This window comes from Candidatus Aenigmatarchaeota archaeon (genome assembly GCA_016932615.1).
GTDB lineage: Archaea > Aenigmatarchaeota > Aenigmatarchaeia > QMZS01 > QMZS01 > JAFGCN01.
The window spans coordinates 1-45,231 of the sequence record JAFGCN010000029.1 but is presented as its reverse complement, the minus strand read 5'-3'; the positions used below and the strand labels follow the sequence as shown (position 1 = coordinate 45,231).

The 45,231-nt window shown below is 46.2% G+C and carries 47 protein-coding genes and 4 tRNA genes; 27 read left to right on the top strand and 24 right to left on the bottom strand.

What is annotated here, in order from left to right; genetic code table 11:
• From JW727_07010 to JW727_07000, 3 genes are all read right to left on the bottom strand, one after another.
• Positions 1–409, bottom strand: a 409-nt coding sequence (locus JW727_07010) for an AAA family ATPase (protein MBN2095768.1), incomplete at its 3' end; no start/stop codon positions are given.
• A gap of 80 nt (positions 410–489) precedes the next feature.
• Positions 490–1,458, bottom strand: a complete 969-nt coding sequence (locus tag JW727_07005; protein MBN2095767.1) for a hypothetical protein — start codon at positions 1,456–1,458, stop codon at positions 490–492.
• Between the two features lie 129 nt (positions 1,459–1,587).
• Positions 1,588–2,562, bottom strand: coding sequence for a hypothetical protein (locus JW727_07000; protein MBN2095766.1), 975 nt, complete (start codon positions 2,560–2,562; stop codon positions 1,588–1,590).
• Between the two features lie 83 nt (positions 2,563–2,645).
• On the opposite strand from JW727_07000, the gene JW727_06995 reads away from it, so the two are divergent.
• The 6 genes from JW727_06995 to JW727_06970 all read left to right on the top strand — a co-directional run bounded on the left by JW727_06995 (position 2,646) and on the right by JW727_06970 (position 8,381).
• Entirely contained in the window at positions 2,646–3,260 is a 615-nt protein-coding gene (locus tag JW727_06995; GenBank protein ID MBN2095765.1) for a hypothetical protein, read from the top strand.
• A gap of 32 nt (positions 3,261–3,292) precedes the next feature.
• Positions 3,293–4,465, top strand: a complete 1,173-nt coding sequence (locus tag JW727_06990) for a hypothetical protein (GenBank protein MBN2095764.1) — start codon at positions 3,293–3,295, stop codon at positions 4,463–4,465.
• A 34-nt stretch (positions 4,466–4,499) separates the two neighbouring features.
• Positions 4,500–4,889 carry a hypothetical protein gene (locus tag JW727_06985; protein ID MBN2095763.1) on the top strand — a complete coding sequence of 130 codons (390 nt, stop codon included), beginning with the start codon at positions 4,500–4,502 and terminating at the stop codon, positions 4,887–4,889.
• Between the two features lie 189 nt (positions 4,890–5,078).
• Entirely contained in the window at positions 5,079–5,402 is a 324-nt protein-coding gene (locus JW727_06980) for a hypothetical protein (protein MBN2095762.1), read from the top strand.
• Between the two features lie 103 nt (positions 5,403–5,505).
• Positions 5,506–7,635, top strand: a complete 2,130-nt coding sequence (locus JW727_06975; protein ID MBN2095761.1) for a hypothetical protein — start codon at positions 5,506–5,508, stop codon at positions 7,633–7,635.
• A gap of 62 nt (positions 7,636–7,697) precedes the next feature.
• Positions 7,698–8,381 carry a class I SAM-dependent methyltransferase gene (locus tag JW727_06970; GenBank protein ID MBN2095760.1) on the top strand — a complete coding sequence of 228 codons (684 nt, stop codon included), beginning with the start codon at positions 7,698–7,700 and terminating at the stop codon, positions 8,379–8,381.
• Positions 8,382–8,473: 92 nt separating this feature from the next.
• Here JW727_06970 and JW727_06965 read toward each other — a convergent pair.
• Positions 8,474–8,605, bottom strand: a tRNA-Asn gene (locus JW727_06965).
• 133 nt (positions 8,606–8,738) lie between these two features.
• Between JW727_06965 and JW727_06960 the strand changes: the two genes are divergently transcribed.
• The 3 genes from JW727_06960 to JW727_06950 all read left to right on the top strand — a co-directional run bounded on the left by JW727_06960 (position 8,739) and on the right by JW727_06950 (position 10,600).
• Positions 8,739–9,269, top strand: a complete 531-nt coding sequence (locus JW727_06960) for a DUF192 domain-containing protein (protein ID MBN2095759.1) — start codon at positions 8,739–8,741, stop codon at positions 9,267–9,269.
• Positions 9,270–9,463: 194 nt separating this feature from the next.
• Positions 9,464–9,789, top strand: a tRNA-Trp gene (locus JW727_06955).
• 43 nt (positions 9,790–9,832) lie between these two features.
• Positions 9,833–10,600: a P-loop NTPase gene (locus tag JW727_06950; GenBank protein MBN2095758.1), complete on the top strand. Its 768-nt coding sequence runs from the start codon at positions 9,833–9,835 to the stop codon at positions 10,598–10,600.
• On the opposite strand, the gene JW727_06945 is transcribed toward JW727_06950, so the two are convergent.
• Genes JW727_06945 through JW727_06935 form a run of 3 tightly spaced genes read right to left on the bottom strand, consistent with a single transcriptional unit; the run spans position 10,536 to position 12,938 of the window.
• Positions 10,536–10,997, bottom strand: coding sequence for a hypothetical protein (locus JW727_06945; GenBank protein ID MBN2095757.1), 462 nt, complete (start codon positions 10,995–10,997; stop codon positions 10,536–10,538). The genes JW727_06950 and JW727_06945 overlap by 65 nt on opposite strands.
• 47 nt (positions 10,998–11,044) lie before the next feature.
• Complete coding sequence (locus JW727_06940) at positions 11,045–11,611, bottom strand: hypothetical protein (protein ID MBN2095756.1); 567 nt, start codon at positions 11,609–11,611, stop codon at positions 11,045–11,047.
• Between the two features lie 31 nt (positions 11,612–11,642).
• A complete protein-coding gene (locus JW727_06935) occupies positions 11,643–12,938 on the bottom strand; it encodes a DHH family phosphoesterase (protein MBN2095755.1) in 1,296 nt (431 codons plus the stop codon).
• 68 nt (positions 12,939–13,006) lie between these two features.
• Here JW727_06935 and JW727_06930 point away from each other — a divergent pair, with 68 nt between their 5' ends.
• Positions 13,007–14,725, top strand: a complete 1,719-nt coding sequence (locus JW727_06930; protein ID MBN2095754.1) for a hypothetical protein — start codon at positions 13,007–13,009, stop codon at positions 14,723–14,725.
• A 23-nt stretch (positions 14,726–14,748) separates the two neighbouring features.
• Here the strand turns inward: JW727_06930 and JW727_06925 are convergent, their stop codons facing one another.
• The 3 genes from JW727_06925 to JW727_06915 form a co-directional block, all read right to left on the bottom strand.
• Positions 14,749–15,690: a DUF2334 domain-containing protein gene (locus tag JW727_06925; GenBank protein ID MBN2095753.1), complete on the bottom strand. Its 942-nt coding sequence runs from the start codon at positions 15,688–15,690 to the stop codon at positions 14,749–14,751.
• On the bottom strand, positions 15,678–16,706 hold the full coding sequence (locus JW727_06920) for a glycosyltransferase family 2 protein (protein ID MBN2095752.1): 1,029 nt from the start codon (positions 16,704–16,706) through the stop codon (positions 15,678–15,680). The genes JW727_06925 and JW727_06920 overlap by 13 nt, the downstream gene beginning before the upstream one ends.
• 127 nt (positions 16,707–16,833) lie before the next feature.
• Positions 16,834–18,492, bottom strand: coding sequence for an ATP-dependent DNA ligase (locus tag JW727_06915; protein MBN2095751.1), 1,659 nt, complete (start codon positions 18,490–18,492; stop codon positions 16,834–16,836).
• Between the two features lie 54 nt (positions 18,493–18,546).
• Between JW727_06915 and JW727_06910 the strand changes: the two genes are divergently transcribed.
• Positions 18,547–19,713, top strand: a complete 1,167-nt coding sequence (locus tag JW727_06910) for a hypothetical protein (GenBank protein ID MBN2095750.1) — start codon at positions 18,547–18,549, stop codon at positions 19,711–19,713.
• A 30-nt stretch (positions 19,714–19,743) separates the two neighbouring features.
• A complete protein-coding gene (locus tag JW727_06905) occupies positions 19,744–20,880 on the top strand; it encodes a hypothetical protein (protein ID MBN2095749.1) in 1,137 nt (378 codons plus the stop codon).
• On the opposite strand, the gene JW727_06900 is transcribed toward JW727_06905, so the two are convergent.
• Positions 20,877–21,341 (bottom strand): hypothetical protein, encoded by a 465-nt coding sequence (locus JW727_06900; GenBank protein MBN2095748.1) that lies wholly within the window; start codon positions 21,339–21,341, stop codon positions 20,877–20,879. The two genes, JW727_06905 and JW727_06900, sit on opposite strands and share 4 nt — an antisense overlap.
• Before the next feature lie 27 nt (positions 21,342–21,368).
• Between JW727_06900 and JW727_06895 the strand changes: the two genes are divergently transcribed.
• A tRNA-Glu gene (locus JW727_06895) sits at positions 21,369–21,635 on the top strand.
• A 6-nt stretch (positions 21,636–21,641) separates the two neighbouring features.
• On the opposite strand, the gene JW727_06890 is transcribed toward JW727_06895, so the two are convergent.
• From JW727_06890 to JW727_06880, 3 genes are all read right to left on the bottom strand, one after another.
• Entirely contained in the window at positions 21,642–22,457 is an 816-nt protein-coding gene (locus tag JW727_06890) for a hypothetical protein (protein ID MBN2095747.1), read from the bottom strand.
• Complete coding sequence (locus tag JW727_06885; GenBank protein MBN2095746.1) at positions 22,454–23,464, bottom strand: RNA 3'-terminal phosphate cyclase; 1,011 nt, start codon at positions 23,462–23,464, stop codon at positions 22,454–22,456. The genes JW727_06890 and JW727_06885 overlap by 4 nt, the downstream gene beginning before the upstream one ends.
• 91 nt (positions 23,465–23,555) lie before the next feature.
• The gene (locus JW727_06880) at positions 23,556–25,004 is read right to left on the bottom strand and encodes a serine dehydratase subunit alpha family protein (protein MBN2095745.1); all 1,449 of its coding nucleotides are present in this window, start codon (positions 25,002–25,004) and stop codon (positions 23,556–23,558) included.
• 91 nt (positions 25,005–25,095) lie between these two features.
• Between JW727_06880 and JW727_06875 the strand changes: the two genes are divergently transcribed.
• Positions 25,096–25,899 (top strand): radical SAM protein, encoded by an 804-nt coding sequence (locus JW727_06875; protein ID MBN2095744.1) that lies wholly within the window; start codon positions 25,096–25,098, stop codon positions 25,897–25,899.
• Here the strand turns inward: JW727_06875 and JW727_06870 are convergent, their stop codons facing one another.
• On the bottom strand, positions 25,900–26,715 hold the full coding sequence (locus tag JW727_06870; GenBank protein MBN2095743.1) for a hypothetical protein: 816 nt from the start codon (positions 26,713–26,715) through the stop codon (positions 25,900–25,902).
• A gap of 62 nt (positions 26,716–26,777) precedes the next feature.
• Here JW727_06870 and JW727_06865 point away from each other — a divergent pair.
• The 3 genes from JW727_06865 (at position 26,778) to JW727_06855 (ending at position 28,815) form a co-directional block, all read left to right on the top strand.
• Positions 26,778–26,995, top strand: a tRNA-Gly gene (locus JW727_06865).
• Positions 26,996–27,028: 33 nt separating this feature from the next.
• Positions 27,029–28,036 carry a hypothetical protein gene (locus tag JW727_06860; GenBank protein MBN2095742.1) on the top strand — a complete coding sequence of 336 codons (1,008 nt, stop codon included), beginning with the start codon at positions 27,029–27,031 and terminating at the stop codon, positions 28,034–28,036.
• Positions 28,037–28,080: 44 nt separating this feature from the next.
• Positions 28,081–28,815, top strand: coding sequence for an eight-cysteine-cluster domain-containing protein (locus JW727_06855; GenBank protein ID MBN2095741.1), 735 nt, complete (start codon positions 28,081–28,083; stop codon positions 28,813–28,815).
• A gap of 21 nt (positions 28,816–28,836) precedes the next feature.
• On the opposite strand, the gene pyk is transcribed toward JW727_06855, so the two are convergent.
• Positions 28,837–30,255: a pyruvate kinase gene (gene pyk, locus JW727_06850; protein MBN2095740.1), complete on the bottom strand. Its 1,419-nt coding sequence runs from the start codon at positions 30,253–30,255 to the stop codon at positions 28,837–28,839.
• 70 nt (positions 30,256–30,325) lie between these two features.
• On the opposite strand from pyk, the gene JW727_06845 reads away from it, so the two are divergent.
• On the top strand, positions 30,326–30,682 hold the full coding sequence (locus tag JW727_06845) for a prefoldin subunit (GenBank protein ID MBN2095739.1): 357 nt from the start codon (positions 30,326–30,328) through the stop codon (positions 30,680–30,682).
• Between the two features lie 143 nt (positions 30,683–30,825).
• On the opposite strand, the gene JW727_06840 is transcribed toward JW727_06845, so the two are convergent.
• Positions 30,826–31,143 (bottom strand): 30S ribosomal protein S10, encoded by a 318-nt coding sequence (locus JW727_06840; protein ID MBN2095738.1) that lies wholly within the window; start codon positions 31,141–31,143, stop codon positions 30,826–30,828.
• A gap of 77 nt (positions 31,144–31,220) precedes the next feature.
• Between JW727_06840 and JW727_06835 the strand changes: the two genes are divergently transcribed.
• The 6 genes from JW727_06835 (at position 31,221) to mvk (ending at position 37,322) form a co-directional block, all read left to right on the top strand.
• Complete coding sequence (locus tag JW727_06835; protein ID MBN2095737.1) at positions 31,221–32,216, top strand: DNA double-strand break repair nuclease NurA; 996 nt, start codon at positions 31,221–31,223, stop codon at positions 32,214–32,216.
• A 19-nt stretch (positions 32,217–32,235) separates the two neighbouring features.
• Positions 32,236–32,877: an SdpI family protein gene (locus JW727_06830; GenBank protein ID MBN2095736.1), complete on the top strand. Its 642-nt coding sequence runs from the start codon at positions 32,236–32,238 to the stop codon at positions 32,875–32,877.
• The gene (locus JW727_06825; protein MBN2095735.1) at positions 32,874–33,224 is read left to right on the top strand and encodes a DUF192 domain-containing protein; all 351 of its coding nucleotides are present in this window, start codon (positions 32,874–32,876) and stop codon (positions 33,222–33,224) included. Before JW727_06830 ends, JW727_06825 begins: the two co-directional genes overlap by 4 nt.
• A gap of 37 nt (positions 33,225–33,261) precedes the next feature.
• A complete protein-coding gene (gene cca / locus JW727_06820; GenBank protein MBN2095734.1) occupies positions 33,262–34,611 on the top strand; it encodes a CCA tRNA nucleotidyltransferase in 1,350 nt (449 codons plus the stop codon).
• A 723-nt stretch (positions 34,612–35,334) separates the two neighbouring features.
• Positions 35,335–36,306, top strand: coding sequence for a diphosphomevalonate decarboxylase (gene mvaD, locus JW727_06815; GenBank protein ID MBN2095733.1), 972 nt, complete (start codon positions 35,335–35,337; stop codon positions 36,304–36,306).
• Between the two features lie 68 nt (positions 36,307–36,374).
• A complete protein-coding gene (mvk, locus tag JW727_06810) occupies positions 36,375–37,322 on the top strand; it encodes a mevalonate kinase (protein ID MBN2095732.1) in 948 nt (315 codons plus the stop codon).
• Positions 37,323–37,329: 7 nt separating this feature from the next.
• On the opposite strand, the gene JW727_06805 is transcribed toward mvk, so the two are convergent.
• Positions 37,330–37,845, bottom strand: a complete 516-nt coding sequence (locus JW727_06805) for an NUDIX hydrolase (protein MBN2095731.1) — start codon at positions 37,843–37,845, stop codon at positions 37,330–37,332.
• A 22-nt stretch (positions 37,846–37,867) separates the two neighbouring features.
• On the opposite strand from JW727_06805, the gene JW727_06800 reads away from it, so the two are divergent.
• Positions 37,868–38,644, top strand: a complete 777-nt coding sequence (locus JW727_06800) for an HAD family hydrolase (GenBank protein MBN2095730.1) — start codon at positions 37,868–37,870, stop codon at positions 38,642–38,644.
• A 7-nt stretch (positions 38,645–38,651) separates the two neighbouring features.
• Here JW727_06800 and JW727_06795 read toward each other — a convergent pair whose 3' ends face one another.
• A complete protein-coding gene (locus tag JW727_06795) occupies positions 38,652–39,068 on the bottom strand; it encodes an NUDIX hydrolase (GenBank protein MBN2095729.1) in 417 nt (138 codons plus the stop codon).
• A 14-nt stretch (positions 39,069–39,082) separates the two neighbouring features.
• Between JW727_06795 and JW727_06790 the strand changes: the two genes are divergently transcribed.
• On the top strand, positions 39,083–40,207 hold the full coding sequence (locus JW727_06790; GenBank protein ID MBN2095728.1) for a hypothetical protein: 1,125 nt from the start codon (positions 39,083–39,085) through the stop codon (positions 40,205–40,207).
• 32 nt (positions 40,208–40,239) lie between these two features.
• Entirely contained in the window at positions 40,240–40,881 is a 642-nt protein-coding gene (locus JW727_06785; GenBank protein ID MBN2095727.1) for an N-glycosylase/DNA lyase, read from the top strand.
• 9 nt (positions 40,882–40,890) lie between these two features.
• Here JW727_06785 and JW727_06780 read toward each other — a convergent pair whose 3' ends face one another.
• The 5 genes from JW727_06780 to JW727_06760 form a co-directional block, all read right to left on the bottom strand.
• Positions 40,891–41,814 (bottom strand): FAD-dependent oxidoreductase, encoded by a 924-nt coding sequence (locus JW727_06780; protein ID MBN2095726.1) that lies wholly within the window; start codon positions 41,812–41,814, stop codon positions 40,891–40,893.
• A gap of 8 nt (positions 41,815–41,822) precedes the next feature.
• The gene (locus tag JW727_06775; GenBank protein ID MBN2095725.1) at positions 41,823–42,689 is read right to left on the bottom strand and encodes an EamA family transporter; all 867 of its coding nucleotides are present in this window, start codon (positions 42,687–42,689) and stop codon (positions 41,823–41,825) included.
• A 21-nt stretch (positions 42,690–42,710) separates the two neighbouring features.
• Positions 42,711–43,148: a hypothetical protein gene (locus tag JW727_06770; protein MBN2095724.1), complete on the bottom strand. Its 438-nt coding sequence runs from the start codon at positions 43,146–43,148 to the stop codon at positions 42,711–42,713.
• Entirely contained in the window at positions 43,145–44,401 is a 1,257-nt protein-coding gene (gene serS / locus JW727_06765) for a serine--tRNA ligase (GenBank protein MBN2095723.1), read from the bottom strand. Before serS ends, JW727_06770 begins: the two co-directional genes overlap by 4 nt.
• A 24-nt stretch (positions 44,402–44,425) precedes the next feature.
• Positions 44,426–45,231: hypothetical protein (locus JW727_06760; GenBank protein MBN2095722.1), on the bottom strand; the 806-nt coding region annotated here is incomplete at its 5' end.

The following is a 45,231-nucleotide window of genomic DNA, read 5'->3' as shown; positions in this document are numbered from 1 at the left end:
TGGTGCCGATAGTAACCTGCCGCTCAGCCATGCACTGGAGCATCGCTGCCTGCACTTTAGGAGGCGCCCGGTTGATTTCGTCAGCCAGTGTAAAGTTTGAGAAGATGGGGCCTTTTCGTATGTAGAACCCGCGCGCCTCCTCGTAAATCTGGACTCCGGTAATGTCGCTTGGAAGAAGGTCCGGCGTAAACTGCACCCTGGAAAAAATAGCCCCCTCTATCGTTTCTGAGAGGCACTTGATCAGGTGGGTCTTTGCAACGCCCGGAACTCCCTCAAGAAGCGCGTGCGAGTTGCACAGCAAGCACTTTATCACGTCATCAATTACGGCATCCTGACCTAGCACCGCCTTATGAATTTCCCGCTTTACTTCAGAAATCTTGATTTTGTGTGTCTGAATATTGCTATTCATAAACTAATATTCATATAGTTTAGTTAGCTCTGATAGCTTAAGCTAAAAAATAAACAAACCAGAAAAAAAACAAAAAGCAATTATGCGCTGCTTGCAAATACTGTAATAACGCCTTCCTTTACGGTTCCTTCGTTAACTCCGTACGGCACATAGGCCTTTATGCATGCTGCAGTTGAGTTTCCTGGGACTATTGGGCCGTCATTCGTTGTGTTCCAGAAGTAAGTGCCTACGCTTCCGGAGTTTATTGCATCCTTGTTCCACCAAACAAGCATGACCTTTCTTGTCGCGCCTGATGTGGCATTTTGCACAAGGACTCCGTATCCGGTAAGGTTGTGCCCTGCTCCGACTGTTCCGTAGCACCATCCATCTTCACCTGCCGCATTGAGGGAAACTGTCACGTGGTTTGCCGCCTGGAAGTCTACTGTACCGGTTGTGGCTTCCGTGTGGGCATTGTTACCAATCATGAAGCTTCCGCCGCCGCAGTCTGTTGCGTTACTTATCATCCAGAAGTATTCCTCGTCTGCAAACCTGAACCTTCCGTAGTCCCTGTTTTGGGGTGGCATGTTTCCTGCGTCATCTTTTACGTAAACAAGCGCTCTTACTTCAGGATATTCAACAAGGTTAGGGAACTTGAAGTCGCTGTATTTGTTTAGGTCATTGCAGTTGCTGGAGTTTGCTCCGCCCGCTGGTTCTCTTGCGATTACTATGAAGTTTCCTGCGTCATAATTCTGGGCACTGGCGGTTGCAAATGGCCTTGCTGTCGGGTAACTTGCGTTGAACCATATGTAGGTGATGTTGTGTGAACCGATATTTTCTACCTGTATTGCAAAGTACCCATTGGCTTCATTGGAATAGTTTCCAATGCTTCCCGGTTCCAATGCATTCCAGGTCAGAAGATAGGGGTCGATGTTTACCATTGTCTTTGTTGATATGGTTATCGAGACGTTTGCCGTTTCCGTATCGTTCCAGTCGACTGCAAGTGCAGGGGAACAAATAGTGGCTGCAAGTATTGCTATTGCTAAAAGTATGTTGCTGGACCTTTTTTCCATACATATATTTAGATGTCTATATATATAGTTTCGGATTATATACTTTCCAATAAGCTTATTGAAATATCGATAAGCTGTGTTTTTGTACCGTCTGGCAAGTTCAGATAATACTTCAAAAAATAAAATGAGCTATGCCGACTCGGCAATTATCGTGAGCTGCCCCTGCGCGATATTACCTGCCGCGGTGCCGTAAGCAACCTTTACCTTTGCGTACATTATCGCTGCAGCGCCAGGGTAAAGCGTCGTAGAGGACAGGTAGTCTATGTGGCTTCCCGCTGCTGTTCCTCCAGGCGCGTCTTTATTCCAGTGGCTGAACATTGTTGTGTTGCAGTCTGCATTGACGGATACAGAGTAGTTGTGGTATTCCGCGTTAGAGCCAACATATACCTGAAGTGCGTAGCCCCAGGTTCCCTCTGCGTTGGGTGTAAGTGTGCCGCTTCTGCAGGCCTGACCTCCCGAAGAGTCATTCAGGGTTGCGTCGCAAGCCGAGATATCAACCGTTCCGGACTGAGTCTCGTTATGTGGCTCTTTTCCTATGTAGAAGGTTCCGTCGGTGCAGTTTGTGTTTGGAACAACCGCCCAGAAGTATTCCTTTCCGCCGTCCCTGAACCGTCCATAGCCCTCCCAGCTTGCAGGAAGTGTAAGGTAGATATCCGGGTGGGTTTCATTGTACTCAACGCGGTTTACGAAGTAGTAATAGTCGCTTGTTCCGTTTGTCTTGCTAAGCGCCACAAAGTTTCCTGCATTGTAGTTTGCCGCGACACCCGTCCCGAAGGGGGGTGCTGTTTCATAGGTCGTGTTTGCCCAGAGGTGGGTGATGTTTGTTGAGCCCATGTTTTCTATTTGTATCTCTTTGCTGACACCCTCCCTGCCAGGGTCTACTGCCTGAGCGCCTGTCCAGGAAAGCGTGTCCGGGTCAATTACAACGATAGTCTTTGAGCCGACCTGCACGGTAATGTTAATGGTGTCGGAAACATTTTCCGCCGCTATTGCCGGGATTGCCAAAAGTGATGCTGCCGATGCAATGAGAAGTAAGCTTAAGGTTATTCTTGCAAACTTGCCTGCACAGGCAGCGCAGTCTTTTTTGCGTAACTCAGAGTTCATAACTATCTAACTTAGCATATATATATTCTGGCGCTAATGAAATTTCAGTAAACCTATTGAAATAATAATACTATTGCTACATTATGGTGCTGCCCCCAAACGAGCTTGGCGTTTTGGTGAGCTTGTTTCCCGAAAAACATTTTAAAACGCTTAAGGAAATACAGAAAAAGTGCGGTTATTCCTATGAGAGGGTTCATTCTGCAGTCCAGTCGCTAAGCGAAAAAGGCATTGTTGGCACAAAGAGATACGGGAATGTAATAGTCGCCTTTCCAAACTACCATTCTGATTTTGCATTTCTGGGTTTTGTCCACTATACTACTGAGTCAAAGTCCCGGTTTTACACAGATTCAATGGGAATTTTGTCCCAGAAGGCAAGAAAGGTGCAGGATTCCGGAAGTGTCCATGAGAGGACGCCTGGCGAAATCAGTTCCTGCCTTTCCGGACTTGAAAAGCTGGATGCTGAACTGGTATCTGTCCTGGACTTTTCGATAATGCCTGTAAAAAAAGTGGCTCTTATGGTTTTAGGCCCCAAATATCTTTCAGAGGAGCTTCTTAAAATGGAGTACCGCTGCGGCCTTCGCTTTGACGCACAGTTTGAAACTATCGAGTCAATTTCAAGGAAAAGAGACGACTCCCGGTACCTTAATGGAATTGTGGTAAAGGGGGTCGAAAAGTTCTATCGCGCGTTTTACCTTTGAGCTATAAGTATTACCTGCAGGCAATATAATATATGCCGGAAGTTTTTGTCCAGAAGGCATCTGAGCTTTTGCTTAAGAATGATATTGGCATTGGCCTAAAGGCCGGATATTACTATCCTGATTTTTGGGTGAGGGACGGGCTTATTTCGTCAATGGGCTTATCCCTATCGGGCGATGCGCGCCTGGAAAAAATCGCAAAAGCATGCATACAGACTGCTGCAAAATTCCAAAGGTTCACCGGCCAGATGCCAAATAAGGTAACTCCTGACGGGAAGAAAATCTGCTTTGGCGAAGGAGGGTGCATTGATTCAAGCTTGTGGTACCCGATAGCGGCCTGGAATTATTTCAAGAGCACAAAAGACCTGGCATTTTTAAAGGAGCACCACAAACGGGTCGAGCATGCAATGGGCTGGGCAATCTGCCTTGACCAGAACAGCGACTGGATGATTGAGACTAACTTTGGAAGCGACTGGATGGATATGCTTCTCCGGTCTGGAAGGGTACTCTATGACAATGTCCTTCTATACAAGGCGCTTAAGGACGCTGACGAAATAAACCGCTTTTTGGGGTTTGAGCAGAAGTGGGGCTGGATTGCAGAAAACCTGCGTGAGCACATAAACATGTTCCTGTGGCCCACACAGGAATCCCTGGAGGAAGTGAGAACGCGTTATGGCCACACAGGGCTTGAAAAGGATGTGGAAACCGTGATGTCAAACGAAAAAGGAGAGCGGAATTTCTACCTTGCTGAGCTTGGCTTTCGCACATACGACCCGCGCTTTGACGCGTTCGCAAACACACTGGCAGTTCTTTTCGATGTCGCGCCAAAAGACCGACGGAAAAAAATACTCGATGCAATAGAGTCTGAGCTTGTGAATAAGCCCTACCCGATAAAGGTGCTTCACCCTGCAATCTCAAGGTACGACCCTTTCTGGAATTTTTACTTCCGCTGGACGGACCTGCCATGCCTTCAGGAACCTGGGAACTTTCATAACGGAGGAATCTGGCCTTTTGCTGGCGGTTTTTACATAGCCGCATTAAAGAAGGAAAAAAGGCCATATGAACGGGCTTTCGATTCTCTTGTCAAGTCTTGTGAGATGGAGAACTGGAGGTTTCCCGAGTGGATAGGCCCTGACGGAAAGCCGGGCGGCTCTGCAGACCAGACCTGGTCTGCTGCGATGCTGATTTATGCGCATTTTAGTAAGTGAATACTTATAAGTAGCTATTTTTATAAATCCTTTAATGAAAGGAGAGGAAGTTTTTCTTCAATGGGTTAAGCCAAGGAAACTAGGAGTTGAGCTTGTTAACGAGACTATTGAGCTTCCGGTAGTGCCGGGGTATATTGAATTGGTAAAAAGCGGATCGAGAATTGTGCCTGACATCTATGCAGTTGACTCTAGAAGCATTCCTCGTGGTTTTTGGGCAGTCAAGATAGAGAGAGTGAACGGTCCGCGGCTTGGAGAGTACATTGAGCTTCAGTTGGAGTCAGATTTCAACAGGGGGCTTATCGAGCTTAACTCAATATACAAGACCCTTGGAGAGTATGCCACAATCATTAACGGCAAGCTGATTGGGCATAAGGACTTCACCTTGGAAATGTTATTGTCAGGGAAACAGATCGCCGGCCGGTAATTATAGACTGGAGCAAGGCAGGGGAACTCGGATCGGGCGAAAATGGGGACAGGAAGTATTTTTTAAGTGCTACTGCGGATAAACTAAGGGAAATTGGCAGACCAGGCGCATATCCAATACTTGAAAGGGCGTTTGACCTAGGTTATTTTGAATCAGGAATTAATCAAATATAGCGAGCCAATAATAGTTATGAAGTGCGAAACTTTTGTGAGGGAGCACCTTCCCGCAATCAGGGCGCTTCTTTCAAAGGAGCTTACCTCAAGAGGCCTCACCCAGCAGGAGGCGGCTGAGAGGATATATCTCACCCAGCCGGCAATCGCTTTTTACCGAAAAGCTGCAAGGGGAAAGAAAACCAAGGAGCTTGAGAAAATTCCCGGGGCAAGGGAAAAGGTTGAGGCGCTTGCTAAACAGATTTTTGAGCACCCAGTGCCAAAGGAGGAATTGGAAAAAGAGTACTGCGGGTTTTGCCGTATTGTTTTCAGCCAGCCGAAAGACAACATTTCGCAGGAGTGATGCCTTTAGCTCGACCATGGCAGTCTGCAAATGTTAAATCTTCAATTGCTACCCTTTGATTATCCAGAGGAAAACTCCGTATTAGTCATTGACCTATTTAGTTATGGGCTCTAAGGATTCAAGAGAGTCGCGAGCATCTTCTTCTGCAAAGGACAAGTATGAGATTCCTGATTCTGAAATTGGCGGTGGGTCTGACATAAAATCCCTTCAGTACGAAATATTCCAGGATGAGGAGAAGATGAACACTCTTCCAAAGTCTCTTTACGAGCGGGCGGCAAACTTTTCGGAAAAAATTCTTCCCCTTGACCCGGATAAGAAGGCAAAAGAGAAGCTGCAGGAGGCAATAGAGTTTGCGCACATCAGCGTTACCCCGAGAGGCGTGCTGTCGGTTACTTTCCTTCTGGGCGCTCTTTTGTTTTTTGCCGGCGGGCTTTTGGTGGTAATGGGCTTTTTCACCTTAGCCATGGCGGTAATTTATTTCTGCGTTGTGGCTGGCCTTTCCTATTACCTTTACACATACCCTTTCCGCCTCAAGAAAATATACGAGCTTAGAGTCGGGTCTGAAATAGTGATGATGGTTCTTCACATGGTAATCTTCATGAGAAATTACCCGAACCTTGAAGGAGCCGTGAAGTTTTCTGCTTCAAATATTACAGGGCCTCTTGCCCTTGACCTCAAAAAGCTGATGTGGGACGTTCACATAGGAACTTACGACTCCATGGAGCAGGGGATTCTTGCTTTTTCCCAGAAGTGGAAGACCACTTTCCGGTCTTTTTCGGATTCCATTAACTCGATAGTATATTCCCTCTATACCTCAGGAAACAGAAGAATTGAGCTTCTCGATGAGTCAGTTAAGATTATCCTTGACTCACTGGACGAAAGGTCAAACAGTTACGTGACTCAGCTTAAATCCCCAATTACACTTGTAAACGCGCTTGGAATACTTCTTCCAATACTTGTCCTTACGATGCTTCCTATTATCACGATATTCCTGGAGAATATTCCTCCGGAGGTGATTTTCGGGCTTTATGATATTCTCCTCCCGATGACTCTTTTGTTTGTCATAAAGAACATACTTGACCAGAGGGTCGTAACCTTGCCGGAGCCGGACCTCTCCCTGAATCCAAATATCCCACCCCAGAACATGTTTTCCTTCAAGGGCATAAACATCCGCTCTCTTATTCCTGCGCTTTTGATTCTTCTGCCCTTCGCTTATCTTGCCTGCACCCATTACGAGTACATGGTTATCGCTTCCGAAGAGGACATTAATAAGTACTTTACCGCACAGGAGAGAGCGGCTATGGGCGCAACTGGGCTATCGGGAGGCGCGATAATAGACCAGGGGCTATACCTGTCCTACTTTATCGTCCTTGGTCTTTTCCTTTCCATTTCCTCGTATTTCCTTCTCAACTCTTTCCAGAAAATAAAATTCCGAAAGGAGATTCTCGAGATGGAGGATGAGTTCAGGGAGGTTTTGTTTGGGCTTGGCCAGGAGATAGACAGGGGCATACCCATCGAAGTCGCGCTCCAGAAGATTGCGCCAACTCTTCGGGGACAGTTTTCCGTAAAGCTCATCGACAAGGTAATGCAGAACATAAACTACCGGGGCATGACTTTCGAGCGGGCGATATTTGATGAAAATGAGGGTGCGATAAGGTACTTTCCATCAAAGCTAATTCGCTCTGTACTCAAGGCGGTGACCGATTCATCAAAAAAGGGCACAAAGATTTCTGCTGAGATCATGATTTCCATTTCCAAGTATCTTTCCGACATTCACAGGACTCAGGAAAACATCCAGGACAAGTTTTCCGAGATACTTGGGGGCATGAGCATGCAGGCGAAAATTCTCCTTCCCCTTATCTGCGCAATAATGAGCGTCATTACCTATATGATCGTCCAGATGATGAATTTTCTGAGCTACCAGATAGGAGCGCTTTCCGCAAACCAGGCGGTTTCGGGCTACGCGGGGCTTCTTACACTTTTCAAGAAGGTTGAGATGTCCCCGGCCATGTTTCAGTTTGCAGTCGGCATATATGCGATAGAGACGATAATAATTCTTTCCTGGTTTATGAACGGAATCCTCAGGGGAACAGACAAAATAAGCCTTCACAACTCCATTGGAAAGAACCTTCTCGTTGGGGGGCTTCTCTACATATTGATTGCTGTAATATCTGTGATGATTTTCAGCCCGTTCCTGGAAATCCTGAAAGTAGGGCTTGGCACTGCGATATAGCTGCGCATTTTACTATTTTTCCCATCCCTCAAAAATAATTTATCTGCGCCCACGATGCTATTATGGGGTCGAAAAAAATATGCAAGCCGGATGATGAAAATTATATTTTTTCCGAGGGAATAGACTACTCCAGAACCGGAGATGTCTCAATCTGGGGGAAGGGCGACCCCGACATGCTGAATTTTTTGTTAGGGACAGAGATTTCCGGAAGTTGGCTTAACCTTGCTGCCGGTGACGGTCGATACAGCTCCATTTTGCTTGAGAAAGCCAAGAAAGTTATATCCTGCGACATTGACGAAAGCGCCCTTTGTAAATTGCGGAGAAACACGCCTGAAAAGTTTAGGGCAAAGCTTTGCACTGAAACCTTTGACATAACCCGGAAGTTTCCCTTTGAAGACCATTATTTTGATGGGATATTTTGCAGCGGAACCCTGCATCTTTTTCCAAAGGAAGTCTTAAAGAAGATATTTGCAGAGATGGACAGGGTGCTCAAGCCAAATGGAAAAGTCATTATTGACTTTGCAGCAGATATAACGCGAAAATCCCCTGAAGGAAATCTAATCACTTTTGGAGACGAGCCGCTATATACAATGGAAAGGGCGAAGTGCCTTCTAAAGAGCATCTTCAGGAATTACGAAACAAATATGTTTGAGTCAGAGGTTACGGAAGACTATGAAAGGGCCAACCCTCCTTACAGGTTGGATTGCAAGTTTGTCATTTTGTCGGGCAAGAAAAATGGCAGCTAGCCCAGATATAGAAATTATATCAAAGCATCATTTCTTCTCTAAAGAAAGCCAGACCTCACAAAACAACTAACCCTATCGCAGATGTAAAAAAGCGCCTCAGGAAGGATATCCACCATTCAGTTCTTTTGGGGTTGTTAGACCTTTTCTTTTAAGAAAAGGGATGACCTCGGACCTTCGACCTAGTGGTTAACAGCCACTCGCTCTACCTACTGAGCTACTGAGGCATAACCTACATAGGGTAAAAATAAATTACTGCTTTCGAGCCAAAAATGCCTCTTTTGCGTAATGTTATGGCATTTAGGCTTTCCTGGGGGGTCTTCGCAGGCCTTAACTGACTCAGGAAATATATATTATAATATGGCTGGCGGCAGGTGCAATATTTCGAACCGGAAACGCACTTTATTTGGGGGCGCAGGCCTGATTATTTTAACTGTTTTTGCAAGTCTTCTTGCCCTCAGGATTTGGGGCTTCTATACCAACTATCCGCAGGAAACACTGGCCTGTTCTGAAAATGGGCTTAATTCCAGTTCCTGTTTGTGCTTTGGCGAAAGCTGCTACGCCCTTCAGATTGCAGACACGCCTGAGCTCAGGTCGAAGGGACTCATGTTTCGAGATGCTCTTGGGGAAAAAGAGGGCATGCTCTTTATATTTGAAAGGGAGGAGAAATGGAGCTTCTGGATGAAAAATACTCTTATTCCCCTGGACATAATCTGGCTTGACAGCAATTTGTCTGTTGTAGAGGTGATTACTGCTCTGCCCTGCAGGGAGGAGTTTTGCCCATCCTACGCCCCAAAAAGGGCTGCCCGGTACGTTCTGGAGCTGAACGCAGGGACTACTGCCCAGGAAGGCATTTCAGAAGGCCGCGCCGCCCGGTTATTTTTGCCTTAAAATATACCCTGGGGTATCAAGCGCTTTGAAGGCAAGCTAATAAAGGCATATGGCTCTCTTCCGGCCCTTTTCTTGGCGTATCCTACTCTCCAAAGAATTCCCGGGTGAATTTAGCTCTTTTTAAGACATCGCGCCTTTTTCGGAACGCTGGAACCCGAAATTTTATTCTAAAAGCTTTGCCTAAATACTATTGTGGGGTTGTGGTGTAACCAGGCAGCACAATTGGCTCCAGTGAAGCCTTTTTCTTGCAAGAAAAATGCTTCAGCCAAAAAGAAGCAACTTTGCATTTGCGAAGCAAATGCTTATAATGGAGCTTTGACGACCAAAAAACGGCCGGATGAAAAAAGGGCAAAGATTGCCGGAGAAACCAATTAATCGGGGTTCAAATTCATCCCTTCTTTCTTAAAAACAGGAAAGAAGGTCTGGAAATCCAAAGAAAGAAGCGAAACTTTTTTCTTTGGGGTGAACCACAGACCTTTCTTTTTCAAAGAAAGGGATAGGGAAAATCCCTGCAACCCCACTCTTTTCAAAAGCTTCTTTAATCTATCCAGTAGGTTATAGTTATGGCTTATACCAGAGTTATAGGTATCCTTTCCGGAAAAGGCGGAGTCGGAAAGACTACCCTGACCTTTAACCTTGGCGCTGCCATGACTGATCTTGGAATGAATGTGGCAATAGTTGATGGCAATGTGACCACCCCAAACCTATCAATACATGCAGGCCTTGCGCCCGGCAACATTTCCCTCCATGATGTCTTAAAGGGAAGGGTCGACATATACGATGTGATGAAGCTTCTCCCTTCGGGAATGAAAATAATTCCCGCCTCTCTGAATGTAAGCGACCTTGAGGGGACAAACCCAATGTACCTTGGCTCCCGGCTTCGGGACCTATTGGGGCGCTTGGACTATATACTTATCGACGGAGCGCCTGGGCTTGGGGGGGAGGCAATGGGCGTTCTTGGAGCTTCCCATGAGATAATAGGGGTCTCAACTCCTGACCTTCCGGCGCTTACAGACCTTCTCAAATCAATAGAGCTTATTAAAAAGTCAGACCGCAGCTATCTTGGAACGGTCATAAACATGCACAGAAACAAGCCATATGAAACAAAAAAAGAGCATGTCCTGTCCCTTCTGGAAGAAACACCAATTCTTGAAACGATACCCGACGACGATAACATGCGCTATGCCCTTTCAAAAAGGATGCCGGTAATCCACTTCAAGCCGCATGGGAGGTCATCTCTCAAGATAATGAAGCTTGCCGCAGGAATTACCGGGAGGGCTTACCAGATTCCATGGCACAGAAAACTGAGGTCTTACCTGGATTTTGTTTAGCGTGGCCTTGCGTCTTCTCTAATTTGACCTGAGGAGAAAAATCCACCTGGTATTTCGGTATGCCTAGGGATATGCCATATTTTGTAGCTTCTTCATATTGCTCCCTTCTTGTCCGGTCTATCAAAAATACCTTGCTTTTGAAGATTATATAGTGAGTATGCTCATCCTTGAAGTCGGCGTACCAGTCGTGCCTTGAGTCGAGGGCTTTGCTTAAGTCTTTGGCAACTGCTTCTGCCCGATTTTCCGGGACTTCAACTGTGTGAAGCGTCCAATGCTTTATCCAGGGAGTCTTATGTTTTGCAGTTACTTTCTCGACAACAGTCTTTATGATTTTTACCTTCTGGAGAATTTCCTTGTCTTCAAGACTTTCCTCAATGATAACTCCAACAAAGGCCATAATTATCTTGCCAATTGGAGTATTAGGAATTAAGTTCTCACAAGCCCTTATTTTTGCTGCTCCTTTGCGACGTGCTTTTTCACCTCGCTTTTCCTTATCTCAAGCGTGTTTATCGGGTAAATGGCATTCAAACTTTTCTTGAGGTATCCCTGAAGTTCGTCACTCATAATTTCCTTTGTAATGGTCTCAAGGTCGTTTTTCTGGATGTAAAGCCGAAGGAACTTCGAAAGCTCTTTTCTAAGCTTGAAGCATACACTCGAACATATATTCTTGGAAGTAATGATTACCGGCTTAAGCGTAATGTCATATCCGTCCTCGGAAACCTCTTTTATGACTGTATCTATCCTTGTGGTGAGAACCCTGACGTTCTTTGACATGTAGGCCCTTGAAACCTCGTGGCCCACGAAATCTGTCTTGAAAACGCCATCCTCAAGCTGACCTATCTTAAAAGTGAATTTGTAGTACTGTTTTGGGAAGTTCCTCTCAAGAGCCCTTCCGTAAATCATCACGTTTCTTCCAAAGCACTTGTGGGGCTTGTCCGCTGAAGTGGTGCCTATAACTTTCTCTCCAAAGAACTTGGGGGCTACTATGGGGTACTCTGCTTTGGCTTTCATTATAATAATACTCCCCCTAATCTTTAAAAACTCAACAGGAATGCCCTTTAAGCCCTTTTTGCATTTTTTCGATGAATTCCCCGGCTTTTCCGAGGGCTATTTTTCCTCCGGCTGCCTTGGGGTGGCCTCCCCCATAGCCACCGCACTCGGCGCAAACCCTGCTTATCACTTCGTCAAGGTCCACCTTATCGTTTTTCGAGCGCGCCGAAATCTTTATGCCTTCCTTTCCTTCTGCAAGCCCGATGACGACCGGCCTGCTTTCGGCATTGTTTATGTAGATGGAGACAATTGTGCCTATGATATTTTCGTCTACATTGTTTTTGGCGTCTATATACATTGCAAGCTCATCAGTGGGGAAACTGGGCAGGTTTTTGTTAAGCCACGAAAGCCCGCTTGAGATTTTCTGGCGGTACTCGTACATGACTTCATCTATTTTTTCTAGGTTTCCCGAAAGGACCTCGAAAACCTCGTCGAACTTCTCAAGCCGCCCAAAAGCGTTGAGAGTTGTAGAAAGCTCCTGTGCGTCCATAATCTTTTTTGGCTTCTGTGTGAGAATGTAAATATTTGAAAATACTTTTGATGGCTCTGCAAGGTCCTGCCTTAGGGCTTCCTTCAGGATTTCGTTTTTCAGTATTTCTTTTTCCCTGTCGGCAAGGTCGCAGTAGCTTTTGATCTTGCCATTCCCGTTGATTTCAATGTTCAGTTCCCTCAGGAACTGTATTGCTTCGGACTCGCTTTTAAGTGGTATGTGGTTTGAGTTCATAAGCGACCTGCTGAGGGGGCGGTTCACATGCCCAAAAATGTTCAGGCCTTTTTCTGTCTGGAGCCGCCCGAGTTTTTCGGCTTCATCGACAATATTCTTGTTTTCCCCTTCCTGCACCTGGTTGTCACCGATAGAGCCGACAACCGCAAAGTCCACAAGGTCAAAATTGTTCTTGCTAAGCCCTTTTGCAAAGCAGTAGCAGACTCCCGAGCCGCAAAGCGTTTTTCCTTCCGTGCAGGGGTTTATGTGGGTTATGTTGGGAGAAACTTCAGGCGTTTCCGGCTCATGGTGGTCAAGTATCACGATGTTTCTGTCTTTTGGGATAAGGGAGAGGTATCCGGAGCCAAGGTCTGAAAATATTATCAGGTCTGACTCAATTTTTTTCACCTTTTCGATAATCTCTTCACTTATCTCTTTTGCAACCATGACCTCCACAATTTTTCCTTCCCTTCTCAGGGCCTCGGAGAGAATCTTTGCAGAGCATATGCCGTCACAGTCGTAGTGCGACACGACAAGGATTTTTTTTGCGTTTCTTGTTTTTTGAACGGCTTCTTTAAAGTCCATTAGTATATTCTGAATGCAATTAAAGGGCTGCCTATTGAATTGTAATATATAAAACCCTGGATATACTTATGAAGTGCAGAGGCATAGTTGCCCTGTTTGGTCTACTCTTATCCGTGTTTTTTGCATTCTCGGCTTGTGCTTTTGCCGATGGCGGGCTTTTCAGGCCAAGTTACGATGACCTGTTAGTTTATGAGCTTCAGGACATGAATAACCAGGTCTGCGCAATAAACTATGCGGGCGGGATGGAAAGGATGCTTCTGTCAATCGAGTCGGAAGATTTTGCTTCAAGCGGCGCAGTCTGGATTTTTCCGGTTCCCGCAAAGCCGGATGACGTGCTTATTGACACTTTTAATGAGTTTCCATCTTTTTACGGAAACGAAGTTGGCGGTGAGGCAAAAGAGAAGGTTTCAGAATCTCTATTCATGATGTCTCTTACACAAGTCTACACTTTCCCGATTGGAATTCCCTTCTGGCTCATGGGCACCATGAGCGTATCAGTTCTTGAAAATACAAAGGCCCTCTCAGGTTACGATTCCGTGCAGGGAGTTATGGTCTATGAGCACCTTGAAAAGCTTGGGCTCACTACTGAGCTTATAACTGCTGAGGATAAGGAATCATTTTACAGGTACCTGCTTTCAAAGAACCTGACAATACCTGAAAAGTTCAACAATGTTGCAGAGACTTATCTAGAAAAGGATTATTCGTTTGTCGTTTCCTGGTACACCGGAAACCTCGGCTCTCAGGGCGACAGCACAAGAGACCCCATCTATAGAGGAGATTACTGCTGCAGGTCATCCGATAGAATTCCCTACTGGTCGGACTCTCATTGTGATGCCGGTAGAACAGTTCCAATCGAACTGTGTGAGGAGTACTACTGGGAAAACTATCCAGAGACCTATTATGACTATAAAAATTACCCTGCAAAGCGCCTGAGCATATTTGTAAGCTTTCCAACAGAAAAGATATTCTTCCCGATGAAGCTTACAAGCACCTATGAAAGCAAAGTTATACCTATGAAGGTATATGTCCTAGGACACGTAACTCCAGAGGTTTACTCCAAGATAAAGCCCTACGCTACAACCACTTATCAGGTTTCTAGCTATGCCCCTTACTCCCGGGAGTTGTCAAGTTTCTATGGGGGCTCCTCTTCTTCAGTAGAGGAATACACCAAAATTGAGATAAACGCCCCCTCCAAGTATCTGATAGATGATCTTTGGATTGCCTCCCGGGCTCCTTTGAAGGTGGCATTAGCAGATGTTATTTATGAGCACACCTTCTGGTGGGCGCTGGTTACCTTCCTTGTGCTTTCAGCTGCCGCAAGCTTTGTTGCCGGGACTTTCCTTTTCAGGAAAAATAAGCCCGATGGCAGGAAATTTGCGCTTCTGGGGCTTGCAAATTCGCTTACTATAATCGGTTACCTGCTGGCAGCTTACGTTTTCAAGGTGGAGTCCCGCTTTACAAGCGTGAAGGAAACTGTTAAGGCAAAAGTAAGCCACGGGGAGATTATGTTCAAGGCGTTTCTGGCTTCTGTTGCCTTAAGCATCCTGCCGATGCTCATCCTGGCGCTGTCTACACTTCCACGCCTTTTGCGCTATCCAAGTCTTTTCGATTTGATGGAGTTCCTGATGGCCTGGCCTGTCATGATAACCTTTCTTCTGCTGTTCATACTTCCAGTCACCTGGGGCTACTACAAAAACAAGAACCTACTCAAGCTTACGATACTGTTCTCGGTGATTTTCCTGGCCATGATTTTTGCCACCTGGATATTCTACGGTTTGTTGCTGTAATCTGGCTTACGCCTGCTGCCTACTTACTCCCCAGCTAACGCCTCTTCTGGCAAATCTTTAAGCCGGGCAAAGCTTACTCCTCTTTTTTCAAGCTCATCGAGCATCTGGAGGTAATTTTTATATTTTTCCTTGTCGAGCATGCCGCCAGTTGTGTAATCCTGTGGGTGGACCATTATGATACATGGCTGGCCTTCATAGAAGGCCTTCTCGCACAATTCAATTATCTCCTGGGTGCTTACAATCTCATTCTTCTGGAAGTTGTATGTCGAAGCAGTGTAGTCATAGTATCCACTTCCTTCCGAGGAGATTATACTAAATCCTGCATTTTGGATAACGCTTTCAAGCGCTTCCGGGTAAACATTTTCGGGCGGCATAAAGGTGACAATTTCTACCCCGAAAAGCTGCTCCATTTTTGACTTTGCACGCATTAGGTCATTTGCGCTTTTGTCTATTTCCTGCCTTTCGATTTCATACCGGCTATGCGCTTTTGAAGTCAGGCTCCAGCCGTGAAGGCATATTTCGATTTTGCACCGGTTTTCATAGAGAAATCTGTACATCTCGGCATCACTTTCGATTGCATAAGGGATTAATCCCACGGAAAGGGGAATTCCTCTCTGCAGGGAGTCGCCAAGTAACGTAATGGTAGCGTTTCTCCAGGCAAATGCCTGCACGTCATCAATTCTCAGAACAACGGTTCTCTGGCTTATTTCCGGTGTTATTTCCTGGCACTTTTCGGGCGTCTCAAGCAATTCCCAGTTAGGGCGGCTATTTAAGGTGGTATTGAGTGCGGCAATTGAGCTGGTCGAGATTATGAAGAAAAGGCAGGAGATAATGACTAGAGGGAGTATCTTCTTAAGAGGCCCTGAACTAAAGCGCCCTAGCGCAATGTTCAGCTTCTTTTTTACAGCAAACACGATAATTATCAGTATGTGCACCGCCAATGAAAGACCCCCTACAAACTGCATTTTATTTTCCTCCGCTCCAGCTTGTCCCAATCGTTGTTTTTCTTCTTCAGGACGACCTCGCTTGTAAAGGTCATGAGAAGGAGCGATGCGTTTAGAAATATGAGCAGTGTGTAAAGAGGAAAGTAGATTAGAATGTCCATTCTCTTTCTGATGTAGGAGCCGTAGAACGCAAACAGGAAAAGCAGGACAAAGTAGGAAGCCATGAAGTTCACAAAGAAAGACATGCTCAGCAAAGGCACTACAAAAATAAGCAGTGAGAAAGTCAGCCCTTCCATATATATTAGTGATAGCTCAAGTGCGTTTCCCGGCCTTTTGGATGCCACTTTTCTGTGCTTTACCAGGTTCTGCCAGCCGCCGCTGTACCAGCGCTTCATTTGGCGTATGTATGCCTTAATTGTTGCTGGATCCTGCGTATAGGATATGGCGTTCTGGTTATATTTTATTTTCAGGTTGTTTTCATGCAGCTTGTACGTAAAGTCCAGGTCTTCAGTGAGAGTGTCGTGGTCAAATGAGATGTATTTTCTGAATATCCCGGTTCGAAAGGCGCTTGAGCAGCCAGGCATTACAAAAAGCGCGTCTATATGCGCTTGGGCAACCTTGTGGATATCCTGTCCGATAATATAATCCAGCTCCCTGCAGGAGGTGAGCCAGTTTTCCTTCAAGCTTTTGACATAGCCCGCCACTGCGGCGATGCTTTTGTCCTGAAAGTCTCGCTCTATTTGCTTTACAAAGTCGCAGTGAAGCAGGGTATCTGCATCAGCAGTAATGAAAACATCTCCAGTCACGTATTTCAGGCCGAATTCCTGGGCCTTGCTTTTGTTTCCCGTATTTTTTGGAGTCCTTACTGCCCTTATTTTTTTCCCGAAGGATTTCAGGATTTGGGGCGTGCTGTCAGTGCTTCCGTCATCGACAATTACGATTTCGTCCGGCTTTCTGGTCTGGCAGAAGCATGACTCTATGCATGCCTTTATGGTTTTTTCCTCATTATAACAGGGTATTAAAATGGATATTTTCATACTATTAGTTAGTCAAAATTATATACTTATGGATTGATACCCCTGGGTTATATATATTTAAAATGCCTTATTTCGACCCATTTTACCTTTTTTAAGCTCACTTTGTCCTATGGAGGCATATCTTTTTTCAGGCGCCTTTTCTGAAAAGCCCCTCCACCCGTTCAAGGGAATCGACATCATCAATGCTTTTGTCGTCCCGAAACCTCACCAGTTTAGGGAACCTCAGCGCAAAGCCGGATTTGTAGTTTGGAGACTTTTGTATTTCCTGGTAGCCGACCTCTATTACTATTTTGGGACGGAGCCGCACGGAATTATCCTTTTCAAGCTCAATCAGGGGCTTTAGAATCTCTGTTGCTTCCCTGAACTGCTCATCAGTCAGCCCGGTTCCAAGCTTTCCAATTTCCAGGAGGTCTCCGGTTTCAGGGTCCCTGATGGAGAGAGTAAACGAGCCAAGCCACTGGGCGCGCCTTCCTTCTCCCCACTCAGCGCCAGTTATTGCAACATCAAGCGTTTCCTTTTCGGGCTTGACCTTGTACATATTTCCTACCCTTTTTCCCGGCTGGTAGGGCTTACTCAAATTTTTGACCATAACGCCTTCCTGGCCTAACTCAAGGGCATTTTTGTAGAATTTTTCTGCTTTTTTTAAGTCTTTTGTCACAATCTGCTCGGCAAGCTGGAACTTGCCTGGCACCACATTGATAATTTTTTCAAGCTCCGCCCGCCTTTCCCTGAAAGGCAGCATCATAATCTCCCTGTCGCCAATGAGAAGGCAGTCGAAAAGGTTTGCCTGGATAGGTATTTCCTTTGAAGTGTCCCTGATTTCGTATTTTCGGTGTATTCGTTTTGACAATTCCTGGAAGGGAAGTGGTTTTCCTTCCCGGAGCCCTATGGTTTCGCCCTCGACAATCGCTTTTTCTGCCAGGATATTTTCCCTTGCAAGCTTTACGAGGTCGGGAAACTGCTTTGTCACGTTTTCAAGACGCCTTGTAAACACCCATATTTTTTTCCCGTCTTTTTCAATCAGTGTCCGAAGCCCGTCATACTTGACCTCTATTGCGGGATCCTCAGCGCTTTCAAGGGCTTTTTCGAGACTCTCGGATTTTTCGGCAAGCATTACCCGGATGGGTTTTCCTATCTCAAGCTCTGCCTTTAGGAGTCCTTCCGAGCCCTCATTTTTAGCTATAACTGCAACCTCGCCAAAATCCGTTTTCAGGTTGTACGCCCCTTCAACCGTTTCGGAAGGTATTTCGTATGCCTTTGCAATGGAGTCCCGGAGTATCCCTTCAGCGGTTCCAAGCCGCAGCTCCTCAAGGACAGTTCGGATAATGTACTTTGCTTCAGAACCTTCAGCGAAATTCAGAAGCTCAATCATCACGTTCTGCTTTTTGCCCTGGGAGTTTTTCCCGGTCAGCGTTGCGAGCTCCCTCAGGGAGTCATATACCTTTTCGATATTAAGGGTTCGCTTAAGCAGGCTCATCTGCTTTTTTTCCCTCACAAGCTTTTCTGCTGTCAGCCCCAGGTCTCCGGTTTCCTTTAGGATGTCGAGAATTGCCTTTTTGGAAAATCCAAGTTTCTGGAGGGCAGAGACAACAATTTTGCTTGCAACCCCCACCTCCATCTCCTCGCTTTCGTGGTATATTTTTCCCTGGAGAAGCGCCATCACGATTCTAAGCTCGTAATCGTCATCAATGCCTTTGATGAACTCGGCCAGGATGGCAGTCTTTTCCAGCTTTTTTGTCGTCCCTTCGAGCTTTTCATAAACTTCAGCGAGTTTTGAATAGTCCATAAAGAACCTATTTTCAAATCAATACCTTTTCTCTCCAAATCCCTAAATTATATTATGGGCGTGTCAGGATTACAGACATTAGGCAGGTTTCCTTCCCGGGTTAATCTTGTTCTGGCGGCTTTGGCTCTAGCCCTCTTTTTCCTGGCAGTTCTTCAGCAGGCGCAAATAATAGGGCTTTCATCAGAGCTTTCCGGCAAAGAAACGCAGGTTTCTTCCCTCCAAAGGGAAGCGTCTTTACTGAAAGAGAATTTATCGGTTATCCAAAACGATTATTCCCTCCTGGAAGAAGATTTTTCCGCTCTTGAGTCAAACATGTCCCGGCTCGAAGAAGAGTGCGCGGCAATAAAGGCGGCTTATGGAAACCTCAAGGAGGAAACTTCCGGGCTGATAGAGGAAGTGCAGGATTACCGCCAGCAGATTCAGGATTCCATGGAGTGGTTTAGCGAGAATGCGCTACTGGGCGACTCGAAAAAGGAAAATGATGCGAAGAGGAAAATCGATGAAAATTGCTACGAGGTAAAAAGCAGCACCTGCCGCATAAAGCTTGGCTGCTTTTATCTGGTGAACTCGAAAAAGCTTCACCTTTCGTATATTTCGGATGTTGAATCCTCGGGCGAGATTGACCGTTTGCTGTCCCTGCAGGAATTCCTGGCTAACGGTGGCGGTGACTGCGAGGACTATTCGCTGTTTTACAAGGCAGAGTACAATTACGCTGTAAGCCGCTGCGAAGGAAAGGAGGTTATCCTCGAGGGCTGGTTCGTGCCTGAAGAAGGAGACTTGGGCGGGACATACTGGCTTAACTTCCAGAAGGGCTGGTTTCTGGAGGGCGTCTCCCAAATCGACTTTCAGGACTATATTTACCCAAACATCGTCTGCGGAAACCTCTACGACCCGGTTCTCAGGAGCATTTCCGGCCACTGCATGATTGCCTTTAGCAGCTCACCCCTGGAATCCATCGGGGACCTGGAAGAGCTTGACGGGGCGTACCTAATCGAGCCGCAGGACGGGTCTTTTTTTGGGAACTTAAACCGGGAAAACAGCGGCGTTTACCTGCTCGATGAAGAGCTTTGGGTAGACAAGCGCCCTAAATCCTGGATTTCGACAGTAATCACTGACAAGGATTTTTTCCTTTTCGACAGCAAAACCCTTTCCTGGAAGTCATACTCTTATTTTGACGGGGCTTTTGCCGAAAAGGAGGCGCTTTTGAGCGGCCTGAACTGACTTCTTAACCATTTTGCCCGCCTTTATCTTATGGAAGCGGACTTGTCTGGAAGGGCCAGGGAAATAATCAAGAGCTGCGAAATATGCGACGAGTGCCTCGGCAGGCAGTTTCATGCCCTTAACCCAAAGCTTCCCAATTTTGAGATTGGGCGGGCCATAAGGAATTTTATAATCCTGGAGGACGCTGCAAGAGAAAAGCCGGCAGAATACAAAAAGGTCGAGAACTGCTGCCTGTGCAAGAACCTTTTCAGGGAGGTCGAGACGTACTCGGAAATGGTAGCCGAAGCCGTGAAGGAGTTTGACTATGAGACCTTTCTTGTGGGCTCCATACTGCCTCCTGAGCTGTTCACGATAGAGGAAGAGTTCTGGGAAGAGCACGGCGTCGGCTCCTGCGAGTCCATAAAGTCCAATTTCAACCGGTCCGTGGGGCTCAAGGTCAGGGAAAAGACAGGAAAGAAAATAGAGTTTGACGGGCCCGATATGACTGCTATCATAGATATTCCAAACGGCAAGATAATTGCCCAGGTTTCCCCGCTTTACATAAAGGGTGGGTACAAGAAGCTTCTCCCGAAAGGAAAGGTGCAAAAGTATATTGAAGGAACCTTCCTTGAAAAGTCGGGCGCTAGAGAGGCGGTTTTCTATTCAGTAGGGCGGCTCGAGGAAAACACGCTTACGGCTGCCTATCGCCCGTTTGTCCTCATGCTCAGGACACCAAAGGTCAGAAAGCTCAAGCTCGGAAAAATCCGCAGCGAAATAAACCAGAGAAAGTCCATCTCGGTTTCTAAAATGTCTTTTTCAAGCAAAGAGGAGCTTGATGCCATGAAAAGCGACAAGATTGCAGCCAATTTTCTCATAACCCTCAAGTTTGAGCCACTTAGCGAGGAGGAGAAAAAGGAGGCCATTAAGGCGATAAGGGCTTTGAGGAAAAAGAGGGTTGTCCAGATATTAAAGCAGAAAACAAGAAGGCCTTACATGAGAAAGATTTCACCAAAGTTTGAAGGAGACAAGATGCTTCTTGAAGTGGAAACCACTGTCGGATTTTCAGTGAACTCCTTTCTTACAGGGAAAAGCAGGCCAAACCTTGAGGGGATTCTTGGAAAGCCATTTGAAGTTGAGTCGATAGTTTTGAGACGGTTCAAGACAATGAAGCCAAAAGACTTATATTAGCTGCCCCCACCAAACCCCTCATTTTTAAGCCGGGCGCCTATTGCGATTATCCCGATTACCAGAAGAATTCCTCCAACCAGCAGAATGTCATCTGATTTTATCGAAGAGCCAGAAGGAAGCGGCAGGTACGGCCCTACCGCCAGAAGCACCAAAAACAGGAGGGCAAGTATTACCAGCATCTCCCAGCTTGCCTTCTTTTCTGTCCCGAACATGTTTTTGAGGAAAACCACAAGGAAAACGACAATCATTACGGTCGCAAGTATTGGCGCCCATTCCAGAACCATTTTTGAGTATTCTTCCGATGAGGATGCAAGAAGCGCAACGGCAAGCCCTATGATGAAATTGACCTGTTTTTGGCCTTTAAATACCCCCGACAAGTTAAGCGCTCCAAGAACTAAAGCGAACGTAAGGGCGAAGGGAACGACTAATTCCACCATCCCTGGGGGCAGAAGTGTGGCCATAAGTTATTTTAGTCTTTTTTATTATATGTCCCTGTAGTCTAGTCCGGTCCAGGATATCGGCCTCTCGTGAAGCTTTTCTTTCCCAGAAAGAAAAGCCCCAGGCGCAAAAGAAAGGGGATTTTTCCGCTTCGCGGAATAATAGCGCCCCGAGCGCTGGACGGAGACAGCCGAAGACCCGGGGTCATTCCTTCTTTCCCAGAAAGAAGGTCTGACAACTCCAAGAAAGGGGTTTTGCCGCTTTCGCGGGAATATCACCGCGAAATTGGCTAGGGTATTCAAATCCCGGCAGGGACATATTTTTCATTTACGCCTCTTTTTATTATTCTCATTATAATATAGATTTTTGAGGTTTACCATTGCGCTAGGTACTGAGATAAATATCACGCCTAGGAGAGCAATTAGATATTGGATGAATTTTTCTCTAGACTGCTCAAATTCTTCGGGTTTTAGGAAATTATAAGAGTTACTTACAATTAATTTCCTAAATTTGCCTTCGGAATCATAGCCTTCTATCCTGAATTCTATGCTTGTAACATTGGCCGGGGCTATGAAGGCTATCTGGTCAGAAAAAATTTCAGTTTCGAAACTTTTGTTCAAATAACTAAATTTGACTTTAGATGTAGTATTATATAAGGTTGGAGAATACTTGCAATATACTTTTTCTCCTACAAATATAATATTTCCCGATGCAGTGCAGTTTATGTTTCCTTCGATGAGATTTGGCTGATTTTCATTTCTCAGTACCAAGTTGAGTTCATAACCCCCCAAGACAGAAGTTATGAACAGTAGACCTATACAAAAAAATATGAACATTACTAGAACAGTATCTATAAACCAATGATTTGGTATGTTTCGTAATATTCTTTTTTTACTTAAATATCTGAAAAAATCTTCCAAGTTAGTTCTGAGGAGTAAGAATAGAGCTATCAGTAGTACTAGTATGTATAGGATTAAGTTTGTTAAAGACTTACCAAAATAATAGGAGATTGCATTGTAGGGGTATATGAGGATAAGTCCTAAAAACAGTATCCCTGTGAGGATGCAGAATAGGTTAAATATTATTTTAAAGAACTCGGATTTTTTCATAATTTTAATGTTGTTAATATTGGTTTTCATATCCCTACCTCAACCAACCCGTCCTTTTCAGCTACTTTGAATTTCCTATCCAAAAACTGCTCAATCACCCAGATGTTTGTCTTTGCGTGGTTTGACAAGTCTTTTACAAGAAAGCTGGAGTGGCCTTCCGCCAGGGCCATGAAGGGAAGAATCTGGTCTGCAAGGTTTCTGTCAACTGTCGCCTTAGACTCGATGAGCTCCTTTAGGGTTTTGGCGGCCGCCTTTCCAATGTCTTCAGCTTTTTTTCCGACTTCTCCGAGGGCGTTTCCGCCAAGAAGCGTCGGCTCAGACCAGAGGTCGATTCCGGTTCCAGTCGACGGGGAATAAACATACCTGGTTTTTATTTCAATTGGGGTTTTCAGCCCTTTCAATAGTTCCTCTGCGCCTGCTTTCTGCCTTTCTGCGACTTTTGCGCCCCTGAGGTTTTCGGTTGCAACTGAAAGCCCACTCACTGATTTTATTTCGTGGGCGAAAATATGGCCCTTCATTTTTGAGGGGCTTATTCTTGCAATGGCTTTAGCGCCCCCCCTAGGGTAAAAGCCGTGCTTTATGATTTCGATTTCGCCCCTAAATCCAAATTTCCTGATTGTCGGGAGAAAAACGTTCTGGAGGTACGGAACAGACGGCGCCCATTTTCCGAAAGTCGCGCCTCCCTCGACTTCGACAATGAGCTCTTTTTCTGTGTTCACCGAGGAAAGAATTATTGCCTGCAAAAGAAGCCCAATTGACCCGGCTGTGCCGATGCTGATTTTGAGGTGGTTTTCTTTCATCTCACCCGGGCTGAAGGTTATCTCTGTCGAGCCAAGCTCGTCCCCCGTAAGTTTGCCGTTGTAGAGCATGGAAACCGCCTTTATCGCTGAGAGGTGCTGTGCCTTAAGCCCCGCCTGCGGCCGGTTTGCCCGGATGTTGTAAATCCTGACCGGAGTTTTAGTAAGAGCTGACAAGGCAACGCTTGTCCGAAGAATCTGCCCTCCGCCTTCAAGGTAGCTTCCGTCGATTTCAATCATAAAAACCTTTCTTTTTAGAAATAGGGTGGCTTTACCCCAAAGAAAAATTATTTTTCCTAAACTCCACTCCATATCAAGGGATCATTTGCACTTACCTCAACATGGTTTCCTGAACAATTACCTGGTCAGTTTTGACCATGGCGTTGGAGATTTTGCCGATATTCTGCAGCGTCTGTTCAACGGTTTCAGCCAGAATGCCGTTGTCCAATGGCACAGTAACCTCTTGCATGGCAAGCAGTGCGCTTTCAACTGCTGCTTCTGATGAGGTGGCCAGCTTAAGGGCGCATCCTTCTTTGGCGCCATCACAGATAATTCCTATAATGTTAGCGGCCACATTGTTGATGGCGCCAGTGATCTTTTTTTCGTCTCCTCCCAGGTAAAAGCTTATCCCTGCTGCCGCGCCGATTCCAGCTTTTACTGCGCAGCCGCAAAGTGCGGACAAGTGTCCGGCGTAATAAGCAATATAGGAAGTCAGCAAATGGGACAGAGCCAATGCTGACATCAAGCGCTTTTTTTGCTCGGTTGCACTAATATTTAGCTGCTCTGCGCCAATTCTGTCTGCCACGGCCATGATTGGGAGCGTGGCAGCAATTCCCTGGTTGCCAGAACCTGCCGTGCTCATGGCCGCCCGCATTGCCCCACCCATTCGGGCATCGGCTGCCGCTGCCACTTTTATCTTGGCATAATTTGTCATGTCATCTGCCAAAATCCCGTCATCGACCAGCTTTTGAAGGGACTTACCAAGCTTTAATCCGTGGCGCCCCTCCAAACCCTTCAGGCTTAAGTCGGTGTTTATCTGGATATTTTTTTCAAGCAGGATCCACGCCTGCGAGTCCAAATTTTGCGCTGTATCAATCATGTCTCTCAGGGACATTTTAGACAGCTTCAGAAGCTGATTGTCCTGGTTTTCCGTTGCAATATCGTTTGCTTCGTCCTTGTACAGGACTTCCATAGAATTGGCAATGTAAGAGAAGTGCGTATGCGAGTGGCTTATTCTTGCTTCTGAGCATTTAGTTTTGTCTTCGGTTTTGAAGCTTAGCTGCACACGAACATTGAGGTCGGCCTGTCCAGTCCAGGAATCCACCACCTCAACATTAAACCGGACATTCCTCCTTAGGGATTTGGCCTTGGCGATTAGCTCAGGGTTGATAGCTGAAAACAAATTAAGCATTTCTCCAGCGCTTTTTTGACCCAATGGAGAAAAAATCCCAAGCGCTGCTGCAAACTCGATACCCTTTTCCATCTGGTCGATTAGCTCATCAGGCATCGGCAGGTTTACTGATAGAGCATTCTTGAAAACATTTCTGTCGACTTCAATTCTTACTGCCTCTAGCTGGGACAGTAACTCTGCTTCTGAAGCGGATGCTGTAGCCAGTGCTTGAGTCTCTTCTGGCTTTTTCTGCAGGAAGCAGGGCAACTTGCCTTGGGAGGCTAAAAAAGCTGCGCTGCTGGCAAGACCTATCACCACAACTTCGGTGCAGCCCAGTGCCGGCCTGACATTGGCTGCTAAAAATTCACTCAGGTTGAATGTTTGGCTCATAAGAATAACCCTTTGAAGTAAAAGTAATCTGCTTGGGTGCTTTCGTCGGACTAGGTATTTTGAAATATTCAATAACCAGCACCAGAATCTTATGGAAGTAAGGGAAATCCAGGCCAAGTCCTGCCTGAATGAGAGCAAAATCACCGATTATGTGATTAATCCTTACACCGGGTGCCAGCACGGCTGCGCCTACTGCTACGCAACGTTTATAAAGCGGTTCCAGCATATCGATGCCGAATGGGGAAAGTTTGTCTTTGCCAAGGTAAACTGCCCGGAGCTTCTGGAAAAAGAGCTGCTTTTAGCAAGACCCGGCGACATTTGGCTTTCAAGCGTTACCGACTGCTATATGCCGCTTGAGGCAAAATATGGCCTGACCCGAAAAATCCTTGAAGTGCTTGAAAAGTCGCCCCGCAAAAAGGATTTCCCTGTAGAGGTTCTGACAAAGTCCTCTCTTGTAAGGAGGGACTTTGATTTGCTTAAGGCCATTGACGCCGAGCTTGGAATGTCAGTTAATACGCTTGACGAAAAAACCTCCCGTGTTCTGGAGCCACTTGCTTCCTCACCCCCGGAAAGAGTCAATACATTGAAGGAGGCAAAAGAAAAGGGACTTCGGGTTTACGCTTTTATCTCGCCTGTGATGCCCGGAATCACAAACCTGGAAGAGCTTTTTAGGGAGCTTAGTTTCTGCGACTACTGCTACATTGAGCTTTTGAACACCAAGAAATATATTCTTGATCGTCTAATGCCGGTCTTTGAAGCGAATTTTCCGGATAAGGTGCCTCTTTTGAGGGGCTACATAGCCGACCCGGGCACCTTTTACCGCCAGGTGCAGGTCGAGGCAAGGGCTCTTGAGAAAAAACACGGGCTTAAAATTAAGGAAATAAGTTTGCATTGATTATTTTGGGTTAATATACGTCCATGGATATTTTAGTCTGCTTCCAAAATACACAAGCCCACCAATTTTTTTGAAGTGCTTAGAATGACCTAGTCGTTTATTTTGTTTTAGATAATCTTCTCTAATGCAACTGCCGTTTTGTTTATTGAATTGCATCCTTAGAACATCATCTCCCCAAGGTGCAACCTCTAGTTCTCCGGGTGTGAACGTGTAATCTATTTTGATAAATAGTATGTACTTGCTACCCTTGGGAATATCTTTGCGATTCGCATCTTCTAAATTTGTTCTAATGGAGTCTATTCTTGATTCTAGTTGCACTCCGCACAATCCCAGTTGACATCTGGAGGATCCATCATTTTTCTCCAAAATGAACTTTCCAATGCGGGTTGAGTTTAGAATTAGCTCCTTCTCCAATAATTTTACTTGGGGGTTCATTTCTTTATGAATGATGTCGACTATTTTTTTGTTTTGAGAAAGTTTGTAGTTTTGGTTTGGATAGAACTGCACTACATAGGGTAGAAGTATTTTTTCTAGTCTTGAATTAAGATCATTTATGCCTGTTTGTCGTTTTATGTAAACTGGATCATGGATTCTTTTTACCTCTACGTAGAATGGATCTTTAGTCCCCGATATCTTAAATTCGGGAGGTTTTTTCAGTTGACCGGGTTCATATTCTAAAGTATAACTCTCTTCAATATAGTGTATCGCTACCTCAATTTCAGCAAGAGCATCTTTCTTCTGTTCTCCTGAGTTTTGGTCATACCTATCAAGCAAAGCAATTCCATTTTTAACCTTTTTCAGTATTAGGTCTCTCATTTTTTGGTCTAGATTATCAATTTCTTGTAACATAATCAAGTATTTTTATGACTATTAATTATGCGGCCATAGTTTAGTGGCATGACACTGGCTTCCCATGAAGACTTTCTTTGCGAAAGAAAGTCCTCAACGTCAAAGAAAGCATATTCCCGCTTCGCGGAAGTATAACCTGACGCCGGAAACAGCCAGTAACCCGGGTTCGAAGCAACCCTTTCGGCCAGTTTGGCTAAAAGGTCTGCACCCCAAAAAGGTGCTGTTGGCGAAACTCCCGGTGGCCGCATTTTCTTTAACTTACATCAAAATAACCTAAGTTATGGATAGGCGAATCTTATCCTGGCTGATATTTGCAATCTTTGTCATTTCGCCAACCTTGGCAGATAACCTCACCTGCCAATACAGGACAACTCAGAATGTAACTAACGAGACAATCGTGTTTTATTTCAGGGGAGTTCCTCTCGATTCGCCGTTGCTTGAAGTAAGGGATGCGGTTTACCAGGGCAACAGCCAGGACGCTTCTTACAGGTGGACTTACCAGTTCAAAGTCTATAATATGTACACAAGCTACCTTGATGTTCAGGTGCAATATCGTGTGGATGGAGTTATATATTACGCCGATCTGACAATCGCTCCGGGGCAATACGAGCCAGTTGTGGGGAGGGGAGGCGGCGGCGTTGGCCCGGACTTCAACAGCATCACGTTTAACATATCCTCTCCTGATGGAATAACTATGGGTCGGGAAAACATGACTTTTGTGGTTGAAATCTGCAGGGAGTGTTCCGGAAAAGTCTGCCTTAATGACGGAGACGCATGCAAGCTCTCCAGCGAGTGCGGAGGCGGCTTTTGCGTCATAGGGCGCTGCTCTAACAACGAAAGCTGCCCTGGTGGTAATTGCACCTGCCCGGAGGGTGAAGTGCTCTGCACAGTTAATATGTCTTGCGTCAGGGCCAATTCAGTTCCGATAGGTTCTGCGACTATATGCGGCTTGCCACAGGAATGCACCACAGAATACCTCAATGCTGAAACAGGGCTTTGCGAAAATGCTGCTGTGCATTTGGACCAGGGCAATGCCATTAAAGAGCGGCTGGAAAATATTCTGGATTCAAAACTCCCCGAAGGGTCTTCGAAAGGCGCCACCTTGATAGCAATTGGCCTTGCTTTGGTAGTTCTTCTGGCAGCAATCGTGGCCGCTATATACTACTATCTCAGGTACCGGTTTATACACGACTCTCCAAAAACCCCTCCTCCATCCAGATACAGGGTCAAAGATGGCAGGCAAGCTCCGGAGAAAGGACTGTCTGGCAAAGGCAGGAAAGAACGTTAAGCTGCTTGGACGTTTCGCTTTAAATCCACAAACCGGAATTAATTATGCCTTCAAAAGTTTCTTCCAAAGCAAAGCCAAAACAAAAATCAAAGGGTTTCGACTTGTCGAGCGAAAGAAACCTCAAGCTTCTGGCTGTTTTTGTGTTTATTGCTTCAGTTGTCATTTTTGCCTCCCATGCTCCTGAAAGGGGAGTTCCATGCACCAATAAGTGCGGAGATGGTGTTTGCCAGGATGTCGTCTGCGAAGCAATCGGCTGCCCGTGCCTGGAAACGCCAGAGTCCTGCCCGAAGGATTGCCAGAGTGGGTTTGTGATGAGCGAAAGCGAAATCAGGCAGATGGCAGACGATTATGTGAGGCGGCTTTACTGCTTTAACAATTACAATTCAAGCAACCTCGTGCTGAAGGGCTTTGAAAAAGTCTCAGATGAGCACAGCGGAATCTATGAGGTGACTTACCAGTTTGACGTGGACACGCCGCTTCTCCCGGACAACATAAAGCTCTTCGATGTTGACCTCATAATCTCGGACAATGTGGTTGTCAGCGCGAACGTAACACAGCACGAGAAAAGTGCGGCAACCACTGAAGACTTTTGCGGCTATTCGACAGGCGACCCGTGCGAAACAGATTCCGACTGCATAACCGGCGGGTGTTCCGGGCAGGTGTGCCAGTCAAAAAGCAGGGGCGGCATGGTCACGGACTGCGAATGGAGGGACTGCTACGACGCATCAAAATACAATAAGTCCTGCAAGTGCATTGGGAATAAGTGCGCTTGGTCCTAAATATTCAGGCAGAAAGAAAAACTATTTCTTGGAGTTTCTTGTAAGGAGCTTTTCGGCCTCCACGAACATCATCGCGTTTGTGGTGGCTTCCTTATATTCCCCGATTATGCCGATTTTTTCCTTGGGGTCGATTTTGCCGCTTGTTACAAGCTTTGTAACGCCCTCCTGAATGAGGTCGAACATCGTTTTTGAGTGGTCGGCCAAAACGCCTTCAACTCCGTAGAGAAGTGACATTTTTCTGAGTATGATTTCATTCGGCACTAGCGCGAAGACCTTTGCCCTTGGCCTGTAGCGGGAAACGACTTTTGCAGAAAGGCCTGTCTTTGTTGGGACTATGAGGGTTTTGAGCTTAAGCTCGTTTGACATGGAAACAAAATTACGGGCGATGCAGTCGGCAAGGCAGCGGGGGTCCTTGCAGAGAGTGCAGTGCTCGATGTCCGAAATCTCGGCTTCTTTTGCAATCTTTGCCATTGTCGAGACTGTCTCAAGCGGGTATTTTCCAAGAGTCGTTTCTCCTGAAAGCATGGTTGCGTCAGCCCCCTGGAAAACCGCGTTTGCGACGTCGCTTATCTCTGCCCTTGTTGGCCGGGGGTTTTTCCTCATGGACTCAAGCATCTCGGTTGCGACAATGCAGAACTTGTGGTGCTTGTTTGCAAGCTCAATCATCTTTTTCTGCAAAATGGGAACTTTTTCCATGGCAACTTCAACTGCAAGGTCGCCTCTTGCAACCATTATGCCATCAGAGACCTTTACGATCTCCTCAAGGTTCTCGATTGCCTGTGAGGTCTCGATTTTTGATATGACTTCAACGTGCTCGGCATTAAGCTCTTTAAGGTAATCGCGAAGCTTCTGGACATCTTCTATGTTTCTTACAAAAGAGTATGCTATAAAATCAATTCCCCGTTCTACTCCGAACTTTATGTCTCCCCTGTCCTTTTCACTCATGCTGGGAAGGCGCACCTGAGAGTCAGGAAGGTTTATGCTTCTTTTCGAGTAAATGACTCCGTTGTTCATTACCTTGCATATGACGTCTTTTCCCTGGACTTCGACAACCCTGATTTCGATTCGGGCGTTGTCTATAAGCACCCTGTCACCGGGCTTTGCGTCCTTGTAAAAATCCTTGTAATTCATCGAGAACTGTTTTTCGTTTCCCAAAACGTCCTCGAATTTAATTGTAAGAATGTCCCCCTCCTTAATGGGGTATTCATGGTCAGGAATCTCGAACTGGAGCGTCCTGAGCTCTGGCCCCTGAGTATCTAGCATTATGCCAATGCTGGGGTCGATTGCCCTGAAGTTCTTTATCCTTGGTCCCTGCTCGTCAAAACCGCCATGCGAGAAGTTGAGCCGCGCGACGTTCAGACCTGCCTCTATAAGCTTTTTTATCATTTCAGGCGGCTCGCTTGAGGGCCCGATAGTCGCAACAATTTTTGTCTTTTTCATTAGATTAAATGGCTCTAAAAATATATATGCTCTCAGTTCTTTTGGCTATATATCCTAAACATTCCTAATTATGGTGGAATTGTCTAAAGAAGGCCAGGAACTGCTCATGAAAGTGCAGTCCGAAAACCAGCAGCTTCAGTCGATAATGGTGCAGAACCAGAATATCGAGATGCAGGTTGCGGAAATAAACGAAGCACTTAAGGAAATAAAAGGAAAGGATGAGGTTTATAAGGAAATTGCCGGCCTTTTGGTAAAGTCTGACGCAAAGAAGGTGCAGGAGGAGCTTGAGGAAACCCTTGAATTCCTGAAGCTCAAGAAAAAGCAGTTCACTGAGCAGGAGTCCGCAATAAAGAAATCCCTTGACGAGCAGCAGAGAAAGCTTATGGGTATGCTTCAGGGCGGCAAAGGCGCTGGAATGGCGGAGTAATTAGGCTAAAAAATCGGCGAATAGTTGGTATTATTTTATCGAGACTTATGAGCTATTTTAATATGTCCTGGCGGCCAAGCAGAAATTTTAGTAGCATAAAACTGAGATTTTAAGACCATCAAAATGGAATTGCCTTTTTTAGATTAGCTCATCATCTTGACTTCGATGTTTACGTCTTCTGGAATCTGGATCCGCATAATCTGGTAAAGGGCCCGTTCGCTTTCGCCGATTTCAAGGACTCTGCTGTGCACCCTGAGTTCCCAGCGGTCAAACTTCGAGTTTCCGTGGCCGGTTCCGGTCTTCATCTGCCTTAGAACAGGCACTTTAAGCTTCTTTGTTGGAAGCGGCACAGGCCCTCTGACAGAAGCGCCGAATTTCTCGACGTCCTCCTTTATTTTCCTGGCTACCTCTTCAAGCTTTTCCGGGTCTCTGCTCCACAGCTTAATTCTAGCCCTTTGCATAAAAGTATATGATAAATTTAAAATGCACACATTCTGCTCCCTTTTTTCAGCCAAATCTATAGTATTCTTGGGAAATTATGGAGCATTTGCGAAATATTGACACTTTGGTCGAGAAAATCCAGGCATTGGAGTCCAAGAAAAGGGAGGCGGCTCTGGCTTTGAGGGAGGAAAAACAGCTTATCTGGACAGTAAATAAGGTCCCCTTGGGAAACCTCAGGATTGGGGGAGAGGACGGCGGAATTACGAAAAAATGCACGCACTTGGTCGATTTTGTGTTCTTGAGGGCGGTTTCCGCCATTTTCGAGTACCGGGGCGGAAAGCTATTTGACGTCAAATATTACCCCTCCATGAGCCCTTCGCCTGAAATGGACTACTCCACAGACCCCCTTTCGGAAGCGGAATTTGGCATTTTCTGGAGTCTCCGGCGGCTTAAAAAAGAGCTGGGGCTTAGCGTAGACACTATAAAAAAGCACGCGCCTGACGTCTTTCTTCTTGACGGAAGCTTGATAATCCACCCAGGGGACGTGCCAAAGAGCGAAAGCGCGGTTTATGGGGATTATGAAGAGGTCAAGGCGAAAATAGCTGAGCTTTACGAACTTGGCCGGCAAAAAAGTTGCCTTATCGCGGGAGTTGTGGAGGATAGCAGGAGTTCGGCCTTCTGCAATTTTGTCAAAAAGGAAATCCTGGAAAAAAATCCTGCCTCGAAGCTTAATAAGTGGATTGAAGTGTTCAGGAAGACAAAAGACACAAACCTGCTCCATTACATGCTCAAAAAGGGAGAGGCAACAGCCGAAATTGAGCTTGGAGACGGGATAAAATGCATTTACATGAAAACCGCCGAGTTTGACCGCCCAATAAGAATTGAGTATATGGGCGACGGAAAGCGCGTTGCTGAAATAATCTTTACCCTGTCCTGCGAGAGCCGGACTTATGGCTTTCCAAACGTGCTGATTGAGGCAGACCAGAGGGCAAAGCTGTCCGAAGCGGACTTTTTGTACTACACAAACCACATTGCAGCGCGGCTTGGCATCCACGACCTGTTTTTCCTGAGGCGCGAAAACCGGCCTTTTTAGCAGATTGTCTATTAGAATTATGGCTATCCGTAAGTCGACAGGGGTTTCAATTCTGGTGGCGATTGTTTTGCTTGCCGCAGGGCTATTTCTTTACCCCGCCCTTCCGGAAGAGCTTGCTTCCCATTGGGGGCTTCAGGGGGAGGTCAATGGATACATGCCAAAATTTCTCGGGGTGATTTTCATTCCCCTCGTCGTTCTTGCCATGGCGGCTATCTTTGAAGTTATCCCCCGAATTGACCCCTACAAGGAAAACATCAAAAAATTTTCCGGAGAGTATGGCCGCTTTGTGGTTTTGCTTTCTGCGTTCCTTGCAGCGATTCAGGCAATGGTTCTGGCTTGGAACCTGGGATACTTGTTTGACATGTCCCGCTTTATCTTTGCCGGCATTGGAATCCTGTTTTTCTTCATAGGGGATATTCTTGAGAAGTCGAAGCGAAACTGGTTTGTTGGCGTGCGGACTCCCTGGACTCTTGTAAGCGACAGGGTCTGGGAGAAGACAAACAAGCTTGGCGGCAGGGCTTTTCGGGCAATAGGAATAGTAATGGCGATTGGCGCAATCTTCTATAAGCCGCTTGTTATCGAGCTTATTGCTGTGGTGCTTCTTCTTGTTTTTGGCCTGTTTGTGTATTCATACCTTGAGTTCAGGAAAATAAAAAAATGAGTTATGCAGTTTTTCGCGGTAAAAGAAAGCTTTGCCTTGCAGAGATGGTGGCGGGCATTGGCGCGAAGACAGGGCTGATGTTTCGCCGAAAACTGAAAAGAGGCGAAGGGCTTATACTCAAGATTCCAAACTGCAGGGTGAGCATACACACAATGTTTGTCTTTTTCCCGATAGACCTCTTTTTCCTGGATGCCCGGGGCAAAGTAGTCGAAGTCGCAAAACTTGCTCCCTGGAGAATTTACCTTCCAAAAAAGAAGGCAGCGCATCTTCTTGAGGCAAACGCAGGAGAGCTTTCAGTCAAGGTTGGCGATCGGCTTTCCTTCAGGAAATCAGGCATCAGGAATTAAGAATGGGGGTTTAATATTGGCTTTGATATAATAGCTTATGGATGACCTCGAGCTGAGGATAATCGAAAAGATAAAGCCGAAAAAGGACGAATCTAACGCGATATTCTTTTTTGTCGACCAGCTCCTGGCTGTTGCCGAGAGGGTAGCAAAGCCATTTTCGGCATACCCTGTAATAGTCGGCTCGATTGCAAAGGACACTTTTTTAAAGAATGGCTATGATGTCGACCTGTTTATCGTCTTTCGCGAAAAGATAAAACGCGAAAAGCTGGAGGAGTTCGGTCTTTTGATAGGAACTACTATCTCTGAGGACATGGGCGGAAAGTACAACCTAAAATATGCTGAGCACCCTTACGTAAGGGCGGAAATATCCGGCCACAGCGTCGATATCGTGCCCTGCTATGAATTTACTGCTGGAAATAAGGTGATTTCCGCAGTTGACCGCTCCCCGCTTCACACGAGATATGTAAAGGAGCACCTGACAGGGTACATGAAAGACCAGGCACGGCTCATGAAATATTTCTGCAAGCAGACAGATGTTTACGGGGCGGACGCAAGGCATGAAGGCGTCAGCGGATATCTCTGCGAGCTTTTCATAATCCAGTGGGGAAGCTTTGCAAAAGCCCTCGAAAAAATCTCAAAGCTTGACTTTAGGTCTTATATCGACATTGATGGAATCTCTTCAGAAAGGGAGGCAAAAAAGCAGTTTCGGGAAGCCCTTATCTTTATAGACCCGACTGACAAGGACAGAAATGTCGCATCCCCTCTTTCCCCGCAGAATTTTTTCCGGCTGAAAAAGGAGGCAAAAAAGTACACTGAAGGCGGAAGCTTTCCAGCCCTCAAAAAGAAAGTTGTGAACCTCCTTGTGGAGAAGCTGAAAAGCGAGAGAGGGACTTCTTTTGCGGGAGCCAGGTTCCGCCCGCCCGAGATGGTGCCGGAAAATCTTTACCCCCAGCTTCGGAGGTTTGAGCGCCACCTTGCAAGGCACCTGCACGAAAATGGCTTTGGTGTTGTGCGCCACCTGTCTTGGACAGATGAGGAAAATCTTGCCGTAATTGTGGTGGAAGTCGAGAGCTCTACACTTTCCAGATACAGGTCGCAGGCAGGCCCTACGATATTTTCCGGAGAGATAGATAACTTTCTTGAAAAATACCTTGGTGGAAAGTACCCCCCCTACATTGAGCGCGGCCAGTTTTTTGCAACAGTGAAGCGGCGGCTCCAGAACGTGGATACCGCAGTAAAGGATTTTCTCAGCAACCGGCGCGAGGAAATTCCGGGAAAAATTTCCGAACAGAAGATAAGGGTTCTTAAGGAAGAGGAGATAATTGAATTGTCGAGGGAAAACAAGGACTTTAACTCTTACCTTGCCGGAAAGTACCTGGAAATATAATTGGTGAGTCCGCAATAATCTGCCTTTTGTGGCTTCTTCGCGCCTGCCAAGGGCAGGCGGTCACAAGGGAAGCTTCGGACATTTGTCTAGGCGCCGTTCTTAGGGCTTGCATCTCATACCGGGATAGCCGCAATTTCCAATCTTTCGGGCGTTCCATCGCCTTTTTTCGCTCATTTGTTGAACGCCTAAAGAGCTTTTCTTGTATCGGCAGTCCATGGCCTTCTCAGGCACGCTTTCAGTCGATGGGCAGAATTTCCTCCCTGCCGGGCAGGGGCGGTCCGACTCCGGCTCACCATTATTATCTATGATTGCCTGCTATTTATTGTTTTTTACGTCAATTGCCTTTAGGGGAATCAACAGTAATATATAATTTTCCCTAGTGTAGGTAATGCCCGAACAACCAAATGGACCAGTATATATCCCAGATCGGCTTCTGACACCTATGTATGCCAACCCACAAGATGTGCCCTCAGTTAGGAGGATTTTGGGGCCCGATGGCGTTGATGTTATCCTAGGACCAGATGATGGAGATTTAAGTGTGGAGGCTGCCCTGCAGAAGTATCATTTTGGCCTAATAGGTGGAACGCAGAAGCAACGTACTAATTTGCCAGACTTGACTGCTTCAGGGCCATTAAGACCTCATTCTGAATTGGCTCACACAAGGTAACTTTTTCTTAACTTTTCTCTTAAATTATGAAAGTTTCAGCAATAGCAAACGCGAATATGGCCTTGGTAAAGTACTGGGGCAAGAGAGATACAGGCCTTATGCTTCCCAAGAACGGGAGCATCAGCATGACCACAGACGGGCTTTTTGCCCACACTACCGTCGAATTTAACCCTTCGTTCAAGGAGGACAAGTTTATCTTCAATGGCTTGCTTCAGGACACTACAACTGACGCATACAAGGAGTATGTGGGGTTTTTCCTGGGGCTTGTCCGGAAAATGACCAAAAACAAGGACAAGGTGAAGATTTCAAGCAACAACAACTTCCCGACTGCCGCCGGGTTAGCTTCATCAGCCGCCGGTTTTGCAGCCCTTGCGGCGGCAGTTAACGGCGCTTTGGGCCTTGGGCTTAACGAAAAAGAGCTAAGCATGCTTGCCAGAAGGGGCTCTGGCTCGGCTACAAGGTCGATTTCGGGCGGTTTTGTTGAGTGGAAAAGGGGCGAAAAGGAAGATGGTACTGACTCTTACGGGGAGCAAATTGTGCCGCCCGACTACTGGCAGGACTTTCGGATGCTTTTCTGCATCACGAGCCTGAAGGAAAAGAAGGTAAAATCCCGCGCGGGAATGAGCCAGACCCTGAAGACCTCTCCAATGTACCCGGGGTGGCTTTCAACTGTTGGCGAGGACCTAAACAAGGTCCGGCAGGGTATAAAGGACAGGAATTTTACCGTTGTAGGAAGAACTGCCGAGGAAAACTGCCTTAAGATGCACTCAACTATGATTACCACAAAGCCCTCGATAATCTACTGGAAGCCCGAAACCGTCAAATTAATGCACGCTGTGATGGACTGGAGAGATGATGGGCTTGAGTCTTATTTTACGATGGACGCGGGGCCTCAGGTAAAGATAATGTGCCTTGAAAAAGACCTTGAGGAGATAAAGGGCAGGGTGCAGAAGCTTGGAATCACTGAAGAGATTATCGTTTCAAAACCCGGATCAGGAGTGAAGCTTACCGGAGAACACCTATTTTAAGTATTTTTGAATTTTTCGTCAATTGTCTAAACTAGGTTCACTTAAATAACTAGCAGTGTTCATAATAGATGGTCACGGTAAGCGCACCAGGAAAACTGATGTTTTTTGGGGAGCATGCGGCGGTGTATGGAGTTCCATGCATAGCTCTGGCAATAAACCAAAGACTGTACTGCACTGTCAAAAAAAGGCAGGACGGAAAAATTATCTTCAACTTTCCGGATCTGGAGCTTAAGAATTATGAATACCGCCCCGGCTCAAACGACCGGAGGGTATGCTTTATTGCAAGGGCCATCCTAAACACCCTTGGAGACCCGTATTCTCATGGCGGCTTTGAGGTCGAGACCCGCTCGGAGATGAAAAAGGGAGTAGGCACTTCTTCCGGCTGCGTGGTTTCGCTGATAGTTGCCTTGAATGAGCTTTTCAAACTTAATTTGTCCAAGGAGCAGATGTTCCATATCGCTTATAAGACAGTTCTTGACGTTCAGGGAAAGGGCTCTGGGTATGATGTTGCAACTTCCCTTTATGGGGGATTTATCAAATATCTCAAGGGCCAGATTCCCCAGGAATTGGGCTGCCCTAGAGACCTTTTGCTTGTAATGGGGCACACCAATATCAAGGCAGACACTGTTGAACTAATCGACAGGGTTGCAAAAAAGAAGGATCATTATCCTCACTTTTTCAATGAGGTTTTGTGGCTTACCAAACAGTGCGTTGACGAGGCAGAAATTTCCCTTGAAAACGACGACCTTGAAGGAATCGCAGACATGATGAATTTTGTGCACGGTCTCCTGAATGGCATGGGCGTATCTCACCCGAAACTTGAGGAGCTTATCTTTGCTTCAAGAAAGGCGGGTGCGCTTGGGGCGAAGCTTTCGGGGGCCGGAGGCGGCGACTGCATGATTGCGCTGGTAACGCCCGAAACAAAGGATTCAGTAATGTCTGCAATAAAGGAGCATGGCGGCATTCCTCTTGAGATTAAGGTTTCAGAAGGCGCAAGGGTAGAGTCTTGTGATTAAATCCGGATTAATTAATCTTTTCCGCCTCTTTTATGATTCCAAGAAGCACCTGGGCTGCCGGCGTGAATTTTTCAATGTCCCTGAAGGCGTCTTCGATTGAAACATATCTGGGGTTTGCCGCGTCAGACACAGTTTCCTTTGGCTCCTGCTTGGGGTCAACTGGCTCAAGCGCCACCAAGTAGCCGTGGTAAGATTTTCCGCTGTCGCTGTAGGAAATACTCGCCTCGTTTTCATTAACCGTTGCAATGAAGTTTTCACCTTCAATGTTTCTGGAGCCATCTGGAAAGCGATAGCCGTAAATTGGCTTTGAGTCGATGCCTGTTTCTTCCTTTACCTCCCGGATGGCGTTTTCGTACTCGCTTTTGTCGGTATCCTTCCGCCCTCCTCCGGGAATTACATATTTGCCGTACTGGGTTGGGTCGCTTCTTTTCTGCCTTGTTGCGATAAGAATCTCTTTCTTGGGATTTTTGCCTTCTAAGGCAGTTTCCCTTTTTACATACCCCCATGCAATTTCATTTACCATAACTGGGTGGTACTTTAAATAAATGCTTGGAGCTTATTTTATGTCGCTTTTCATTTTCGATGTTGGTGGAATTTTCAGGGACTCTTCAAGGGCAATATATGAAGGGTTTAGGCGAGGGTTCGAGCTGGAAGGATTGCCTTATGAGTTCAAGGTGGATGATGTCTGGCACCTGAGAGGTATAGAGGGATTTAACAATTCCCGCAGAGCTGCCTTGGCTCTTTTTTCGGTTCAAAGAGCCGGGCTTGACCTTGGGAAAATACTTGAAGGGGACAAGCCTACCAGTGAAATCACCACCCTAATCTGGGACTTGACTTCGGGCCGTGACAAAAAAACGATTGATCGAATATGGGGCCAGTATAAAAAATTTTTTTCTTCTGAAGAAGCCCGGCAGTACATGACAATTTATCCTGGCTGCGAAGAGGCAGTTGGCAAGATGGCAGAAGTTTATGATATGGTGATTCTTTCAAATTCATCTAAAAAAACAATCGAGAGGGATATACCGTTCACGAAACACTTTGATAAAGTCTATGGGCGGGAATCTGTTCCTGCGCCTAAGCCTTCATCAAAAGGAATTTTAAAGGTTGTGGATGAATGTGGATATTCCCGCAACAAGGGTCAGGTCTACTATGTTGGTGATTCCGTCAGCGATGTTATTGCATCAAAGAAAGCAAGAGTCAATGCAGTGGCTCTTTATGGGGGCATGGGTCTTAAAAAGCACCTTGAGAGGGAACGCCCCTGGTATCTATTTCGGGATGTGCCTGAAATGTCTGCCTACTTTCTTGAAAAGTTGCCGGGTTGAAATTCCTCTAGATTAAACCTTCGTCAATAAGCATTTGCTTATGGTCATACGCAAGTTTCATATTTCTTACTTTTTCTGGGGAAAACCATTTAATTTCAGTGCCTTTTTCTAAGGGCTTTGGAATTCCCTTTTTTATCCGGCAAATGCTTGGAAGGCAGATTATTGTTTCCGTTGGGTGCCTTCCAATTTTGTCATAGTATCTTCCTGTGAATCTAATAACCTCTAATTCCACACCAATCTCTTCTTGTGCTTCTCTAGCAAGCGCCTCTTTTACGGTTTCGTTCCATTCGACATGCCCCGAAACAAGCCCCCAGAACCCAGGAAATACCTTGGACTCTTCTGAGCGCTTAACGAGAAGGAGATATCCCTTTTCATCTGTGATTATGGCATCCACGCCCACGTAAGGATGGTCTTTGTTTTTCATAAATATAATTAATAATGACCCTTAGAATAGTCAGCACTTTTCCAAAGAATTCAGTAATCTCTTCTAAAATTAAACCTTGCCAGGAGCAAATTTCTGGCAGGTTGAACGAAAAGCTCTTATCTTCCTCTTCAGAAATGGCAATTTTTGAAGTGTCCGTTCCAAAAGGTTGCGCCAAGGAGTACTTGCATGAAGGTGACTCGCTGATAGTTGTTCTTAGTGGGCCAGTAATGTTTAGTCATGGAGCGCATAAAGAGGAACTGAGAAGCGGAAATTTCAGATTCATAACGGGAGGAACTCCTTATGTAATTGAGGGTAATCAAGACCATAAAGCGTTATTCTGCAGGTTTGAATCTGGTTCTAATCTGGATGGCGGTGGCAACGGAAAGGAAATCGTTTTGCTGGACAGGAATAGAGCGACTGATTACTTAATGAAGCAGAAATCAGAGAGCAATCCAGAAAACAAATTTCCGATAAACATTACCACTAACCTGGGGATGACACGAGAGGTCTATACACCAAAATCAATTTTGAAGAGTTGCGGCTATGTTGACCTGAGCTTTGCGGCATTGATAGAGGTATTTGTGCCTTCCATTAAAAGCATAGAGAAAGCAAGTAAGACTCTTGGGAACGATTTTGACCAGTTTCTTGTAAAATTAAATGAAACCGCCTTGAATAGGAGCGGAGGACTGCTGAACGGTGATGACCGAGACATTCACGGAAATGTATGGGACGAATTATTTATCGTTATTTCTGGAGAATTGACCTTTGTTGAATTTGAGCCCAGCGAAGAGATAAAAGAGCTAATGAGAGCTAACAACGGATCTGTTTATGAATTGGATTCTGCTAGCGAAGTGAGGAAAAGAAATTTTAAAAATCTGACGATAAGGCGGTTGGGGGTGGGAGATATCTATTTTTCCCCAGCAGGATGTGCTCATGGTGTATTTCATGGCAAGGATGCCCTCTATTTGGTTTTCATAAATAAAAACAAGGAGTTTGAGCATTGGATGGGAGAATTTTGGGGCAAGGGGTCACTGAAATACAATTTAAACAGGAAGTTCTCAGAAGAGCTGAAAAAAGGAAATGTGGGGAGTGTTTCAAGCTACTGGGGAGAATACCATAAAAAGACAGCTTCTCAGTAAGGAGGTTTTTTAGCTATTTCCGGTAATATCTTATGAATTCCATTGGTAGGATCTTGTCAAGGGTCCGGAAACTAAAAAATTCCAAGGTTAGAAACATAATTGATTTTCGGATGAAGGAGTTCGAACATGCAGGAAAAATGTCTGGCACCGAAATTTTCAAGGAACTCTGTTTCTGCCTCTTGACAGCAAACTTCAATGCAGAGCGAAGCATCAAGATACAGAAGGAAATTGGCGATGGGTTTATCACTCTCCATTTGGAGGAACTTTCCGAAAAGCTTGCCTCTTTTGGACACCGCTACCCGAACGCAAGGGCGGCGTACATTTTCGAAGCAAGAAAACACAAAGATACTCTCAAGGAAAACCTCGAAGGAATGCCTGACGATTTTTCGGCAAGGGAGTGGCTGGTGTGCAACGTAAAGGGATTAGGTTACAAGGAAGCAAGCCACTTTCTCCGAAACATTGGCAGGAAAAACCTTGCAATAATTGATTTTCATATCGTTGACATATTGGCGGAAAACAAGCTCATAGAGCCGCCGAAGTCGAAGTGCCTTACAAAGAAGAAGTATCTTGAAATTGAGGAAGTATTAAGAGCTATTGGACAGAAAGCAGGCCTTAACCCGGCAGAGCTTGACCTTTACCTCTGGTATATGGAAACCGGAAAAGTCCTGAAATAGCCGGCCGGGCTAATTTTCCTCTGGCTTTCTTGCCAGGTATTTGAACGCGGAAATGGATGCCATTGCGCCCTGGCCTGCGGCGATGATTATCTGCTTTTCAGGAATGCTTGTGACGTCTCCGGCAGCAAAAAGCCCCCCGACACTGGTTTCGCACCGGTCGTTTACGATTATCTCTCCCCTTTCATTTATTTTAAGCGCCCCTTCCGGATTAAAGGGAAGGTTTGCCGGGGCTGAGCCGATTTCGATAAAGACGCCACCAACACCTAGCTCTTTTTCGCCGCTCTCTTGTGAGGATATTTTTATCTTTTCGACAAACCTGCTTCCGGCAATCTCCCTTACGAAGGCGCCTGAAAATATTTCCACTTTGCCTGAGGCCTTTATCTTGTCAAGCACTATTGCGTCCCCGGAGATTTTTTCGCCCTTGTCTATCAGGTAAACCTTATTTGCGATTTTTGTCATCTGCAGGGCTGCGTCAAGCGCAGAGTTTCCGCCTCCAATAACCGCCACAGTTTTGCCCTTGTAGAGTGGCCCGTCGCAGGTTGCGCAGTAAGTTATTCCTTTATGAAATAATTCCTCCTCACCGGCTACATTAAGCTTTCTGGGGCTTCTTCCAAGGGCGATAAGAAGCGTTCTGGCAGTAAATGTTGAGTCTTCAGTTTTTACCTCAAAAAGCCCTCCCTTTTTTTCGGCTGAAGTGACCTTGTCGAGAAGGACTTCAAGCCCGAAGGAATTTACATGCTCCTCGAACTTCTGGGCAAGCTCAGGCCCGGTTATGAACTGAAAGCCAGGGTAGTTTGTGATCTGCGAGCTCCAGGCGGCCTGCCCTCCAATGGACTCTGAAATCACCAGTGTCTTCATCTTTTTTCTTGCAGCGTAGATTGTTGCGGCAATGCCTGCAGGACCTGCGCCGATAATTATGAGGTCATATGCCATAATAGAAGTTAGCTAAATAGGATTATCAGCAGTGCTCCGGCAAGCATGAGCACTGTTGCAAAGAGGCGCCTCTTGAAATGCTTTTCCTTAAGCCCCATCCCGCCATAGCATACAGTAAGAAGCGAGCCGGTTCTCTTTACAGCCGCAACATATGAAACCTGAGTCATGCTGAAGGCAATCACCTGGCAGACCTGGCTGAGGGCGTTTACCCCTCCAAGTGGCAGAAGCTTTCTTATGTTTTTTGGAATAGCCCTTATTTTTTTGCCAGATTTCAGAAGCATAACTGGAGTAAGCAAAAGCGTCAGCATGCCGTTAAATGCTATCGCCCAGAAGACGGGTGAGGAATTGAGAATGCCTACCTTGTCTATGAGAGTGGTTACGCCCCATATTATTGTAACGGCAATCATTATCCTGGAGCCCTTGTGTTTTGCCAGGGTCCTGAATGGGTCAAGAAGGCTGTCGCATTCTTTCCTGACGTTCAGGGAATACGTTCCTACAATCATTAGGAGTACCCCCACAAGCCCGTAAATATTTGGGTACTCTCCAAGGACAAGGGGAGCAGTAATTAAGAGGAACGCCGGCTCAAGGCTTATCAGGGGGATGACTCTTGATATCTCGGATTTTTTGAGGGCTTTCATGAAGAGTATTGTGGCGGCGACATTTAGCAGGGCGCCAAGGAAAAGCGCCTGCCAGAACGAGGAGCCCAGCGGAGGTATTTCAATGAACAGCAGGAGTGGGCACAGCACAAGGAACGCAAAAAACCTTAGCGACCAGCCGGAGATATACTCGTCAAATTCCCTGAGGCAATTCTTGCTTAGGATGTCCTTGGCCGAGGAGAACGCGGCATTTAGGATTGCGAAGACAAACCCGGCCATTATTATCCTGGCAGATTAATTTTAGAATCCCTGCTTGCCGGAAATCTCTTTTGTTAGGACTTCTTCAAAGTCCGACATCTCTCGGGAGAACAGGCCAAGCGCTTTGTAATTGTCGGAGATGAGGCGGGAGTAGAAAAGCAGTTTTTCATTAAGCTCTTTTGAAATTGGCTTCTCTTGGGTGGTTTCCCAGATTTCATCATTAACCCAGTCCCGCTTTCCAAGGTCAATCCATTTTGCGTGGTACTTTCTTACGAACTGTCCGCTTTCCAGGATGAGGACGTCCCATTCAGAGGTAGGCGGCCTGCTTTTCGGAAAATTCTTTCTTTCGACTAAAGCCTGTCGTATCACCCGAGGCCCTTTTGAGGTACAGTCGAAAGAGATAACTTCAGTATCACTGATGGATATGGAAATAAAAAACTGTTCGCTTGGAGTTGGGTTACTGTCGACTTCGATATTCATATCACGTCTTTTCCGACAAATGGCCTCAAAACTTTTGGCACGATTATGCTTCCGTCCTTTTGCTGGTTGTTTTCAAGGATGCAGGAAAGCGTCCTTTCGGTTGCGCAGGCAGTGCAGTTAAGCGCGTGGACAAACTCTTTTTCCCCCCCGAATTTCCCGAACCGGATGTTCAACTTTCTTGGCTGGTAGTCCGTGCAGTTCGAGCCGGACACAAGCTCCCTGAATGTTTTCTGTGCAGGAAACCATGCCTCAAGGTCGTACTTCTTTGCGGCGTTGTCGTTCATGTCGCCGCTCGCGATGTTTACGATTCTGTAAGGAAGCTCGAGTGCCTGGTAAATCTTCTCTGCGTTTGCAATCAGTTCCTCATGCAGCTTCCAGGAGTCTTCAGGTTTGCACAGGATAAATTGCTCGACTTTATCGAACTGGTGGACCCTGAAAATGCCTTTGGTGTCCTTTCCATGGCTTCCGGCCTCTTTCCTGAAGCACGTGGAGTAACCCGCATATTTGATTGGAAGCAGGGCTTCCTCCAGGACTTCTCCCGAGTGAAATGAAGCAATCGACTGCTCGGAGGTTGCAATCATGTAGGCGTCTTCGCCGTCAAGCTTGTAGAGCGAACTCTGGAAGTCTCCAAGCTCCGCAGCACCCTTCATGAACTCTTCCTTAATGAAGTAAGGCGTCCAGAGTGGGGTAAAGCCGCTTTTGCCAAGCGTGTCAAGCGCAAGCTTTATCAGCCCAAGGTTCATAAGGGCAAGGTCACCCTTAAGAAAGTATGCCCTGGCGCCGGATATCCTGGCAGCCCTTTCAAGCTCGGCAAACCTTTCGACAAGGTCCGCGTGGCCCTTTGGCTCGAAGTCAAACTCCCTTGGCGTTCCCCAGGTCCTCACCGTGACGTTTCCAAGGTCGCTTGGCGCAGTTGGAACGGAGTCGTGAAGAATATTCCCTACCCGGTACCTGTAAGAGTCCCGCTCTTCCAGCAGCCGGTCAAGCTCCGCGTTTTTAATCGTAATCTCCTCGTCAAGCTTAAGGGACTCTTCAATCTCGCTGTCAGCATTTTCCCCGTTCTTTTTCTTCATGCCGATTTCCTTTGAAATCCTGTTCTTTTTCGCCTTAAGCTCTTCAAGGTCTTTAAGCCGGGCCCTCCAGCCATCGTCAAGCTCTATTACCTTCTGGGCAACAGAAACATCCTTAAACCTCTTTTTCTCGCTCTCCAGAATCACCGAAGGGTTTTCCCTGAAAAGTTTTATGTCAAGCATAATGTTAGTGGAATATATTAAATTTCATTTCCTGCTGTCCAGGTATCGCTTCAGCTCAAGCAGTTCCTTTCTGGAGTGTATGTTGAATATCGGGTGCTCTGTGATATAGCCGAACATGCCGCCGTTCTTGATAATTTTCGGGTAAACATCCTCCTGTAAAGTCCACTTTACCGAGCCCTTGGGAATGTACTCGAAAATCTTCTTGTCGCAGACTGCCGCAAAGGCAGAAGCAATATTCCTTTTCTCGCCGGAACCTTCATAGTGCCCGATAATCTGGTTTCCGGACATAGAGATGCTTCCAAGCTTCTTGTCAGAGCTTCCGGGCGTTACCGCAAGCGTGACTGTCCCCTTGAATATTGCGCTGTTGATTTCGTGCTTTCTGATAAGGTCAGAAAAGTCAAACTCGTAGAACTGGTCGATTGGAAGTATGAGGAACTTCTGGCCGAGCTTGTCTTTTGCAAGCTCAAGGGTTTTGGCGTTTCCCATCTCTTTACGCTCCTCAATGTAGATAATCTCGGCGTTTTCGAACTTGTCGCCGAACGTTTCAAAGCAGGCATCCACTACTTCCTTCTGGGCAATTATGTAAATTTTTCCGAAGTAAGACAGTTTTTCAAGGAGAAGCTCCAGCATGCACTTGTCCTTGAAAACAGGCACCAGGAACTTGAACTTTCCGTCGACTTTCAGCTTTTCGGGGTCGCCTCCGCCGAGTATGACCGCGGTCTCGGAGTCCTTAAGGTACTTTCTTATGCACTCCTCAACAAATTCAGACCGTGAGCTGAAATGCACGCTATCAACCTGCTTGTCCGCTTCCTTTACAAGTTCCTTATCCA

What these genes read in the sequence shown, in the direction of transcription:
- JW727_07005 (MBN2095767.1), bottom strand. Translation starts at nt 1,458, where the DNA reads ATGGAAAAAAGGTCCAGCAACATACTTTTAGCAATAGCAATACTTGCA.
- JW727_07000 (MBN2095766.1), bottom strand. Translation starts at nt 2,562, where the DNA reads ATGAACTCTGAGTTACGCAAAAAAGACTGCGCTGCCTGTGCAGGCAAG.
- JW727_06995 (MBN2095765.1), top strand. Translation starts at nt 2,646, where the DNA reads ATGGTGCTGCCCCCAAACGAGCTTGGCGTTTTGGTGAGCTTGTTTCCC.
- JW727_06990 (MBN2095764.1), top strand. Translation starts at nt 3,293, where the DNA reads ATGCCGGAAGTTTTTGTCCAGAAGGCATCTGAGCTTTTGCTTAAGAAT.
- JW727_06985 (MBN2095763.1), top strand. Translation starts at nt 4,500, where the DNA reads ATGAAAGGAGAGGAAGTTTTTCTTCAATGGGTTAAGCCAAGGAAACTA.
- JW727_06980 (MBN2095762.1), top strand. Translation starts at nt 5,079, where the DNA reads ATGAAGTGCGAAACTTTTGTGAGGGAGCACCTTCCCGCAATCAGGGCG.
- JW727_06975 (MBN2095761.1), top strand. Translation starts at nt 5,506, where the DNA reads ATGGGCTCTAAGGATTCAAGAGAGTCGCGAGCATCTTCTTCTGCAAAG.
- JW727_06970 (MBN2095760.1), top strand. Translation starts at nt 7,698, where the DNA reads ATGGGGTCGAAAAAAATATGCAAGCCGGATGATGAAAATTATATTTTT.
- JW727_06960 (MBN2095759.1), top strand. Translation starts at nt 8,739, where the DNA reads ATGGCTGGCGGCAGGTGCAATATTTCGAACCGGAAACGCACTTTATTT.
- JW727_06950 (MBN2095758.1), top strand. Translation starts at nt 9,833, where the DNA reads ATGGCTTATACCAGAGTTATAGGTATCCTTTCCGGAAAAGGCGGAGTC.
- JW727_06945 (MBN2095757.1), bottom strand. Translation starts at nt 10,997, where the DNA reads ATGGCCTTTGTTGGAGTTATCATTGAGGAAAGTCTTGAAGACAAGGAA.
- JW727_06940 (MBN2095756.1), bottom strand. Translation starts at nt 11,611, where the DNA reads ATGAAAGCCAAAGCAGAGTACCCCATAGTAGCCCCCAAGTTCTTTGGA.
- JW727_06935 (MBN2095755.1), bottom strand. Translation starts at nt 12,938, where the DNA reads ATGGACTTTAAAGAAGCCGTTCAAAAAACAAGAAACGCAAAAAAAATC.
- JW727_06930 (MBN2095754.1), top strand. Translation starts at nt 13,007, where the DNA reads ATGAAGTGCAGAGGCATAGTTGCCCTGTTTGGTCTACTCTTATCCGTG.
- JW727_06925 (MBN2095753.1), bottom strand. Translation starts at nt 15,690, where the DNA reads ATGCAGTTTGTAGGGGGTCTTTCATTGGCGGTGCACATACTGATAATT.
- JW727_06920 (MBN2095752.1), bottom strand. Translation starts at nt 16,706, where the DNA reads ATGAAAATATCCATTTTAATACCCTGTTATAATGAGGAAAAAACCATA.
- JW727_06915 (MBN2095751.1), bottom strand. Translation starts at nt 18,492, where the DNA reads ATGGACTATTCAAAACTCGCTGAAGTTTATGAAAAGCTCGAAGGGACG.
- JW727_06910 (MBN2095750.1), top strand. Translation starts at nt 18,547, where the DNA reads ATGGGCGTGTCAGGATTACAGACATTAGGCAGGTTTCCTTCCCGGGTT.
- JW727_06905 (MBN2095749.1), top strand. Translation starts at nt 19,744, where the DNA reads ATGGAAGCGGACTTGTCTGGAAGGGCCAGGGAAATAATCAAGAGCTGC.
- JW727_06900 (MBN2095748.1), bottom strand. Translation starts at nt 21,341, where the DNA reads ATGGCCACACTTCTGCCCCCAGGGATGGTGGAATTAGTCGTTCCCTTC.
- JW727_06890 (MBN2095747.1), bottom strand. Translation starts at nt 22,457, where the DNA reads ATGAAAACCAATATTAACAACATTAAAATTATGAAAAAATCCGAGTTC.
- JW727_06885 (MBN2095746.1), bottom strand. Translation starts at nt 23,464, where the DNA reads ATGATTGAAATCGACGGAAGCTACCTTGAAGGCGGAGGGCAGATTCTT.
- JW727_06880 (MBN2095745.1), bottom strand. Translation starts at nt 25,004, where the DNA reads ATGAGCCAAACATTCAACCTGAGTGAATTTTTAGCAGCCAATGTCAGG.
- JW727_06875 (MBN2095744.1), top strand. Translation starts at nt 25,096, where the DNA reads ATGGAAGTAAGGGAAATCCAGGCCAAGTCCTGCCTGAATGAGAGCAAA.
- JW727_06870 (MBN2095743.1), bottom strand. Translation starts at nt 26,715, where the DNA reads ATGAGAGACCTAATACTGAAAAAGGTTAAAAATGGAATTGCTTTGCTT.
- JW727_06860 (MBN2095742.1), top strand. Translation starts at nt 27,029, where the DNA reads ATGGATAGGCGAATCTTATCCTGGCTGATATTTGCAATCTTTGTCATT.
- JW727_06855 (MBN2095741.1), top strand. Translation starts at nt 28,081, where the DNA reads ATGCCTTCAAAAGTTTCTTCCAAAGCAAAGCCAAAACAAAAATCAAAG.
- pyk (MBN2095740.1), bottom strand. Translation starts at nt 30,255, where the DNA reads ATGAAAAAGACAAAAATTGTTGCGACTATCGGGCCCTCAAGCGAGCCG.
- JW727_06845 (MBN2095739.1), top strand. Translation starts at nt 30,326, where the DNA reads ATGGTGGAATTGTCTAAAGAAGGCCAGGAACTGCTCATGAAAGTGCAG.
- JW727_06840 (MBN2095738.1), bottom strand. Translation starts at nt 31,143, where the DNA reads ATGCAAAGGGCTAGAATTAAGCTGTGGAGCAGAGACCCGGAAAAGCTT.
- JW727_06835 (MBN2095737.1), top strand. Translation starts at nt 31,221, where the DNA reads ATGGAGCATTTGCGAAATATTGACACTTTGGTCGAGAAAATCCAGGCA.
- JW727_06830 (MBN2095736.1), top strand. Translation starts at nt 32,236, where the DNA reads ATGGCTATCCGTAAGTCGACAGGGGTTTCAATTCTGGTGGCGATTGTT.
- JW727_06825 (MBN2095735.1), top strand. Translation starts at nt 32,874, where the DNA reads ATGAGTTATGCAGTTTTTCGCGGTAAAAGAAAGCTTTGCCTTGCAGAG.
- cca (MBN2095734.1), top strand. Translation starts at nt 33,262, where the DNA reads ATGGATGACCTCGAGCTGAGGATAATCGAAAAGATAAAGCCGAAAAAG.
- mvaD (MBN2095733.1), top strand. Translation starts at nt 35,335, where the DNA reads ATGGCCTTGGTAAAGTACTGGGGCAAGAGAGATACAGGCCTTATGCTT.
- mvk (MBN2095732.1), top strand. Translation starts at nt 36,375, where the DNA reads ATGGTCACGGTAAGCGCACCAGGAAAACTGATGTTTTTTGGGGAGCAT.
- JW727_06805 (MBN2095731.1), bottom strand. Translation starts at nt 37,845, where the DNA reads ATGGTAAATGAAATTGCATGGGGGTATGTAAAAAGGGAAACTGCCTTA.
- JW727_06800 (MBN2095730.1), top strand. Translation starts at nt 37,868, where the DNA reads ATGCTTGGAGCTTATTTTATGTCGCTTTTCATTTTCGATGTTGGTGGA.
- JW727_06795 (MBN2095729.1), bottom strand. Translation starts at nt 39,068, where the DNA reads ATGAAAAACAAAGACCATCCTTACGTGGGCGTGGATGCCATAATCACA.
- JW727_06790 (MBN2095728.1), top strand. Translation starts at nt 39,083, where the DNA reads ATGACCCTTAGAATAGTCAGCACTTTTCCAAAGAATTCAGTAATCTCT.
- JW727_06785 (MBN2095727.1), top strand. Translation starts at nt 40,240, where the DNA reads ATGAATTCCATTGGTAGGATCTTGTCAAGGGTCCGGAAACTAAAAAAT.
- JW727_06780 (MBN2095726.1), bottom strand. Translation starts at nt 41,814, where the DNA reads ATGGCATATGACCTCATAATTATCGGCGCAGGTCCTGCAGGCATTGCC.
- JW727_06775 (MBN2095725.1), bottom strand. Translation starts at nt 42,689, where the DNA reads ATGGCCGGGTTTGTCTTCGCAATCCTAAATGCCGCGTTCTCCTCGGCC.
- JW727_06770 (MBN2095724.1), bottom strand. Translation starts at nt 43,148, where the DNA reads ATGAATATCGAAGTCGACAGTAACCCAACTCCAAGCGAACAGTTTTTT.
- serS (MBN2095723.1), bottom strand. Translation starts at nt 44,401, where the DNA reads ATGCTTGACATAAAACTTTTCAGGGAAAACCCTTCGGTGATTCTGGAG.